The sequence below is a fragment of the Prescottella sp. R16 genome (assembly GCF_030656875.1).
Taxonomy (GTDB): Bacteria; Actinomycetota; Actinomycetes; order Mycobacteriales; family Mycobacteriaceae; genus Prescottella.
Map to the genome: position 1 here is coordinate 3444411 of NZ_CP130943.1, position 57411 is coordinate 3501821.

The following is a 57411-nucleotide window of genomic DNA, read 5'->3' on the forward strand; positions in this document are numbered from 1 at the left end:
CCACGCGCCACATCACGATGGCCGACCTTCCTGCACTCGCCGGCACGAGCCTCGGGTCCTCGCGCCGCGTCCTGATCACACAGGAACAGATCACCCTCTTCGCCGACGCGACCAACGACCATCAGTGGATCCACATCGACGCCGAGCGTGCCGCCACCGGACCCTTCGGCACGACCATCGCGCACGGCTATCTCACCCTGTCGCTCGCCGTGGAACTCCTCTTCGATCTGCTCGACGTCACCGACGCCGCCCAGGTGATCAACTACGGACTCGACAAGGTCCGCTTCCCCGCAGCCGTGCCGGTGGACTCGTCGGTCGGCGCGGTCGCCGAGGTCACGTCCGTCGAACCGTGCGCCGGCGGCTATCAGGTGGCGGTGACCCTCACCTTCGACGCGCTCGGTATCGAACGGCCGGTGTGCGTCGCGCAGATGCTGCTGCGCTACCTCGGTCCCGTGAACACCGTCACGACCGGAGACAACCGTGCTCGATAGGACCCTCCGCTCGCTCTCGTCCCGCATCGACCCGGCCGGCTGGTTCGCGGCGGGTGCCTCCGTCGCCAAGAACGCGGCCCGCAACCCCGTCGGGGTCGCCGCCGCGACCGGAAAACTCGCCGCCTCCCTGGCACAGGTCCCCGCCGACGTCGCCCGCGTCGCGATCGGGGCCGACACCACCGCGCCCGCCCCGGACGACCCGCGGTTCCGTGACCACGCCTGGCAGGACAATCCCGCGTACTTCGCGATCCTGCGCTGGTACCTGTGCACCCGTTCGTACGTCGACAGTCTGGTCGATGCGGGGACCGACGACCCGACCACGGCAGCCAAGGCCCGGCAGTTGACGAACCTGCTGCTCGACATGGCCGCCCCGAGCAACAATCCGTTCACCAACCCGACGGTGGCCACCCGCGCGATCGCCACGGGTGGCAAGAGCCTGGCCCGCGGGGCTGCGTACCTGCTCGAGGACATCGTCGAGCGTGGCGGTCGCCCCAAGCGGATCGACGACACCGCGTTCACGGTCGGCAAGAACATGGCGATCACCCCCGGCGAGGTGGTCTACCGCAACGACCTGATCGAACTGATCCAGTACGCGCCCCAGACCGAGCAGGTCCACGCGGTTCCGCTGCTGGCGTGTCCGCCGTGGATCAACAAGTTCTACATCATGGACATCGGCCCGGGCCGGAGCTTCGTCGAGTGGGCCGTCCGCCAGGGCCGGACCGTCTTCCTCATCTCGTACCGCAACCCGGACGCGTCGATGAGCGGGATCGGGTTCGACAACTATCTCGTCGACGGCGTGTCCGCCGCGATGGACGTCGTCGAGGACATCACCGGTGCGCCGACCGTCGACCTCGTCGGCCTGTGCCTCGGCGGCGCGATGGCGTCGATCGCGGCCGGCTATCTCGCCACGGTCGGCGATTCCCGTATGGGCACGCTGACGCTCGCGAACACGCTCCTCGACTACAGCAATCCCGGCGAGCTCGGCCTGATGACCGACCCCGAGACGCTCGCCAAGGTCGATCTCCTGATGCAGCGAACCGGTTGTCTCGACGGCAAGAACATGAGTCGGACGTTCGATCTGCTGCGTGCCAACGACCTGATCTTCCGCTACTGGGTGAGCCGCTGGATGCTCGGCGAGGAACCGCAGGCGTTCGACCTCCTCGCCTGGAACGAGGACTCGACCCGGATGCCCGCATCGATGCACAGCACGTACCTGCACACCCTCTACGGTGAAAACCAGCTCGTCCAGGGAACTTTCACGATCGCCGGCCAGAGGATCTCTCTGTCGAAGGTCACCGGGGACGTGTACCTCGTGGGCGCGCAGGACGACCACATCGTGCCGTGGACGTCGTCGTTCGCGGGCGCCGCACTGTTCGGCGGCGACGTGCGTTTCGTGCTCTCGAACGGCGGGCACATCGCCGGGATCGTCAACCCGCCCGGCAAGAAGAGTTGGATCGAGGTGTGCGGGGCCCCCGAGAACCACACAGCTCTGACGTCCTCAGCGACACCCGAGGTGTGGCGAGCATCGGCCGAGCGTCGTGCCGTCTCCTGGTGGGAGGACTGGGCGGTGTGGGCGAACAAGCGTGCGGGCGAGCTGCAGGCCCCGCCTCCGATGGGGAGCAAGACGTATCCGACGCTCGGATCTGCTCCCGGCACATACGTTTTCGGCTGACGACGACCGAACGAAACACAGATTAGCAATCAGTATGCTAATTTGCTAACAGCTGTTCCGACACACCCGAGGAGATCTCATGGCCACACAGTCCACCACCGCCAAGAACCCCGTCGCCGGCGCCGTCACGGCAGCCACCGCATCGCTCGACGAAAGCATCGAACGGGCGCAGAACCTGGGTGAGAAGTTCGTCGACACCGCGAAGGTCAGCGGCAACCTCGCCCTCGACGTCTACGAGCAGACCGTGTCCTCGATCGTCGACTTCGACCGGTCGCTCGCCAAGGCCGCCAAGCTCGACTGGGTCACGGCCGTCGTCGACGCCCGCGCCTCGCTCGTGCAGAGCATCAGCTCGGCCGCCACGACGGCCGCACGCACCGCACTCGCGTAGGACACCGACACCTCGAAGGCCCCGGCCGGTTTCCCCGGCCGGGGCCGACGCGTCGGAACCGGGAGACGGAACAGCAGGAGGCCGTGCACATGATCAGCGAAACCCTCACCGCCGCAACACTGTCACCGCTGCGGGCACTCACCGAGTGGGCCGAGTACGTGCGGGTGGCCGCGAGCCGCCGGCCGACGACATTCGCCCATCCCAGCACCGTCGTGCGAACCTGGCCCGCGGCACGGCTGCGCCGGTTCTCCCCGATCACCCCGTCGACCCCCACCCTGGTGCTGCCGCCCCTGTCCGGGCACGCCCCGACCGTGGTGGACCTCTCCCCCGACCTCGGCCTGATCGGCACCACGATCCGGGCCGGCCTCACCGGCATCCACTGCCTCGAATGGACGCCCGAGCACACACCGCACCTGAGCATCGACGACCTCGTGGCCGCCCTCGACGACACAGTCACCGAACTCGGCGGGGCCGTCCACCTGGTCTCCTACTCCCAGAGCGGATGGCTGGCCGCGATCTACACTGCACTGCACCCCGGCCGCGTCGCCAGCCTCACCGCCGCGGCCGCCCCCGTCGACTTCACCGTCGACGCACCACTGACCCGACTCGCCGCACGCTGCCCCGGCCCCCGCTTCCGTCCCACCGCCCTCGCCCACGGCATCGCGCTCCGAGCCGCCGAATGGCCCGAGGAATGCACCCGGCTCGGCGCCCTGTGGACCCACCGCGGCGACCCCGCCCGTGTGGACGCGTACATCGCGGTACAGAGCTGGCTCGACGCCTCCACCGGCGTCCCCGCGGACTTCTACCGGTGGACGATCCGGCACCTGTTCGCCCGCAACGAGCTGGTCCGCGGCGAACTACGCGTCGGCGGCGACGTCGTCGACCTGCGCACCGTCACGTGCCCGCTGTTCCTTCTGGCCGGCACCCGCGACCGCATCGTTCCCGAGCGGCAGGTGTGGGCACTCGCCGAGCACGCGTCGACGCCCCCGGACCGCGTCACGTGCTACCGCGCCGCCACCGGGCACCTCGGGACGATCACCGATCCGGACGTCCTGGACCGGGTCTGGCTTCCGTTGCTGCGCCGCGTCGCCGCTTCGCGATCGTGACCTCGCGGAAGGTCTCGTACATCTCCTCGAGCGTGGCCCGCTGCGCCTTGGTCAGATCCGCATCCCGCCGGATCGCGGCCACCACGTCGGGCACGTCCCCGTCGTCGGGGTGACCGGCCTGCGCCGTGAGCAGGTCCGCCGACGTGTGCAGCTGCTCGGCGATCGCCTCGAGAACCCGTTCGCTCGGCGCCCGCAGACCCCGTTCGATCTGGGACAGATACGGATTCGATATCCCGACCATCTCGGCGAACGTGCGCATCGGAACCGCCGCGAGCTCCCGCTGTTGCCGAATGAGCTCACCGAGAGTCGGTGGCCGAGTACCGTCCGCCATGCGCGTGAGCCTACTGAAGCCGGTTCCGCGGACCGGTCCGCCGAACCCTGGCCACACTTATTACTTAGGAGTAAGTTCCGGGTATGGCCACGTACATCGTCACGGGCGGCACCGGTTTCCTCGGCAGGCACACGATCGAACGACTGCTCGACCGCGACCCGTCCGCACAGGTCCACGTCCTGGTCCGGCCCGGATCCGTACCGACACTCGAACACCTGGCCGCCGGGCTGCCGGGCGGCGACCGCGTACTCGCCCTGATCGGTGATCTCACCGAACCCGGCCTGGGCCTCACCGACGAACCCCCGGCCGCCGACCACGTCCTGCACCTCGGCGCAATCTACGATCTGACGGCCGGCGAGGAGCAGGCGGCGACGAACATCGACGGCACCCGCGCGGTGATCGACCTCGCCGCCCGCGTGGGCGCGACGCTGCACCACGTGTCGTCGATCGCGGTCGCCGGAGACCATCGCGGGCGGTTCACCGAGGACGACTTCGACCTGGGACAGCACTTCCCGACGCCGTACCACCGCACCAAGTTCGAGGCCGAGAAACTGGTACGGGCATCGAGCGGGCCGTGGCGGATCTATCGTCCGGCTGCGGTGGTCGGCAGTTCGGTCACCGGCGAGATGGACAAGATCGACGGCCCCTACTACCTGTTCCCGGCGATCGCAGCGCTCGCCGCACTACCGTCCGTGTTGCCGGTCGCGGTCCCGAAACTCGGCTACACCAATATCGTCCCGGTCGACTTCGTCGCCGCCGCACTCGTCGAACTGCTCCTGCGCGACGGACTCGACGGCCGCACCTTCCACCTCGTCTCCCCCGACGACCAGCCGATCCGGCAGATCTACGCGGCGCTCGCGAAGGCCGCGCACGCCCCCACCCCGGTGGCGGATCTACCGAGGATCGTCGCCCGTCCGCTGCTCGACCCACCGGCTCCGGCGCGACCCCTCCGCGACCTGATGCTGCACCGGCTCGGCATCCCGCCCGTCCTCCTCGAACACCTCACCCTGCCCACCCGGTTCACGACCGAACAGACCCGGGACGCCCTTCGCGACAGCGGAATCGCGGTGCCGGCGTTCGACTCCTACGCCGACGCGCTGTGGTCGTACTGGCGCGCGCACCTCGACCCGGACCGGGCCCGCCGCGACGATCCGGCCGGTCCGCTCGTGCGCCGCACCGTCGTCGTCACCGGGGCCTCGTCCGGGATCGGGCGGGCCGCCGCGATCGCGATCGCCGGCAAGGGCGCGACGGTGCTGTTGCTCGCCCGCCGCGCCGACGAACTCGACGCCGTCGTGTCACAGATCCGCGAGTCCGGCGGTTCGGCGTACGCGTACCCGTGCGACATCACCGACTCCGAGGCCGTCGCCCGCACGATGAAAGCGATCCTGGCCGAACACGACCACGTGGACATGCTCGTCAACAACGCGGGCCGCTCGATCCGGCGCGGCCTGGACCGCTCCACCGACCGGTTGCACGACTTCGAGCGCACGATGGCGGTCAACTACTTCGGGGCGCTACGGGTGACACTCGCCCTCCTACCCCAGATGCGGGCCCGCCGCTTCGGGCACATCGTCGACATCAGCACCGCGGGTGTGCAGGCCCGCACCCCGCGGTTCGCGGCGTACGTTGCGAGCAAATCCGCGCTCGACGGTTTCGCCGACGTGGCCGCCGCCGAAACCCTGTCCGACGGGGTCACCTTCACCACCGTCCACATGCCGCTCGTGCGCACCCCGATGATCGCGCCGTCCGGCAGCTACAACGCCGGCCCCGCCGTCAGCCCCGAGAAGGCCGCGGCGATGGTCGTCCGGGCCCTGGTCGAGAAACCGAAACGCATCGACGTCCCCGTCGGCACGCTCGCCGAATTCGGGGCCATCTTCGCGCCGCGGCTCAAGGATCGGGCACTGTCGCGGATGTACCACGCCTATCCCGACTCGCCGGCCGCCCGCGGCGAGGCCGGCCCGGCGGCGATGCCGCCACCCGAATCTCCGCAAAATCGGACAAAACCGACCGGCACGACGGTGGTGGCAGCCCGGCTCGCCCGCCGGATCGGACGCTTGATCCCGGGCACACACTGGTAACCGGACGACGGACACAAATCCCCTGGTGACACCCGGTATTCGCGCCCGTCGATCGCACAGAATTTCGATTGCCGAAGCCTCGACGAGTTAGCCAAACCCTCTTCAGCTGTGCTATCCAGGATAGAGAGACCAACGAGAATAGGGAGAAAACTTTGACGCCAAGGATCGCGATTCTGGGAGCAGGTCCGAGTGGTCTCGCACAGCTGAGAGCATTCGAGTCGGCACGCAAATCAGGTCTTGGGTCGATGCCCGAAATTGTTTGTTACGAAAAGCAGAGCGATCTGGGCGGCATGTGGAACTACACGTGGCGTACCGGTCTCGATCAACACGGCGAACCCGTACACGGAAGCATGTACCGCTTCCTGTGGTCCAACGGACCCAAGGAGTGCCTGGAGTTCGCCGACTATTCTTTCGAAGAACATTTCGGCCGACCGATTCCGTCGTACCCGCCGCGTGCCGTGGTGCACGACTACATCATGGGGCGGGTCGACCAGAGCGACGTGCGCAAGTACATCCGCTTCGACACCGCCGTCCGCTGGGTGGAGTACATCGAACCGGAGAACGAGGGTGACACCGGAAAGTTCGCGGTGACCGTCGCCGACCACAAGGCCGGCGCACTCGAGACCGAACTGTTCGACTACGTCGTGGTCGGTACCGGGCATTTCTCCACGCCGAACGTTCCGGACTTCGAGGGCCTCCAGGACTTCCCGGGCCGCGTGCTGCACGCTCACGACTTCCGCGACGCCCGAGAGTTCACAGGTAAGCGACTGCTGTTGATCGGCAGCAGCTACTCGGCCGAGGACATCGGGACGCAGTGCTTCAAGTACGGCGCCGCCGAGGTCACCTTCAGCTACCGGTCGCAGCCGATGGGCCACGACTGGCCGGAGGGCTTCTCCGAGGTGCCGATGCTGACCGAGATCGACGGTCACACCGTACGTTTCCAGGACGGCAGCACCCGCGAGGTCGATGCGATCATCCTGTGCACCGGCTACCAGCACCACTTCCCGTTCCTGCCCGACGAGCTCGCGTTGCGCACGAACAACCGCCTGTATCCGACCGGCATGTACAAAGGCGTGGTCTCGCAGGAGAATTCACAGCTGTTCTTCCTCGGCATGCAGGACCAGTACTTCACGTTCAACATGTTCGACGCGCAGGCCTGGTTTGCACGTGACGTCATCCTCGGCCGGATCGAATTGCCTGACAACGAGACTCGGGAACGCGATATCCAGGAATGGCGGGCCCGCGAGGAAAAGCTGTCGAACGCCGTCGAGGAGATCGATTTCCAGGCCGCATACATTCGCGACCTCGTGGATCGTACCGACTATCCGGAATTCCATGTCGAAAAGCAGGGCGAACTCTTCAAGCAGTGGAAGAGGGACAAGAAGGCCGACATCATGGGCTACCGGAATTGTAGCTACGCGTCGACCTTGACCGGCACGCTCGCTCCGCCGCTGCACGACGAGTGGTTGAACATTCTCGACGATTCCGCAGAGTCGTTCCTCAACAACGATTTCGGCACTGGCAATGCACGGAAGAAGGCTCCACTCACACCGCGGAACGTGACGCCGATCGGCCCCCGGATCGTGCGGGCGCACCGGCCTCGAACCACGCGTTCGACCGAAATGTCCAGCTGATCCGACATCGTCAGAAGCTCCCCGCCGGAATTCCGGCGGGGAGCTCGCTCATCTCCACGGCCACGAGCGGACGCACCGGTTTCGCGTCGGCACCGCAACTCGCCGGACGCTCCGACAACACGGTCTGCTCGAGCGTCACCCGCCACCGACGACCGTCCCGGTGCGTGACGACAGGGTCCGGAACGTGCTCGTCTACCGTGAGATCGTTCACATCGGCAACGATCTCCTGACGGACCGCGACCTCCGCGACCTGACCGCGCGGACCCCACCAGCTGCGCCCCCGCAACCCAGGCAGATACACGCCCCCGCCGGCCGCGGCCCGCACCGCGCACACACTCTCCTCCGGGGTCAACCGGCCGTGCGTGACCCCCGTCGGCAGCAGAATCGTCGACGGCGCGAACCGGTGCCCACCGGTATGGGAACACTCCCACACCGCGTCGCCGAACTCCGCGGCGAGCGCCGCCGCCACCGGACGTCCGAGCACTGCGCAGCACTGGTCGCGTTTACCGTGCGCGCACACCAGCACCACCGGACCGTCCACCCGCTCCCCCAACCCCGGCGCCGGCCCCGCGACCCGCATGAAATCGACATCGAGCAGGTCGGAGACATCGCCGATCTCCAACCGCTCGCACCACGAGTGGCCCGGATCCGAGTTCGCGAGCAACACCGTGCGGCGACGCAGACCCCGATCATTGCGCCCCGGCCGCCGGATGAACATGATCCGCACCCCCGCCGCATCCGCCCGATCCGCCAACACCCCCGCCAACTCCGCCCCCAGAGCCGACCCGTCGAGCACATCCCGCCCCCACGCCCCCGGAAACTCGACACACACCCAACCGGTCACATGCGCCGCCGTCCCGGGCAACGGCTCGTCCGCCGACAACACCGAACACGTCCCCGGACCGGCCTGAGGAAACTCACGAGAGAACATAGGGGTCACCGTGCCATTGTGGCCACAACCGTGACCGGAACACAGAATCCGTCACGGCCCGGCCCTTCTCAGCTGAAGGGACCCCTCGTGCGGCTCAGGCGAACGAAGGGTCCCTTCAGCTGCCGGAGCGGGAACGCCACACCCGCGCGAACCCGCGCGTCAGGTAGGCGAGAGTGCCCAGCGCCAGTACCCATTTGGTGGTGCTGATCGTGGTGGTCGTGCGGATCACCGGGTCGGTGATGCGGTCCCGGTGGGCGAGCAGGTACAGGCCTGCCACGTTCTCGAGGTAGTCGCCGGCGGCGGAGACGACCGGCGCGGCGAGCAGGACCCGCCTCGTCACCGGCGGCAGCGGGGCGAGTTCGTCGAGGCGCCGCACCCCGGTCCGCAGCGCCACCGCGTAGATCGCCGGATGCACGAAATCCGGACAGAAGTGGCTCCGGTAGCGGGCGGTGTCCGCGGCATCCAGTCCGTCGAGCACCGTCGTGTAGGTGCGCGCCGACCACGCCGTCTGCGTCCGCGCCACCGCCGGCGCCGCCGGACCGAGCAGTCGCACGATGACGCCCTGCGACATCACGAACGCCGCCGACCAGGCGACGAGCTTCCCGTTCCCTCGAAGAAACCCCATGCCGCGCATACTGCCACGCGGCAGCGGCATCAGGGCGCGGTCAGGAACGGCAGCACCACGGCCTCGAAGTCGCGGAACCGGTCGCGGTGGATGCTGTGCCCGCAGCCGAACGACATCACCTCGCAGTCGCCGATCGCGGCGACCGCAGCGTCGAGCAGCACCGGATCGACCATGCCGGTCGGCCCGCCGCGCAGGATCAGGGTCTTCGCCTCGATGTCCGGCAGGCGCTCCCACCACTGCGGATGCGGCCGATGGAACTGGGCCAGCATCGACGCCGTCATCGACCGGTCGAACGCCCACACGGCACGCGGGCTGCGCACCATGCTGGTGGTGGCGTGCCACATCTCCACCAGGGACGGCATCCCGCCGCCGAACGCCGGGATCGGGTCACCCGGCCGCAACGGCAGCGGCGCCTCCTCGAGCACGAGTCGGCGCACCAGCCCCGGACGCTGCTGCGCGACCAGCGATGCCGCGTGCCCGCCGAGCGAATGACCGACCAGGTCGACGCGATCGAACCCGAGATCCTCACACAGGTCGAGGATGTCGTCACCGAACTCGGCGAACAGGTACGACGCCGCCCGCGCGCTGCGACCGTGACCGCGCAGATCCATCGCCAGTACCCGTCGTCCCCGCGCCCGCACCGACCTCGCGAACCTGTCCCACGTGTGGTTGTCGCCGCCCATCCCGTGCACCAGGATCACCGGAACATCCTGTGCTGCAGCAGTTTCGGAAGGCCCACTATCGCGGTAGTGGATCGTGTGGCCGTTGCGGGTGATCGTGGCCGAAAGAGGCTGCACGGTCACCGAGCGTAGTCGTACGTCCGCTCCGACTCCGCTCCGGTGAGACGCCGGGGCGCCAGATTCAGCCGGCGCAGCAACTGCGCGTTGGCCGCGACCACGACCGTCGACACCGACATCAGGATCGCGCCCACCTCCATCGGCAGCACGAACCCGACGGGAGCCAGCACACCGGCCGCGAGCGGCACCGACACCACGTTGTAGCCCGCCGCCCAGACGAGGTTCTGCACCATCTTCCGGTACGTCGCATGCGACAACTCGATCACCGACACCACGGCGCGCGGGTCGTCGCTCACCAGCACCACCCCTGCCGATGCGATCGCGACGTCCGTGCCCGCACCGATCGCGATACCGACGTCGGCCTGCGCGAGCGCGGGCGCGTCGTTGACGCCGTCGCCGACCATCGCGACCCGGCGCCCGGCGGCCTGCAACTCCTCGACCTTCGCACCCTTGTCCTGCGGCAGCACCCCGGCGATCACGTCGTCGATACCCAGGTCGTCGCCGACCGCGCGGGCGACGGCGTACGCGTCACCGGTGAGCATCACGACCTTCACGCCGCGGGCGTGCAGTGCCTCGATCGCGTCCCGGGATTCCGGGCGGATCTCGTCGGCCAGGGCGAGCGCGCCGATCACCCGGCCGTCGCGCAGCACGTGCAGGACGGTGGACCCGCGTGTCGCCCACTCGTCCGACACCGGCAGCGCGGACGCCCCGTGACTGTCGAGCATGCCGGGGCCGCCGACGCTGATCTCGGCGCCGTCGACGGTGGCGGTCACGCCGACCCCGTTGCGGGCCCGGAACGCAGTGGCAGGCGGGATCCGCAGGCCGCGGTGCTCGGCCGCCGCGACGATCGCCCGCCCCAGTGGATGCTCGCTGTCCCGTTCCGCGGCCGCCGCGAGCGCGATCAGGGCGTCCTCGTCCACACTCGGTACCGCACCGGCCGCCACCAGTGCCGGTTCCCCCTTGGTGAGCGTGCCGGTCTTGTCGAACAGGACGGTGTCGACGGTGCGCATCGCCTCGAGCGCCCGCCGGTCGGTGATCAGCACACCGGCGCGGGCGGCCCGTTCGGTGGCGATCGACACGACGAGCGGGATCGCCAGGCCCAGCGCGTGCGGGCACGCGATGACCAGGACCGTGATGGTCCGGGTGATCGCCTCCTCGGGAGTGCCGAAGATCGACCACACGATCAAGGTGATCACCGCGGCCGCGAGGGCGAACCAGAACAGCAGGGCCGCAGCACGATCGGCCAGCATCTGTGCCCGCGACGACGAATTCTGTGCCTCCGCGACCAGACGTCGGATCCCGGCCAGTGCGGTGTCGTCACCGACCGCGGTGATCTCGACACGCAACGCCGAATCGGTCGACACGGTGCCGGCCACGACCGGATCCCCGAGTTCGCGACGCACGGTGCTCGATTCCCCCGTGATCATCGACTCGTCGAGATCACCGGCGCCCTCGACGATCCGCCCGTCGGCGGGAATGCGCCCGCCCGGACGCACCATGACGATGTTCCCGGGCGCCAGGTCGGACGTCGGGACGGTGGTGACGGAGCCGTCGTCGCCGACCCGTTCGGCCTCGTCGGGCAGCAGCGCGGCGAGCGAGTCCAGCGCGCTCGACGCCTGCCCCAGCGACCGCATCTCGATCCAGTGCCCGAGCAGCATGATCACGACGAGGAGGGCGAGTTCCCACCAGAAGTCGAGGTCGTGGCCGAGCACACCGAGACTCGACCCCCACGACGACACGAATGCGACGGTGATCGCGAGCGCGATGAGCAGCATCATGCCGGGCCGGCGGGACCGGATCTCGCTCACCGCACCGGTGAGGAACGGGCGCCCGCCCCACACGAACACGACCGTGCCAAGCAGTGGCGAAATCCATTCCACCGCAGGATTTTCCGGCAACGTGTAGCCGACCAGGTCGGCGAACATAGTGTTGGCGCCGACGACCGGGATCGACAGGATCGTCATGATCCAGAAGAGACGACGGAACTGGGCGACATGGTCCCCATGACCGGAATGCCCACCGTGACCGGAGTGACCCGAGTGCTCGGAATGGCCGCCGTGACCGGAGTGACCGGAGTGGCCGTCCGGCCGCGGACCCACGTGACCCGGACCGTCGGCCACGTGATGATCGTGTACTGCCTCGCCGTGTGGGTTCATAATGGCAAGGTATACCCCCCTACCGTATCCGGCAAGGGTGTTCACACGTTCCCCCGCACCCCACTGCACGTCGAGACGAACCGTCCCGATCCACTAACCTCGAACACGTGACAGAGCAGGAACGCGACCGCCCCGCCCGGCGGCCCCGGGTGGGCATCGGACCCGACTATCTGATGGCAGGCCGGTACCGGCTGCGTTCCAAGCTCGGCGGTGGCGGCATGGGCGCGGTGTGGCTCGCCCACGACACCCTCCTCGACCGCAAGGTCGCCGTGAAACAGGTGACGTCCACCAGCAGGCTCGACGACGACGCCGCCCGCGAGGTCCGCCGGCAGATCCTGCGCGAGGGCCGCAACGCCGCTCAGCTGTCCCACGAGCACGCGATCGCAATGTACGACGTCGCCGTCGAATCCGGGGAACCGTGGCTGGTGATGGAGTATCTGCCGTCCCGCAGTCTCGCCGAGGCGATGAACTACGTCGACACCCTGCCGCCGCTCGAGGTCGCCCAGATCGGCGCGCAGATCGCGGCCGCACTCACCGAGGCGCACGCGGCCGGCATCCTGCACCGCGACATCAAACCCGGCAACATCCTCGTCGCCGACCGCGGCGCCGCCCTCGGCACCGCCAAGATCAGCGATTTCGGCATCGCCCGCGCGAAGGGCGAGGCTCCCAGCGGCAAAGCCGGTGTCGTCACCGGCACCCCCGCCTACTTCGCACCCGAAGTGGCCCGCGGCGACGACCCCGCCGAGGCCGGTGACGTCTTCTCCCTCGGCTCGACCCTGTACACCGTCGTCGAGGGCCAGCCACCCTTCGGCCTCGACAGCGACCCCATCGCCCTCATGCACCGCGTCGCGGCCGCCGAGATCGACCGGCCCGTCCGCAGCGGCCCCCTCACCGACATCCTGCTGCACATGCTCGAACCCGACCCGGCCCGGCGTCCCACGATGGCGCAGGCCCGTGACGCGCTCGCGGCAGTCGCTCTCGGCTCCGGTGGGGTCCGGGACGTCGCCGACCTGATCGGTGCCCCCGTCAAGACCGACGACGGCACGATCCCGCACTGGGCGTACCGGTCGGCGCCCGCCGCCGTCCCGCGCCGCCGTATCCCGGCCACCACCGACACGGACCTGCCCGCGGTACAGCCGACCACACCGCTGGACTCGGTGGAGCATCCGCGGGAGCTGGACCGGCGCAGCCGGGTGGTGGCAGCCGCACCGATCGCGATGGCCGTCATGGTCGGCGTCATCGTGGTGGCGCTGCTCGTGGCCCTCGTCGTCGCCCTGGTCGCCTGACCCGGGTCAGTCGATGCGCCGCCGGTGCGCCCACCGGGTGAGCGCGTTCCGGTTGGACTGCTGCGTCTTGCGCAGCACGTTCGACGCGTGTGTCTCCACGGTCTTCACCGAGATCACCAGCTCCTCGGCGATCTCCCGGTACGTGTAGCCGCGGGCCAACAGGCGCAGTACCTCGAGTTCCCGCGGCGTCAGCGAATCGAGTTCCGGATCCAGCGGCGGCTCCGGCGCCGACGAACGTCCCGTGAACGAGTCGAGCACGAACCCGGCCAGCCGCGGACCGAACACCGCGTCCCCGCCGGCCACCCGCCGCACCCCGTCCGCCAGCTCGGCACCGGAGATCGTCTTGGTCACGTAACCACGGGCCCCGGCCCGGATGACGGCGATGACGTCCTCGGCGGCGTCGGACACGCTGAGCGCCAGGCACACCGGGCCCGCATCGATCCCGTGCAGCACCGCGACCCCGCCACCGTCGGGCATGTGCACGTCGAGGAGCACCACCTGCGGGCGTACCGCGTTGATCCCGGCGACGGCCTCGGCGACACCCCCGGCCTCCCCCACGACCTCCATGTCGGGTTCCCGCCCCAGCTCGGCGCGCACCCCGGCCCGGAAGACGGCGTGGTCGTCGACGAGGAAGACACGGAACTTGTCGGGAACGGAAGCCGGAATCGTCACGGCCCCACACTAGGACATGCTCTCCGACGCGCCTTCCTTCGTACCGGCCGCATCGTCGGCGCCGACGGGACGCGGCATGTGGATGCGCACCTCGGTGCCCTTGCCCGGCGTCGACCGGATCTCGACCCGGCCGCCGCGCCGCTCGATGCGGGCGCGGATCGACTTCGCGACCCCTTGCCGGTCCTCGGGCACCGCATCCTGGTCGAAACCGACACCGCGGTCGCGCACGAAGATGCTCACCTGGTCCCGTTCGGTCTCCGCGTACAGGTCGATGCTCGACACCTGCGCGTGCTTGGCCGCGTTGACGAGGGATTCGCGGGTGGCGCCGAGCAGTGCGGTGAACCGTTCCCGCGACAACCCGTCGGCGTCCACCGCATCGTCGGCGACGAGCGCGATGTCACCGACCGTGACCGGCCGCACCGACACCCCGTGCTGGTCCTCGACCTCACCGGCGATCGTCTGCAACGCCTCCGACAGGGTCGTGTGGGTGGTCTCCCCACCTCCGAACAGCCACCGCCGCAGCTCGCGTTCCTGACTGCGGGCGAGCCGCGCCACCTCGTGCGGCGAATCCGCCTGCTTCTGGATGAGTGCAAGCGTCTGCAGCACCGAATCGTGCAGGTGCGACGCGATCTCCTCGCGTTCCTCGTTACGGATCCGGGCCGCCCGCTCCGCCCCGAGCGCCCGCCACAGCTTGAGCCACAACGGCACCGTGAGCAGGCCCGCACCGACAAGTGTCACCACCACCGCCAACAGCGACGACCGCAGCGCGTCGAGGTCGACCTGCGCGAGAACCACCACCCCGAGACCGGTGACGATCAACGTGACCCCGCCGAGCACCCGCGCCCATGTCAGCACCGACGGCCGGCGCGGCAACCCCAGCGCCGACCGCGACCCGTCCGTGTCGAACTCGCGCCACACCAGCGCGGCACCCACCGCGACGACGAGGAACGGGGTGATCACCGACGCCGCGGTCCCGTTGACCAGCCAGCTCAGCCCGGCCGCGACCGCGAGCCCCAGTACCGCCAGGCCCAGTGCCCGGCGCCGCTCCGCATCGCTGGGACGTTCGGTGTCGTCCCCCGTCGGGGTGAAGATCCACAGCAGCCCGTACGCGACGATGCCCGCACCGGCCAGCGACGCCAGCAACGCGAACGCCACCCGCACCTTGAACACGTCGACACCCAGATTGTCGGCGACACCGCCGGCCACCCCGCCGACGATGCGGCCCCCCACCCGGCGCCGCAGCGTCGGATACAGGGACTCGTCCCCGGACACTGCCGGCGCGGCGGGTACCGGCAGTATCGGATTCGCCGCCGGATTCGGGTCGACCACAGGTTGCACAGCATCGATCCTGGCACGAACCGCAGGTTCCGACATCAGGGCCCGACCCTGAGATCGGGGACGCCCGGACACCCGTTCAGGGAAAAGATCAGGGTAGTTCCCGATGGTGTCGACACCGGTCCGGACGCCACGATGAATGGCATGAGCACGAGCACTGGAAGCTTCTCCGACCAGCTTCACGACCTGTGGCGGACCCGCCCGCTACGCCTGCCGCAGCAAGGGCACGTCGCGGGTGTCGCAGCCGGTATCGGGCAGCGCTACCGCGTCGATCCCGTTCTCGTGCGGGTCGCGTTCGTGGTGTCGGCGCTCTTCGGCGGCTCCGGCATCATCCTGTACCTCGCGGGCTGGCTGCTGCTGAGCAAGCCGGGCGACCAGGTGTCGCCGGCCGAATCGCTCCTCGGCCGCGGCACGTCGTCGCAGTCGAGCACCAAGACCGTCGTGTTGCTCGTCGCCCTCGCGATCGCGCTGAGCACGATCGGCCCGATCGGATTCGGGATGGGCGGCTCGGTCGTCCTCGGCTTCGCGCTCATGCTCGGCGGCCTGTGGCTGCTGTACCAGCGGCAACCCGTCCCACCCGAGCTGCCGGCGCATCTCGCGCAGCCGGTACCCGGCTCCTGGACCGGCGCCTTCCAGCCGTTCCCGAACTTCCAGACCACCCAGACGTCCCAGACGTCCGGCACCACCGGGCCGCCCGCGTACAGCCCGTACACCCGGCTGCCCGACCACTACGAACCCGACACCGCACCCGACGCCACGACTGCGTCCGGCACCGACCGGACCGATCCGACGCCGCCCGCGTGGGATCCGCTCGGCGTCGCCCCGTTCGCGTGGGACCTGCCCGAACCCGCCCGCACACCCGAGCCACCCGCGGAACTGCCCCGCACACCGCGGACCCGCTTCACGTCCGTCGTCCTCGGCCTCGCCGTCCTGGCCGCGGCCACCGCGACCGGCGTGTGGGCCGCGACCGGCGCCGAATGGCTGACCCCCGCCCGGATCGGTGGTATCGCCCTCGCCGTCATCGGTGCCGGACTGCTCGTCGGCGCATTCCTGCGACGCGGCTACGGACTGCTCGTGGTGGGATTCCCGCTCGCCGGATTCGTGGTCCTCGCCTCGATCGTCGGACCCGTGCACTGGGACTCGACGACAATCGGCGAACACACCTGGACGCCGCGGTCGATGGCCGAACTCGACGCCGCCTACACGGGCACCCTCGGCGACTTCACCCTCGACCTGCGGAACCTCGAGCTCACCGAGAACCGGGACGTGAGCATCGACGGCAAGATCGGCAACTACGCGGTGATCGTGCCGGCGAACATGAACGTCGAGACCGACTGCTCCATCTGGGCAGGGAACATCGACTGCATCGGCGCCGGCGCGGTCGACGGCGGCGCGGACGGCACCGCCGGACCGGTCCTGAACCTGAAGGTCGACAACAAGTTGGGGGAAGTGAGGGTCTACCGTGGCTGAATTCGCCGACAACCCGGACACCACCGGTGACGACACCGACGAGACGTCCGCACCCCGCCGGTCCCGGTGGCCGTCGATCGGACTGCTCGTCGCCGGCCTGGCAGCGCTGCTCGTCAGCGGGTGGGCCCTGATCGGACCGTTCCCCCTCGACCCCCTCGGACACGTCGGGTTCCGGTGGCTGTTCGTCGCCGTCGCCGTCCTGATCGGCGCGAGCCTGGTGTTCTCCCCGGCCCGCCGCAAACGGTGAGCCTCCCGTGAACGACTGTGCCCCCGACCTTTCCGGTCGGGGGCACAGTCGTCGGGTCAGGTGGGAATCACTCCCACTCGATCGTTCCCGGCGGCTTGCTGGTGACGTCGAGCACGACGCGGTTGACGTCGGCGACCTCGTTGGTGATGCGGGTGGAGATGCGCTCGAGCGTCTCGTACGGCAGCCGCGTCCAGTCCGCCGTCATCGCGTCCTCGCTGGAGACGGGGCGCAGCACGATCGGGTGACCGTAGGTGCGGCCGTCGCCCTGGACACCGACGCTGCGGACGTCCGCGAGCAGCACGACGGGGCACTGCCAGATCTGGCCGTCCAGGCCCGCGGCGGTGAGCTCCTCACGGGCGATCGAATCCGCGTGCCGCAGAATCTCGAGACGCTCCTGCGTGACCTCGCCGATGATGCGGATGCCCAGGCCGGGGCCGGGGAACGGCTGGCGTCCGACGATCTCCTCGGGCAGACCCAGTTCGCGGCCGACGGCCCGAACCTCGTCCTTGAACAGCAGGCGCAGCGGCTCGACCAGCTTGAACTGCAGATCCTCGGGCAGGCCGCCCACGTTGTGGTGACTCTTGATGTTGGCGGTGCCGGTGCCGCCGCCGGACTCGACGACGTCCGGGTACAGCGTGCCCTGGACGAGGAAGTCGACGGTCTCGCCGTGCGCGGCGGACTCACCGAGCACCTCGGACACCGCACCCTCGAAGCTGCGGATGAACTCGCGGCCGATGATCTTGCGCTTGGTCTCCGGATCGGAGACGCCGGCCAGCTCACGCAGGAACGTCTCGGACGCGTCGACCGTGATCAGGCGGGCACCGGTCGCGGCGACGAAGTCCTTCTCGACCTGCTGCCGCTCACCGGCACGCATCAGGCCGTGGTCGACGAACACGCACGTGAGGCGGTCGCCGATCGCGCGCTGCACCAGTGCGGCCGCGACCGCGGAGTCGACGCCACCGGACAGGCCGCAGATGGCCTTGCCGTCGCCGACCTGCTCCCGGACCTGCTCGATGAGCGACTCGGCGATGTTCGCGGCCGTCCACGCTCCGGGGATACCCGCGATCTCGTGCAGGAAGCGGCTGAGGACCTGCTGGCCGTGCGGCGAATGCAGCACCTCCGGGTGGTACTGGACACCGGCGAGCTTGCGGGCCCGGTCCTCGAACGCGGCGACCGGCGCACCCGCGCTGGACGCCGTCACCTCGAAGCCCTCCGGCGCGGCGGTGACGCCGTCGCCGTGGCTCATCCACACCGGCTGGGTGGCGGGCAGACCGTCGTGCAGGACACCGCCCGTGACGGTGATCTCGGTGCGGCCGTACTCCCGACCGCCGGTGTGCGCGACGGTACCGCCGAGGGCGTTCGCCATCGCCTGGAAGCCGTAGCAGATACCGAAGACCGGGACGCCCAGGTCGAACAGGGCGGCGTCGAGCTGCGGCGCACCCTCCTCGTACACGCTCGAGGGCCCACCCGACAGGACGACCGCGAGCGGCTTCTTGGCCGCGATCTCCTCGACGGTCGTGGTGTGCGGCACCACTTCCGAATACACCTTCGCCTCACGTACGCGGCGCGCGATCAGCTGCGCGTACTGGGCTCCGAAGTCGACTACGAGAACCGGCCTGTCCTGCTGGGTTTCTGACACCCGGACAGTCTAATATGCACAGCCCCGCCGATCGCCCGCACCTACGCGACGCCGCTGTCGGCTTCGTCACCGGACGCGGCACCGCGGATCTCGACGATCGGCAGCGTCAACGCCGCCGGCGCTCCCGCGGGGACCACCGGATTCTTCGGGGCGACCCGATCGAGCCGCCGATACGGCGCCCCCTGCTCGGGGCGGGTGTCCTCTTCGCCCTTGTTCGGCCACAGCGACGCCGCCCGCTCGGCCTGCGCACTGATCGTCAGCGACGGGTTCACCCCGAGATTCGCCGACACCGCGGCCCCGTCGACGACGCTGAGCGTCGGATACCCGTACACCCGGTGGTAGGGGTCGATGACGCCGTGACCCGCGTCCGAACCGATGACGGCACCACCGAGGAAGTGCGCGGTGAGTGGAATGTTGAACACCTCTCCCCACGTGCCGCCCGCGACCCCGTCGATCTTGTCGGCAATCCGGCGGGTGGCCTCGTTACCGACCGGGATCCACGTCGGGTTCGGCTCCCCGTGGCCCTGCTTGCTGGTGACCTTCCGGCGGCCGAGGACACCGCGCTTGGTGTACGTAGTGATCGAGTTGTCCAGGTTCTGCATGACGAGCGCAATGATCGTGCGTTCGCTCCAGTCCTTCACCGAAAGCATCCGGAGCATCTGCACCGGATTGCGCGCGATCGTGCCGAGCAGCTTCACCCAGCGCGGGGTGGAGCCGCCGCCGTCCGTCATGAGCGTCTGCAACAGGCCCATCGCATTGGAACCCTTGCCGTAGCGGACCGGTTCGATGTGCGTGTCGGACGTCGGGTGGAACGACGACGTGATCGCGACCCCGTGGGTGAGGTCCATCGCCGGATCGACCTTCATCTTCCCGGCGCCCACGATGGACTCGGAGTTGGTGCGGGTGAGTTCGCCCAACCGGTCGGACAGCTTCGGCAGCGCGCCGGTGTCCTTCATCTTGTGCAGCAGGTGCTGGGTGCCCCACGTGCCGGCCGCGACGACGACGTGCTGCGCGGTGTACGTCTTGCGATTCTTGCGAACCTTCGCGCCGGTGCGGTGGGTCTCGACCTCCCACGTCCCGTCCGGAGCCTGCCGCAGCGACTCGACGGTCGTCATCGGCGTGATCGTCGCGCCCGCTTTCTCGGCGAGACCGAGATAGTTCTTGATCAGCGTGTTCTTGGCGCCGTGCCGGCACCCGGTCATGCACTCACCGCACTCGATGCAGCCCGTGCGCGAGGGGCCCGCCCCGCCGAAGTACGGGTCGTCGACGGTCTTGCCGGGCTCACCGAAGAACACCCCGACCGGCGTCTGGATGAACGTGTCCCCCACACCCATGTCCTCGGCAACCGACTTGATCACCTCGTCGGCGGGCGTCATGTGCGGGTTCTGCACCACCCCGAGCATCTTGCGGGCCTGCTCGTAGTGCGGGGTGAGTTCGGCGTCCCAGTCGGTGATGTCCCGCCACTGCGGATCCTGGAAGAACGACGCCGGAGGCTTGTACAGGGTGTTGGCGTAGTTGAGGGAACCACCGCCGACCCCGGCGCCGGCGAGGATCAGGACGTCCCGCAGCAGATGGACCCGCTGGATGCCGTAACACCCTAGCGCCGGCGCCCACAGGAACCGTTTCAGGTCCCACGACGTCTTCGCGAAGTCGGCGTCGGCGTAGCGGCGGCCCGCCTCGAGCACCCCGACCTTGTAGCCCTTCTCGACCAGCCGGAGCGCGGTGACGCTACCACCGAATCCCGAGCCGACGACGAGCACGTCGTAGTCGGTTGCACGCTGCTTGCCCATGTGTGACACCTCCACCGGAGAAACCGGATCTGTTACCCGTCAGTATGCCGCACCCGTGTGACACCGAACACACGGGTGACTATGACCGTAACTCGCAGTCCCACAAAAGTTCACGGTACCCCCAGAAATGCCTGTGGCCGAATGTCACATCGGTTCAGTTCGACTGAACGCGTGTGACATTCGGCCACAGGGAAGGACAGGGATCAACCGCGAACGTTCAGGCCGACCTTCTGGAACTCCTTGAGATCCGAGTAACCCGACTTCGCCATCGAGCGGCGGAGGCCACCGACGACGTTGAGGGAACCGTACGGGTCGTCCGACGGACCGCCGAGGACCTGCGCGAGGCTCGGACGCTCACCGAACGCCACCGGCAGCAGCGTGCCGCGCGGCATCGACGGGTGCGCGGCCGCGGACGGCCAGTACCAGCCGCCGCCGGGCGCCTCCTGCGCGACGGCGAGCGGTGCACCGAGCATCGCCGCGTCGGCACCGCACGCGATGGCCTTCGCGAAGTCGCCCGAGGTGGTGATGTCGCCGTCCGCGATGACGTGCACGTAGCGGCCGCCGGTCTCGTCGAGGTAGTCGCGACGGGCCGCGGCCGCATCGGCGATCGCGGTGGCCATCGGCACCCCGATACCGAGAACCTCACGGGTGGTGGTGGCGCCCTCGGCCGAGCCGTAGCCGACGATCACACCGGCCGCACCGGTCCGCATCAGATGCAGCGCGGTGCGGTGGTCGCTGACGCCGCCGGCGATGACCGGAACGTCGAGCTCGGAGATGAACGTCTTGAGGTTCAGCGGCTCGCTCTCGCCGTGCGCGACGTGCTCGGCGGAAATGATCGTGCCGTGGACGACCAGCAGGTCGATCCCGGCCTTGACCAGTTCCGGGGTGAGCGCGCGAGCATTCTGCGGGCTCACCCGCACGGCCGTCGTGACACCGGCGTCCCGCACCTGCGCGACGGCCGCGGCCAGCAGTTCGGGCTGCAGCGGCGCCGCGTGCAGTTCCTGCAGGCGGGCGACCGCGGCGTCCGGGTCGACCTCCGTCTCCGCCAGCTCCGTCAGCTCGGCGAGCTTGGCCTCGACGTCGGCGTGCCGACCCCACAGGCCCTCACCGTTGATCACACCGAGACCACCGGCCTTGCCCAACTCGATCGCGAACGCCGGGGACACCAGCGCATCGGTCGGGTGGGTGAGGACCGGGATGTCGAAGCGGTACGCATCGATCTGCCAGGCCGTCGACACCTCCTTGGAGGACCGGGTCCGGCGAGAGGGAACGATGTTGATGTCGTCCAACTCGTAGGTGCGTCGGGCAGTTCTGCCCATGCCGATTTCGACGAGGTCGCGCACGCGCGCCCCTTTCTCGATTGTGTTGTGTGCTTAGCGGGCAGCGTAGTTGGGCGCTTCGACCGTCATCGTGATGTCGTGCGGGTGGCTCTCCTTGAGGCCCGCCGCGGTGATCTGCACGAACTGGGCCTGCTGCAGCTGCTCGATCGTGGACGCACCCGTGTAGCCCATTGCCGCGCGGAGGCCGCCGGTGAGCTGGTGGATGACCTGGCCGAGCGGTCCGCGGAACGGCACCCGTCCCTCGATGCCCTCCGGCACGAGCTTGTCCTCGGCGAGGACGTCGTCCTGGAAGTAGCGGTCCTTCGAGTACGACTTGCCCTGGCCGCGGCCCTGCATCGCACCGAGCGACCCCATGCCGCGGTAGCTCTTGAACTGCTTGCCGCCCACGAGGATCAGTTCGCCCGGCGACTCGGCGGTGCCGGCGAGCAGCGATCCGAGCATCGCGGTGGACGCGCCGGCCGCGAGAGCCTTGGCGACGTCACCGGAGAACTGCAGGCCGCCGTCGGCGATGACCGGGACACCGTGCGCGGAGGCGGCCGCAGTTGCTTCCAGGATCGCGGTGATCTGCGGGGCGCCGACACCGGCGATGACGCGGGTGGTGCAGATCGAGCCGGGGCCGACACCGACCTTGACGGCGTCCGCACCGGCCTCGACGAGCGCGAGCGCACCGGACCGGGTGGCGACGTTGCCGCCGATCAGCTGCACCCGGTCACCGATCTCGGCCTTGAGCTTGGTGATCATCTCGAGCACACCGCGGGAGTGTCCGTGCGCGCTGTCCACGACGAGGGCGTCGACGCCGGCGTCGGCCAACGCCATCGCGCGGGTCCATGCCTCGTCGCCGGCACCGACCGCGGCACCGACCAGCAGGCGGCCGTCGCGGTCCTTCGTGGCGTTGGGGTACTGCTCCGTCTTGACGAAGTCCTTGACGGTGATCAGGCCGGTGAGCTTGCCCTGGCCGTCGACGATCGGCAGCTTCTCGATCTTGTGGCGGCGCAGCAGCCCGAGCGCGACCTCGGCGGTGACGCCCTCACGTGCGGTGATCAGCGGCGCCTTGGTCATCACTTCGCCGACCTTGCGGTTCTGGTCGACCTCGAAACGCATGTCGCGGTTGGTGATGATGCCGACGAGCTGTCCGTCCTCGTCGGTGACGGGCAGACCGGAGATCCGGAACCGGGCACACATCGCGTCGACCTCACCGAGCGTGTCGGTGGGCTTGCACGTGACGGGGTCGGTCACCATGCCCGCCTCGGACCGCTTGACGGTCTCGACCCAGCCGGCCTGCGTCTCGATGGCCGAGTTGCGGTGCAGCACACCCATGCCGCCGGCGCGTGCCATCGCGATGGCCATGCGGGCCTCGGTGACCGTGTCCATCGCCGAGCTGACGAGCGGCACGTTGAGACGGATGTCGCGGGTGAGCTGAGTCGAGGTGTCGACCTGGTTGGGAACGACGTCGGAGGCCGCCGGCAGCAGCAACACGTCGTCGAAGGTCAGACCCAGCATCGCAACCTTGTTCGGGTCGTCTCCCCCGGTGTGCACGTGCCCTGCGGAACTACTCATGCGGCTCGGGCCCTCCATGAAGCGTCGTATTCGAGTGGTGAAAGGAGGAAGGCGACGGGCGGCCGGAAAATTCCCGGGAGGGTGCCCGCGCGCAGACCTACCGTGACCATGGTATCGGCTCACCCGAACACGCACGCGAGCGCTCCCGGGCGCCCGGGCGACCCTGCCGGATGCTATCGGCTAGCGCGGACCGGGCCGACCTGCGTACCGTGGTGTCGTGCGCGATCAACTGCCTCCCGGCCTTCCGCCGGATCCTTTCGCCGGCGACCCCGCCGACCCGTCCGCTGCACTCGACGCGATCGAACCGGGCCAGCCGCTCGATCCTCACGAGCGCCTGGCTGTCGAAGAGGACCTCGCGGACCTCGCCGTGTACGAGGCCCTGTTGGGCCACCGCGGGATCCGCGGCCTGGTGGTGTGCTGCGAGGACTGCAACCAGGATCACTACCACGACTGGGACATGCTGCGCGCGAACCTGCTCCAACTGCTGGTCGACGGCACCGTCCGCCCGCACGAGCCGGCCTACGATCCGTGTCCCGACGCCTACGTCACATGGGACTACTGCCGCGGCTACGCGGACGCGTCGATGAACGACGCACTGCACCGCGACGGATTCGACCTCTGACGTTTCCCGGGTAGCCCCCGCACGACGAATCGGGCCCGGCAGGATCTCCTGCCGGGCCCGATTCGTGTCGAGGTCACCCGGATCGGGGCGTACCGGGGTGTCAGCGCGTCGAGGGATCCAGCGACCCCGAGCCGCCCCCGGTGGGACCACCGCTGGTGAGTTCCCCACCGGTGGCCTTGGTCGTCGACGTGGGCGACGGAGTGGAGGTCGCCGACGGGGTGGAGGTCGCCGGCACGGACGAACCGGACGTCGGAGTCGGGGTCGGTGTCGGGGTGCTCGGCTGCGGCGTCGAGGACTCCGCCGGTGACGTCGAGGGCGTTGTCGACGGCAGCTCCGAGTTCCCGGTGCTCGACAGGATGCTCGCCGACGGCGTCGACGACTCCGGTGCCGGGGTTCCGGACGGCTGATCCACCGTGGACGGTGTCGTCGCGGAAGGCGGGGTCGCCGGCGGGGTGGTCTGCAACTGCGTGAGGAGCCGCTGCCGCCAGCCGTTGAGTTCGTTCCGGGTACCGGCGTCGTTGACGGCACTGGCCCGGGCTGCAGCGGAGTCGAGCCGGGCGCGGGCGGCGGTGGTGTCCCCCGTCGCGATGAGGCGTTCGGCCTCCTGCAGGTTGGAGGTGGTGTCGATCTTCGCGACGGTCGACGCGGCCTGCTGCGTGAACACGACCTGTTTGACGCTCCAGAGCGGGTCACCGGGTTCGGCGTTGTACGAGAAGACGGTCATGCCGCCCATCGCGATCGCGACGACCGCAGCGGCCGCGGCGATCGGCCGGAGCAGTCGGAGCCCGGCGCGACCCGATCGGAATCCGGTCACGAGGGACCGACGCCCCTCCGATGGCCGCCCGTCGAGTTCGCGGGCCTCGAGTTCCCGGTTCACCCGGGCCACGATGTCGTCGAGGTCGGGTTCGGCCGGCATCGGCTGCGCCACGATCTCGGCGCGCCAGTTCGCGAGCAGCGCCGCCACCTGGTACTCGTCGGGGTGTTCGGTCGTGACGGGATCACCGCTGACGATCGCGTCGATCAGTGCGTCGTCACGGCGGACCGCGGACACGTCGACCGGATCGTGGTTCGCGGCGAGATCGGCGTGGGGATCGCCCGGCTCTCCGTCGTGCCCCTCAGGCCCCCTGACCATGTCTCTCACCTGCTCTCGTCACTTCCTTCTTCAACTTGGCGATGGCCCGGTGCTGGGCCACCCGCACCGCGCCCGCGGTGCTTCCCACTGCTGCCGCCGTCTCCTCCGCGGACAGTCCGACGACGAGTCGGAGGACGAGGATCTCGCGGTGCTTTTCCGAAAGCGTCTCCAGCAGCGCGTTCACCTGTCGGCTCGTCTCCGAGTTGAGTGCCCGGTCCTCGGGCCCGTCCTCGGCGGATACGACATCAGGTACTTCAGCTACTGGATCGGATTTGTTACGCGCTGCGTTTCGGTGGGCGTCGGCGACCTTGTGTGCGGCGATCCCGTACACGAAGGCCATGAACGGGCGGCCTTGGTCCTGGTAGCGCGGCAACGCTGTCATCACGGCCAGGCACACCTCCTGTGCCACATCGTCCGCGGACAGATTTCCGCGTTCCGCGGCACCCACTCTTGCTCGGCAGTAGCGCACGACCAAGGGACGAATACTCTGCAGGACGTGGGCCAAGGCGTTCCTGTCGCCCTGCGCTGCGGCAGCGACGACGGAGTTCAACTCCTCACCCGTGTTAGACATCGTCAGAGCGATTCCTGGCGTTACAGTGGCACGTCCCCCCAGCCGGGTGTGCTTCCGCTTCACAGCGGAACGTCTGTAAGAGTAACGACCGTCCCCGACGCGACCACGCGCCGCGCGAATATCCGCTGGTCACGCAGCGAACGCCCCGCCTCGGCGCGCGATCTCGGCGACGCACTCGTCCCGGGCTGCGCGGATCGCCGGATCCGGTCGCACCCCGTCGAGGAGCATCGCCGCCGCCCACCGCAGCGGGAGCAGTCCGCACTCACCGCAGTCGTCGAAGACCTGCCGCGCCGTCGCGAGCGCAACTTCGGGATCGGCCTGCCCGGTCGCCGCCGCGGCGGACAGCAGTGCCGATTTGATGCGGTGCCGGACGGACGGAGCGTCGGCCGAGCGTGCCACTGCTTCCCGCGTATGCGTCGTCGCGGCCGCGAAGTCGCCGCCCGCGAGCGCGATCTCGGCGCTCACCCAGTGCAGGCGGATGTTCTGACGCCACAGCGCGCCGGCACCCCCGGCAGCAGAGCCGGCGGCGAGTTCGTCCCGCACTCGCTGCAGCAGTCGATGTCCGAGCGCGAGGCGTCCACAGCCGAGGGCGTCGGCCGCCAGCCCGGTGAGCGCGTCGCAGCGGGCTTCGTCGAGGAGGGGGTCGCCGGTACGGCCGTGGGACGTGCCGACGAGGGCGAGCGCCGCGCCGTCGTGCCCGGCCGCGGCCGCGTGGAAGCCCAGTTGCCGCAGCAGGGACGCTCTCGTGCTCGCGGCGAGTGCGGCCACCGCGGGACGACTGCCCGGGCGCTGCAGCACGTCGAGTTCTGCCCGTGCCCGGGCGTAGTGTCCCTGCCCGCCCAGTGCGACGGCCCGATGCCATCGCTGCACACAATTCTCGCCGGTGGGCAGCGGATACCGTCCGGGGTCCGGGCCGAACGCAACGTCGCGAAGCATCCGGCGATCATCGCACCACCACTCGGAACCGATCCGCCCGCGTCCGTTCCGTCCCGGAATCGTCGGTCCGGAATGTTTTCCGAACCCCAACTGGACGACCGTCAAATTTGCCGCATACCGCACTTATCCGGACGTTCGACGCCCTTTGCTTCAAAATTGAATAATTTATGCGGCGCACAGCGCCGAACACACGAAACAATACCCTCGGGTAACCACAGCCGGACTCCATCCCGGACGACCGTCCAGGTCGTGCGCGGGGACACCCACAGGAACTCGGCTCCGCCGGTAAACATACCGGGCGCCCGATGTAAATGACCAGCACGTTAATTCTCGGGTTCGAAGATATGTAAATCGACACGGAGCGAAAGTGTTGACGAGAATTCGTGTCCCCCTTTACGGTGGCCTGTGCGTGACCATTTCATTGGATCCGTCATCCACGGGGGGTGGCGGGCCGCTCGCAGCACCATCGCGAGCCTGCTGACAGAGGAGTCCTTTGATGCCTGTACCGAATCATCTTCCCGGCCCCAACGCCGATATCTGGGACTGGCAGATGCGAGGACTGTGTCGCGGTATGGATTCCGCCGTGTTCTTCCATCCGGACGGCGAACGGGGTCGGGCCCGCGCTGCGCGGGAGAACCGTGCCAAGGAAACCTGCCGCCAGTGCCCGGTCCTGGCCCAGTGCCGCAGCCACGCGCTGACGGTGTCCGAGCCGTACGGGATCTGGGGAGGGATGTCGGAGTCCGAGCGGGAGACGCTCACCCGCCAGTCCCGCCGCAGGGTCGCCTGATCCGGCACCCATACGAAAACGAGAGGACCCCCGGACTGTTCGTCCGGGGGTCCTCTCGTATGCGGTTGCTACCGGAAACGTCAGTGGGCGTGCCCGTGACCGTGTCCGGCGTCGTCGTCCTCGGCGGGCTTCTCGACGACGGCGCTCTCCGTGGTGAGCACCATGCGCGCGACGGATGCCGCGTTGACGACCGCGGAGCGGGTCACCTTGACCGGGTCGACGACACCGTCGGCGAGCAGGTCGCCGTAGGTGAGCGTCGCAGCGTTGAAGCCGTGACCCTTGGGCGCCTCGGCGACCTTGCTGACCACGACGGCACCGTCGAGGCCGGCGTTGGACGCGATCCAGAACAGCGGAGCCTCGAGCGCGGTACGCACGACCTCGACACCGGTGGCCTCGTCACCCGACAGCGACGCGGCCAGGTCGGTGAGGGCCTGCCCGGCCTGCACGATCGCGGAACCGCCACCCGGGACGATGCCCTCTTCGACGGCGGCCTTCGCTGCGTTGACGGCGTCCTCGACCCGGAACTTACGTTCCTTGAGGTCGGTCTCGGTGGCCGCGCCGACCTTGATGACGGCGACGCCGCCGGCCAGCTTCGCGAGGCGCTCCTCGAGCTTCTCCCGATCCCAGTCGGAGTCGGTGCGCTCGATCTCGCTCTTGAGCTGCGCGACGCGGGTCTCGATGTCGGCCTCGGTGCCGGCGCCGTCGACGATCGTCGTCTCGTCCTTGGTGACGACGACGCGGCGGGCGGTGCCGAGCAGATCCAGACCGGCCTCCTTGAGCGTGATGCCCATGTCGGCGGTGATGACGGTGCCCGCGGTGACGACGGCGAGGTCCTCGAGGAACGCCTTGCGGCGGTCACCGAAGAACGGCGCCTTGACGGCAACGGCCTTGATGGTCTTGCGGATCGAGTTCACCACGAGGGTCGAGAGCGATTCGCCCTCGATGTCCTCGGCGATGATCAGGACCGGCTTGCCCGACTCTGCGATCTTCTCGAGCAGCGGCAGGAAGTCGGGCAGCGAGCTGATCTTCTCGCGGTAGAGAAGAACGAGCGCATCTTCGAGGACGGCCTGCTGCGCGTCGATGTCGGTGATGAAGTAGGGCGACAGGAAGCCCTTGTCGAACTGCACGCCCTCGGTGACGACGAGTTCGGTGTGCAGCGTCGAGGACTCCTCGACCGTGACGACACCGTCGACGCCGACCCGGGTCATGGCCTCGCCGACCATCTCACCGATCTCCTCGTCGCGCGAGGAGACGGTCGCGACCTGCGCGATGGCGTTCTTGCCCTCGACCGGGGTGGCGGCGGCGAGCAGGGCCTCCGAGACGGCGTCGGCGGCCTTCGAGATGCCGGCGCCGAGCGCGATCGGGTTCGCGCCCGCGGCCACGTTCTTCAGGCCGGCCTTGACGAGGGCCTGCGCGAGCACGGTGGCGGTGGTGGTGCCGTCGCCCGCGACGTCGTTGGTCTTGGTGGCGACACTCTTGACGAGCTGCGCGCCGAGGTTCTCGAACGGATCCTCGAGCTCGATCTCGCGGGCGATGCTGACGCCGTCGTTGGTGACGGTGGGGCCACCGAACGCCTTGGCGAGCACGACGTGCCGGCCGCGCGGGCCGATGGTGACCTTGACCGCGTCGGCGAGCTGGTCGACGCCGCGCTCGAGCGCGCGCCGGGCCTTCTCGTTGAATTCGATCTGCTTGGACATATGTGCTGTTACTCCTGGAAGAGTCCGTGAACGCACGCCGCCCCGGGTCCGATGCGGAACTCCGGGGCGGGCGCGTAAGGCTTACTTGGCGACGACGGCCAGCACGTCGCGAGCCGACAGGATCAGGTACTCCTGGCCGGCGTACTTGATCTCGGTTCCGCCGTACTTGCTGTAGATGACGGTGTCGCCTTCCTGGACGTCCAGCGGAATGCGCTTCTCGCCGTCCTCGTCCCAGCGACCCGGTCCAACTGCGACGACGGTGCCCTCCTGGGGCTTCTCCTTCGCCGTGTCGGGAATGACCAGGCCGGAGGCAGTCGTCGTCTCGGCCTCGTTGGCCTGGACGAGGATCTTGTCCTCGAGCGGCTTGATGTTCACGCTCGCCACGATGAGCCCTCCACTTTCAGGGGTTTCGTTGGGCCCGAGGCTGTTCCCCGGACCACGATCAGTTAGTCACCACGGTGACTCCTCACGAGCCCCGTCGTCGCGGGTGCCGGGACTCGCTCAGCGTCGACTAGCACTCTATACATGCGAGTGCCAGCACTCAAGGGCAGAGCCCCGTGTCGCGCGGGCCGGATACGCTGCGTCGACTCGTCCGGTGGCAGAGGGGGTTCGATGAGGGGTGCGGTCACGTTCCGATGGCTCGCGACGGCGGTCGGGGCGGCCGGTCTCGTGTCCGGGGTCGTCGCGCTCGTCGCGTTTCGGTCCGGGGCCGCGACGAACGCGGTGATCGTGACGGCGTCGTTCGCACCGGCCCTGCTGGCGGTGACGGTGCTCGGTTTTCTCGTCACCGCGGCGGCCCGCCGCCGGCTGCTCGCCGGGGCGTCGGCGCTGGTGCTCGTGCTGGGCGGGTGGGCGTTGGGCCCGTTGTGGATCGGGGGTGCGACCGGCGTCGACGCCCCCGTGGACGGCCCGACGGTACGGGTGATGCAGTCCAATCTCATGGTGGGGTCGGCGGATCCGGACGCATTCGTGCGGACGGTGCGCGACCGGGACGTGGACGTGGTGACCGTCCAGGAGCTGACGGAGCCTGCGGTGGACGCACTGCGGGACGCCGGGCTCGAGGACGTGCTGCCGTACACGGTGCTCGAGCCACGGTCCGGCGGCAACGGCGGCGGCATCTACAGCCGGCTGCCGCTGTCGAACGGGCGACTCGTGGAGACGATGGCCCTGACGAACCTGGTGGTGGACGTCGACGCGGGCCTGCCCGAACCGGTGGTGCTCTACGACGTGCACCCGGTCCCCGCCTACGCGGCCCCGGCCGAGCACTGGACCGCGGACTTCGACGCGCTGCGCGCCGAACTCGACGCGGCGGCCGTCCGCGACAACGTGATCGTCAGCGGCGACTTCAACGCCACCTACACGCACCGCAAGTTCCGGGATCTGCGCAGCGGCGGCTACGTCGACGCCGCGGACCTCCTCGGGGCCGGAATCCTGCCGACGTATCCGACAGACAAGCGGTACCCGGCCGTCGTCGGCATCGACCACGTCCTCACCAAGGGTGCCCAGGCGACGTCGCTCGAACGAATCGACGTGGTGGGCTCCGATCACCACGGGCTGATCGCCGACGTGCAGTTGCAGGCATCCCGTCCGGATACGGAGTGACGCAACGATGTTCGACGCGATGTTCCCAGACCGGCTGACCTGGCAGTACATGCTGTCGGACAACGGCTTCGAGGTTCTCGACGACCCTGGATTCGACGCCCCACCGGCATGGGTGGATGCCGTCGCGTCGGTGGCTCGAGATCTGCGGTGCCTGCGTCACGGACGTGACGTCCGCGTCGACCGTCTGGTGTGGGAGTTCTCGATCACCACGGACTACGCGGTCCTCGTCGGATGGCAGAAAGGTGGTGGTCTCGGCGGATTCGGTATCGGCGAAAACATGCCGATGGACGCTGCATTTCCCGAGGCCGCCGCCTGGACGGCGGACATCGTGCAGACGGAGCTGGCCGGGTACGAGTTCGTGCAGTGGCCGTCACGTGGCCGACACCTGTTGATTCCGAAGGTCCTCGACGGTGTGCCCTCGTGGGCCGATCCGCACACCGGCACTGCCGTGGCCACAATCGGAGCACTCTGTTCCGGACGCCCCTCGAACTTGCCGTGAACGTGACACTTACACCTCATCTGTCACATACAGTGTGCGCGTGGGTGAACAGCAGACGAACGGAATGAATCGGCGCACCTTCTTCGGCGCGGCGGGGGTCGGGGCGCTGGGAATCGCGGGTCTCCCGCTCGTCGGGGGCCGGTCCTGGAGTCCGCTCGTGGGGCGGGCGCAGGCGGCGCCGCTGCCGGCGTCGATCGCGGGCACCACCCTCGAATCCGTCGCGGTCCCGCTCGGGTCGAGCGGCTACCGTCGACTCACCGCGGGCCCGGGGTGGCCGCTCGTCGTGCGGAACGATCTGGCGGAGGCCCGCTCCGGTCGCGAGGACCGGCGTACCGCGCTGGCCTCGGTGGTCCAGCTCACCGACGTCCACATGCTCGACGCCCAGTCACCGGTGCGCTTCGAGTACGTCCATCCTTTCCAGGGCGCCGCGCACCGGCCGCAGGAAACCATGACCGCGCAGGGCCTGATCTCCCTGATCCAGCGGGTGAACTCGCTCCGCAAGGGGCCGCACACCCAGCGCGACTTCGATGCGGTGATCACGACCGGCGACAACACCGACAACAAGGAGTTCGCCGAGCTCGGCTGGTTCCTCACCGCCTTCAACGGCGGCACCCTCACCCCGAACACCGGTGATCCCACCCGGTACGAGGGGGTGCAGAACTCCGGTGCCGGGCTGTACTGGAACCCGGAGTCCTCGATCCGGGACATCTACAAGCAGGCCGGATTCCCGGAGATCCCCGGCCTGCTCGAGGCGGCGCTCCGGCCCGTCACGAGCCCGGGCCTGAACACCAAGTGGTACTGCGTCTTCGGCAACCACGACGATTCCGTCGAGGGCACGCTCCCGAGCGGGATCCCGTTCCTCGAGCAGATGTACACGGGCGACAAGAAGTTCGAGGTGCCGGACTCGTCCGATCAGGCGGCACGCATCTCGAGCGCGCTCAGTTCCGATCCGACGGCGGTGCTCAATCTGCTGTCGGCGATCACCACCCCGCCGCGCACCGTCACCGCCGACGCGAGCCGGAAGCCGTTCACGCCGCGCGAGTTCATCGCCGCCCACCTCGATCCCGCCAACACCGGTCCCGGCCCGGTCGGACACGGGTTCGCCCCCGACGCCGACGAGAGCGGAATCGGTTACTACACCTTCGAGATCGCACCCGGCGTGATCGGGATCAGCATGGATTCGACCAACCGCGCCGGCCTCGTCGACGGCTCGCTCGGCGAGGAACAGTTCCGGTGGATCGAGCAGACGCTGCTGGCCGGCAGCAGCACGTACTACGACACGAACGGTGCCCGGATCGACCAGTCCCGCACCGACACCTACTTCGTGCTGTTCAGCCACCACACCAGCACGACGATGGCGAACGTTCTCCCCGACCCCGAGCGCCCGCTCGAGCCGCGGATCAAGGGCGCCCAGCTCGTCGACCTGCTGCACCGCTTCCCGAATGTCCTCGCCTGGATCAACGGCCACACCCACGAGAACCGGATCACGCCGCAGGTCGGGAAGACCCCCGAGCAAAGCTTCTGGGAGATCAACACCGCCTCGCACATCGACTTTCCGCAGCAGGGCCGGATCATCGAGGTCGTCGACAACAAGGACGGGACGGTGTCGCTGCTGACGACGCTCATCGAAGCCGACAGCCCGCACCAGGTCGGCTACGACGACTTCTCCCCCGCGGGTCTGGCCTCGATGTACCGGGAGTTCTCGTTCAACGACATCCACGCCGACCCCAAGCTGCTCGGTGAATCCGTCGACCACAACGTGGAGCTGGTGCTGGCGACGCTGCGCTGACCCCGTCAGTCGGGGGCGTCCCTGTGCCGGCGTGCCCGGCCCCATTTTCCTGCGGCGACGAGCAACCGGACACCGACCGCGAGCATCACGAGGTTGCCCACCATCATCGCGGTCGTGAGCAGCCGGGCCGCCTGGTCGGCTGCGGTGATGTCGCCGAAGCCGACGGTGGCGAACACCGTGACGGTGAAGTACAGCGCGTCGATACGGGTCAGCGATTGTGTGAACGCCGCCGGATCCGCCTGCCCGAGCACGAACACCGCGGTCGCCGAGCCCAGCAGGTAGGCCGGGACCGTCACCGCGAGCGCTTCGGCAGCACGCAGTCCCGGGACCGGTGACCGGAGGATGCGCCACACCTGCCACCCGCACAGCGCGACGACGAAGATCGCCCCGCCGACGAGGAACGCGACCGCACCCGCGTCGGCCAGTTCGCCCATCGGCAGCACGAAGTAGGCGAGCAACAGCAGGGAGACGGTCAGGAGCGGGCGCAGCAGTGCGCGGAGGAGCATGTGCCGGGACGCCCGGGGCCGCTCCGGGTCGTCGTGATCCGCCATCGCTGCCGCCTCCGTCCTCGCTCCCCGACCGCCGCACGTCTCGTCACCTGGGGCGACGACTCCCGACCGCGCGTCCGCCGACGATGTTCGGTAACGTTCGCATAACGACGCGGCCGGCGGGCGTGAATCCATCCAGTTTCCCACGCCGTCCGACGCCGGACCGGGAACGACCCGGCCGCCAGAAGGGGGTGAACCATGCGCAGCTCACTCGGAATCTCCACGGGAGCGTCCGGGGTGTGCGCAGCGCTCGTCACCACCGACGAGACGGGCACACAGTCGGTCGAGTACCGCACCATGTCCGCCGACCTGGGCACCCATTCGGACATCGGCGGTCTCGCCCTGTCTGCGATCGGCCTGATGACGACACAGGTCCCCGATTCCCGGGTCGAGCCCGAGTCGATCGCCGTCGCGTACCGCACCGACACCGAGGCCGCCGCGGTCCGTGCCGCCGCGAAGAACCAGCGGCGCGTCATCCGCCTCGTACCCGAGATCGACGCGACACTCGAATACCTGCGCGACACCGGTCTCGTGGACCGCTACGGGCACATCGCCCTCGCCGATCTCGGCGCATCCGGCCTGACCGTCACCGTCGTCGACCCGGCCGACGGAACGGTCTCGGTGCGCGAGCGCACCACCGGCATCGGCGGCGACACCGCGTCCGAGCACACCGTGAGCCGAATCGCTTCCCGTGCAGCAGCATTCGTTCGGTCGACCACCGAACGCAGCCTCCGTGCTCCCGAAGCCCTGGTGCTCGTCGGCGGCGGCGCGAACACCCCCGGTCTGGCTGCGGCCCTCGACGCGGCCGTCGGCACCGTGCCGGTCGTCACCGTCGACGAACCGGAGGCCGCGACCGCCAAGGGCGCCGCCCTGCTCGCAGGATCCACGGAACACCAGCACTTCCCGGCCGTCACCGGGAGCAGGTCCCGCATGTCCGCCGCCGTCATCGGCAGCCTGGCGATCGGCGCGCTGCTACTCGGGTACGGGGTCAAGGAGATGATCCCGAGCGTTCCCGAAAACTTTTCCCCTACCGGCAGTCTCGTCGACACCCCGGAGGTCGTGACCGAACTGCCGCCGCCCCCGCAGTCGCCGGGCCCGGAACCCGAACGAACGTACATTCCCACCGGGGACCCGTCGCCGACCTCGTCGTGGCAGCCACCGAACGGGCAATGGCCACCCACGACGTACCACTACCCGACCACGACGTACAGCTACCCGACCACGACCGAGCCGACCACCACCACACCGTCGACGGAACCGTCGACCACCACCACACCGTCCCCGACGGGGTCCACCGAGTCGCCGGCACCCTCGAGCACCACGAAGAATCCACTGCCCTGGATCCCCCCGAAGTGGCCCGAACTGCCCACGTGGCTCCCGGAAATGCCGCCGCACAACGGTTTCGCGACCCCGGATGCGCCGACACCCGAACCGGCGCCGCCGTCCGCGCCGACCGACACGACGCCGGGGGCAGAACCCGCCCCGGCGGACACCGGCTCCGCGGAGGTCAGGAAGAAACCTGACTCACCGACACCGGCAGTCCCGGATTCGTCGCCGCGGTGAGCTGCGACGGCTGAGCACCGCCCGCGATGAGGTGGGCACCGAGCGCCGCGATCATCACACCGTTGTCGGTGCACAGCCTCGGCCGCGGCACGCGGAGCGTAATTCCTGCTGCGGCGCACCGCTCTTCGGCGAGCGATCGGATCCGCGAGTTCGCGGTGGCACCGCCACCGAGGACGAGGGTGTCGACGCCCACGTCGCGGGCGGCGCGCACGGCCTTCATGGTGAGCACGTCCGCGACGGACTCCTGGAATCCGGCCGCGACATCCGCAACGGGAACCTCTTCCCCGGCACGCTGTTTCGCCTCGACGTACCGTGCGACCGCGGTCTTGAGGCCCGAGAACGAGAAATCGTGCCGGGCGTCGCGCGGCCCGGTCATGCCGCGCGGGAACACGATCGCGTCGCAGTCCCCCCGCTGCGCGAGCTTGTCCAGTGCGGGCCCGCCGGGGAATCCGAGACCCAGCAGGCGGGCGACCTTGTCGAACGCTTCACCGGCGGCGTCGTCGACCGTCGTGCCGAGTTCCACGATCGGCTTGCGTCCCAGTTCCTCGACGTGCAGCAGGTGCGTGTGCCCGCCCGAAACCAGCAGCGCGACGCACGGCGGCATCGGGCCGTGCTCGATGGTGTCGACCGCAACGTGTCCGCCGAGATGGTTGATCGCGTAGAACGGCACACCCCACGCTGCGGCGTACGCCTTGGCAGCGGCCACACCGACGAGCAGCGCGCCCGCGAGACCCGGTCCGATCGTGACGCAGACGGCGTCCGGGCGGTCGATACCGGCGGTGGCCAGGGCCCGTCGCATCGTCGGCACGATCGCCTCGAGATGTGCCCGCGACGCCACCTCGGGGACGACGCCGCCGTAGCGGGCGTGCTGGTCGACACTCGACGCCACCTCGTCGGCGAGCAGTTCGCAGCTGCCGTCGTCGAGCCGCCGGACGATACCGACACCGGTCTCGTCGCACGAACTCTCGATGCCCATCACGATCATGGCCGTCACTCCTTGCCTGGCGCCGGGCGACGCATCGTGAACGCGTCCGCGCCGCTCGGCTGGTAGTACCGCTTGCGGGTACCGACGATCTCGAATCCCTCACGCTCGTACAGGGCGATCGCAGGGGTGTTGTCGGTACGAACCTCGAGGAACACCGGTCCGCCCCAGCCGTCCGCGACCCGCAGCAGTTCGTCGAGCAGCGCCCCACCGATACCGCCGCGCTGCGCTGCCGGGTCGACGCCGATGGTGTGGACCTCGGACTCGGGCGTGATGCTCGTGCCGAGCAGGGCGACGCCCGCGTACCCGATCAGGGTGTCGGCGTCGTCGCGCGCAGTGAAGTAGCGGTTGTGGCCGCCGGCCAGTTCGGACCGGAACGCGTGCGCGCTCCACGGGTCGTCGCCGGGGAAGAGGACCTGCTCGAGGTCGGCGCAGCGGTCGGCGTCGGCGTCGGTCATCGCGACGATACGCACACTCATTTGCGGCGGTCCGCCAGTTCCACCGCGTCGGGGCGACGCAGGTACAGCGGCACCAGCGGCTCGGGTGCCGTCCCGGCCCGCAGCGCGGCCGCGGCCATCGTCACCAGCCCGGCCGGGGACGGCGTCTCCACCGGGCGTACCGGCAGGTCGAACATGTCCACGTGCGACGCCGATCCCGCGATCACCTCGGACGGTTCCGCGTCGAGGTCGGACGGCGCGATCACGCCCGGCCCCTCGACCCGTTCGGTGCCCGCATACCGCGCCCAGTACACCTCGCGGCGTCGGGCATCGGTGACCACCAGCAGGTTTCGTTCCCCGGCGACCGCGGTGACATCGGCGGCGATGGCGTCGAGACTGCACACCCCGTGCACGGGGACACCGAGGGCGTCACCGAACGCGGCCCCGGTCGCCATGCCCACCCGCAGGCCCGTGAACGGTCCCGGACCGACCCCGACGACGACCGCGTCGAGATCCGCCGGGGTGTACCCGGCCTCGGTGAGGCATTCGAGGATCTGTGGGGTGAGGACCTCCGCGTGCGCGCGGGCGTCGACCGTGATCCGGGTCGCGAGCGCGCGTGGGGCACCGGCTTCCGGGTCGAGATGCACGACACCCGCGGTGACCGCGGGCGTGGAGGTGTCGAGGGCAAGCACAAGCACGATGTACCAGGCTACTCGCCCGGACGTTACGGCGTGGACACCCACTCCCACGTCGCGGTGCGCACATCGGATTCGGGTTCGCGCCGCAGCCGCACCCGCAGGTGCCGGTCCGCCAGATGCTCGACGACACCCTCACCCCACTCGACGACGACCACCGCGCCCTCGAGGTCGGTGTCCAGGTCGAGGGCGTCGAGCTGATCGTGCAGGTCCACCGCACCGCCGCCCCCGGCCTCCCCGAGCCGGTACGCGTCGACGTGGACGAGCGAGACGGGGTCGCCGCCGTCCGGTCGGATACCGGGCCGGTGTTCGCGGGCGATGATGAACGTCGGCGACGTCACCCGCCCCTCCACACCGAGACCGGCCGCGATCCCGCGGGTCAGGGCCGTTTTGCCCGCGCCGAGCGGGCCGTCGAGCACGACGAGGTCCCCGGCGTCCAGGTGCTGTGCCAGCGTCCGGCCGAGGGCCTCGGTGTCCTCGGTGGTGGGCAGCGTCGCACTGCCGGATCCGGTACGTGTGTCAGCCGGCATCGGTCCGCTCCCGTTCGTCCACCGGCGCTGCACCTCCACGACTCGACACGGCGCGCCGGACCAGCCGGTCGATCGCATCGGAGGTTACCTGCGGGAACTCGAGCTCCACGAGATGGCCCGCATCGCGCACCCGGACCAGTTCGGAACGGTGCAGCGCCGTCGCGAGCGCCTTCGAACTCGGGAACGGGATGATCATGTCGGCGTCGCCGCACAGCACCAGCGCGGGCGTGTCCGCGAGGACCGACAGCGACTCGGACTCGTCGTGCAGTTCGAGGGTCTCGAGGAAGTTGACGATCGTGATCACCGAGACGTTGTTCAGCATGCCGTCGGAGAACTCGACGAGCCGCGGGCTCACCTCGGTGCCGTACGACGCGGCCCGCAGGATCGGCGAGATGATCGCCCGGGCGGCGCCGCGGGCCTGCTGCACGACGCCGGGCGCGGTGCGCACCGCGAGCCGGAACGCGTCGATCACCGGGTTGTTCAGGTTGCGGCCGAGACCCGACTTGTTCAGGCCGGCCGCGGTCGTCGACAGCAGTCCGACGCCGATCACCCGGTCCTCGAACAGCTCCGGGAACTGGCGGGCGGCCGCGAGGATCGTCATGCCGCCCATCGAATGCCCGACGAGCACCACCGGACCGGACGGGGCGACCGCGTCGACCACGGCCGCGAGATCGCGTCCCAGCTGGGCGATCGTGCTGCCCGACGGCGTCGACGCACCGGACCCGCCGTGGCCGCGCTGGTCGTAGAACACCAGCCGCGCCGTCTCGCCCCACCGCTGCGCGAGCTGCGTGCGCTGAAAGTGCCACGACTCCATCCGCAGGCAGTAGCCGTGCACGAAGATCACCGTCAGCGGGGCGTCGTCGTCCCCCACCTCCCGCACCAGCAGCGGCACCCCGTCCTCGGTGTCCACGATGCGGCTGCGGTCGCGGCTCATGAGTGTGAAGTCCTCGTCGCCGTAGATCTCCGGGCCGCGCCGCGTCGTCGCCGTCTTGACGGCGTTCAGCCCGGCGAGCGCCCCGATCGCCGCGACACCCGCCACTCCACCGAACAGGCCCAGCCTGTTCAGCAGGTTCACGAAGAGCCGCCCGGGCCTCCGACATACGTCCGGACCGTGCGGCCCCGCACCGACGTCACCACCTCGTAGTGAATGGTGCCGAGCGCGTCCGCCCACTCCTGCGCGTGCGGTACCCCCCGGCCCGGCTGCCCGTCACCGAAGAACACCGCGACGTCACCCTCGCGGACCCCGGCGCCGTCCGGGCCGAGATCGACGACGACCTGATCCATGCACACCCGGCCGATACCCGGACGACGGTCGTCACCGAGCCACACGTCGAAGCGGCCGCTCAGGGCCCGCGGCAGCCCGTCCGCGTAGCCGACCGGCAGCAACGCGACGACAGTGTCGCGGGGTGCCACCCAGGTGTGCCCGTACGAGACGCCCTCACCGGCGGCGACCTTCTTCACCAGCGCCACCCGCGACCGGAACGTCATCACCGGACGCAGTCCGAACGTGCCGGCCTCGGGCACCGGCGACAGCCCGTACAGCGCGATACCGGGGCGGACCATGTCGAACCGCAGGTCCGGACGGGTCAGGGTGGCCGCCGAGTTCGACAGGTGCACGGCGTCCGGGACCAGCCCGAGATGCTCGGCGTCGGCGACGGCCTCCACCAGCCGGTCCCGCTGTCGGTCGATCACCGGATGGTGTGGTTCGTCGGCGTGCGCGAGGTGCGAGAACACCCCTTTGAACCGGATCGCGCCCTCCGCCTCCGCGCGGGCCAGTTCCTTCAGGAAGTCCGGCCATTCCTCACGGGAGACACCGTTGCGGTTCAGGCCCGTGTCCACCTTGATCGTGACGGTCGCCGTCGTACCGGCCTGCCGGGCGGCGTCGACGACGGCCTGCAGGTGCCGCGGCGACGACAACCCCAGTTCGACACCCGCCGCGATCGCCGGCACATAGTCGGAGTCGGCGGTGTGCAACCACGACAGCACCGGCGCGGTGATGCCCGCGTTCTTCAGTTCCAGGCCCTCACCGAGGGTCGTGACCCCGAGTTCCCGCGCGCCCGCCGCCAGGACCGCACGTCCCACCGGGACCGCACCGTGGTTGTACGCGTCCGCCTTGACGACGGCCATGACCGCGGCGTCACCGGCATGCTCGCGGAGCACCCCGACGTTGTGCGCGACGGCATCGAGATCGATGACGGCCTCGGCCTGTGGATCCGTCTGCAGATCGGTGCGCGGTTCGGTATCGGACTCCTGTGCGGTGCTGCTCATGACCTTCGATCCTGCCACTCATCGCGACGAAACGGTCCCCGCGGGTGCGACGGGACCCGCTCACGATTCGGGCACGGGCGTCCGGAGTACCCGGATCGCCGCCCGCAGGTGTATCAGCAGCGTCGACGCCGAGATCGGGGCGAGACCGGCCGCGCCGACCTCGCCGGAACCCTCCCGGGCGCCCAGATTCGCGGCCAGCGCGTGCGCCCGCGTCCCCACCGCCGCCGCGACCGCGGGTTCGAGCCCGGTCGCCAGGAGCGCCCCGACGATCCCGGACAACACGTCCCCCGACCCGGCAGTGGCCGCCCACGAACTGCCCGCGTCGTTGACGAACACCCGCCCCGACGGGTCGGCGATCACCGTGGCCCGCCCCTTGAGCAGCACCGTGACTCCCCAGTCCGCGGCCAGCGCCCGCGTCGCCGCGACCCGGTCCGGGACCGGCGGGCCACCCGCGAGCCGCTCGAACTCCCCCGCGTGCGGGGTGAGCAGTGTGGGCGCCGTCCGCCCGCACACCAACCCCGGATCCCGGGCGAGCAGCGTCAACCCGTCCGCGTCGACGAGCACCGGCAGATCCGACGCCAGCACCGTGCGCAGTTCGTCGAGCGCCGCGTCGTCGGTGCCGATCCCGGGTCCGACGACCCACGCCTGCACCCGTCCCGCATCACCGGGCGACGAGGACGCCACCACCTCCGGCCAGTGCGCCAGCACCTCCGCCGCGCCGCGGCCCGCGTACCGGACCATGCCCGCCGTCGCGGTGACCGCCGCCCCGGCCGCGAGCACCGCGGCCCCCGGATAGCGGCGGCTGCCGGCGACGACACCCACGACACCCTGCGAGTACTTGTCGTCGGCGGCCGACGGCACCGGCCACGCTCGGCCCACGTCCGCCGGCTCCCACGCCGTCAGATCGGGGGCCGGGAGATCCAGCCCGATCGGAACGAGTTCGATGCGGCCGCACCGGTCCGCGGCCAGCACGTGCACCGGTTTGAGGGCGCCGAACGCGACCGTCACCGCCGCCGACACCGCGGGTCCGTCGACCGCCCCGGTGTCCGGGTCGACACCTGACGGCAGATCCACCGCGACGATCGGGGCGTCGATCCGGGCGACGAGCGCGGCCGCCGCGGGCCGCAGCGGACCGGTCCCGGAGATGCCGACGATGCCGTCGAGCACCAGGTCCGGGGCACCGAGATCCGCGGTCGGGTCGGTGCGGACGCGTCCACCCGCCCGCCGCAGCGCCGCCAGACCGGCCGCGTGCGCCCGCTCCGGATTCAACAGCACCGCGGTGACCGCAACACCACGGGACCGCAGCAGCGCCCCGGCCCACAGCGCGTCACCACCGTTGTCGCCCGACCCCACCAGCAGGCTCACCCGGCGCCCGGCCACACCACCGGTACGTGACCGCAGCTCGTCGGCCGTGACCCGGGCCAGCCCGTACGCGGCGCGGCGCATCAGCGTGCCGTCGGGCAGGGCCGCGAGCAGCGGCGCCTCGGCCGCCCGAACCTGTGCGGTCGAGTAGTAGTTCCGCATCGCTACCCGGTCGCCACCGGTCCGGAGATCATGAAGCGGGCGCCGAGCGGATCGGCGATCTGCGCCATCCGTCCGTACTCGGTGTCCCACGGCTCCGTCGGCACCTCGCCCCCGAGCTCCCGGACCCGCGCGACCGCCGCATCGGTGTCCTCGACCTGGACGAACATCTGCCAGTGCGACGGCACCTCCGCCGGCAACGTCCGGCTCGCGTCGTAGATGCCCGCGAGATCGTCACCGTCGAAACGTCCTGTCGAGTAACGGAATTCGTCGGTGTCACTCAGGGGAACGAGCGTCCAGCCGAACGCGTCCCGGTAGAACGGCAGGGCCGCGTCGTAGTCCTTGGTGACCAGTTCGAACCATGCCGGCGCCCCGGCCTCACCGACCGTCACGAATCCGGGATGCTCCCCCGGCTGCCACGCGCCGATCACACCGCCGGAGGCGTCGAGGAACATCGCCATCCGTCCGGCGTCCGGCACGGTCATCGGTTCCATCAGCACGTTGCCGCCCGCGGCCGCGACCGACCGGGCGGTCGCGTCGACGTCGGGAGTGGCCAGGTAGGTGGTCCACACGTTCACGTACGGGTTCCCCGGCTGCGCCGGCATCATGCCCGCGACCGGCGCACCGGAGGTGGAGAACATCACGTAGCCGCCGTACTCCGGGCCGCTCGTCTCGTGCGTCCAGCCGAACAGGGCATCGTAGAAGGTGGCGGCCCGATCGACGTCGGACGTCTGCAGATCGATCCAACAGGGGGCGCCGGCGGGCGCGGTTCCACGGGTGGGCATGACAACTCCTCGCTCGGTTTCACGGCTCGGTCTCACGCTGCGACGGTGCCGAAGGGCACCCGTGCTCAGACTACGCTGAAACCCATGAAGACGAAGGTGTGCGCATTGATCGCCGGAATCGCTTTGGCCACAACCCTTTCCGGATGCAGCTCCGACACGGGCAACGATGCCCCGGCCGATGCGGGTGACGGCCTCACCGTGACCGTGAAGAACATGACGTACTCGCCGTCCTCGATCACCGTCTCCGTCGGCGACACCGTGACCTGGGTGTTCGACGACCGCGGCACCCCGCACGACGTCGTCGGACTCGGCGACGCGAAGTCGGTGCTGCGCAGCCCACTGCTGCAGACCGGCACCTGGACGTTCACGTTCACGCAGCCGGGCACCTACAACTACACGTGCTCGCTGCACCCGGACATGCTCGGAGCGGTCGTGGTGGTGTGACCCCCACGACCGCTCCGGGTCGTCGACCTATTCGACGGTGACGGACTTCGCCAGGTTCCGCGGCTTGTCGACATCGAGGCCGCGGGCCTGCGCGACCTCGGCCGCGAACACCTGCAGCGGCACCGTCGACAGCAGCGGCTGCAGCAGCGTCGGCGCCGCCGGGATCTCGATGAGATGGTCGGCGTGCGCCCGCACCGCCTCGTCACCCTCCTCGGCGATCACGATCGTCGTCGCACCACGCGCCTTGATCTCCTGAATGTTCGAGACCAGCTTCGAGTGCAGCACCGCCCGCCCCTTCGGCGACGGCATCACCACGATGACCGGCAGACCTTCCTGGATCAGCGCGATCGGACCGTGCTTGAGCTCGCCGGCCGCGAACCCCTCGGCGTGCATGTACGCGAGCTCCTTGAGCTTGAGCGCACCCTCGAGCGCCACCGGGTAACCGACGTGGCGTCCCAGGAACAGCACCGCCGGGGCCTGCGCGAACGTCCGCGCCAGCTCCCGCACCGACTCCACCTTCTCGAGCACCCGCGACACCAGATCCGGCATCGCGGCCAGGTCGGCGTACTCGCGCGCGACCTCGTCGGGGTACTTGGTACCCCGCGCCTGCGCCAACGCCAGTCCCACCAGGTAGTTCGCGGTCACCTGGGCGAGGAAGGCCTTGGTCGAGGCGACGGCGATCTCCGGACCGGCCCGCGTGTACAGGACGGCGTCGGCCTCCCGCGGGATCTGCGCACCGTTGGTGTTGCAGATCGCGAGGACCCGCGCCTTCTGATCCTTGGCGTGTTTGACGGCCTCGAGCGTGTCCGCGGTCTCCCCGGACTGCGAGATCGCGACGACGAGCGTCGACCGGTCCAGCACCGGGTCCCGGTACCGGAACTCGCTGGCCAGCTCCACCTCGACGGGCAGCCGCGTCCAGTGCTCGATCGCGTACTTGGCGAGCAGACCCGAATGGTAGGCGCTGCCGCACGCGACGACGAACACCTTGTCGACGTCGCGCAGCTCCTGCTCGGACAGCCGCTGCTCGTCGAGGACGATGCGCTGGTCGACGAAGTGACCGCGCAGGGTGTCCGAGACTGCGCTGGGCTGTTCCTGGATCTCCTTGAGCATGAAGTAGTCGTGACCGCCCTTCTCGGCGGCCTGCAGATCCCAGTCGATCGTGAAGGGCCGGGTCTCGACGTCCGTGTTCCCGAAGAAGTCGGACACCGTGTAGCCGTCCGCGGTGAGAACCACGACCTGGTCCTGACCCAGTTCGACCGCGTCCCGGGTGTGCTCGATGAACGCCGCCACATCCGAGCCGACGAACATCTCGCCGTCACCGACACCGACGACGAGCGGCGTCGACCGGCGCGCCGCGACGATCGTGTCCGGGTCACCGGCGTGCGTGAACACCAGCGTGAACGCGCCCTCGAGCCGGCGCAGCACCGCCAGCACGCTCTCCACGAAGTCGCCCTTCGTGGCGCCCTCCCGGTATGCGCGGGCCACCAGATGTACCGCGACCTCGGAGTCCGTGTCGCTGGCCAGTTCCACATCGGCGGCCTCGAGCTCGGCGCGCAGCGGCGCGAAGTTCTCGATGATGCCGTTGTGCACGACCGCGAACTCACCGCTCGCGTCCCGGTGCGGGTGCGCGTTGCGGTCCGTCGGCTTGCCGTGCGTCGCCCACCGCGTGTGCCCCATGCCGGTGGTGCCGGCGAACGTGTCGCGGCCGACCTCGTCGAGCCGGGCCTGCAGGTTCGACAGGCGACCGGCCTTCTTCTCGGTTTCGAGATTGCCCGCACCGTCCACGATGGCGATTCCTGCGGAGTCGTAGCCGCGGTATTCCATCCGCTGCAACGCCTCGACCACGACCCCGAGGGCCTGGCGGTGGCCCACGTAACCAACGATTCCGCACATGGTTCACCAGCGTACTTGGACGACCGGGCGGAGCGAACTCGGTCACCCATCGGATAACGTCACCGACGTGGCGCAGACACCGAAGTCCCTGGTTTCCAAGCTGTCCAAGCGTGGCCCGCACCGCGTGCTGCGTGGAGACCTCGCGCTCGCCGGGCAGCCCGGCGTCGTCTACACCCCGGCCGAAGGCTTCAACCTGCCGGCGGTCGCGTTCGCGCACGACTGGACGGCCGGCGCCGGCAACTATGCGGGCACCCTGGAACACCTCGCGTCGTGGGGCATCGTCGCAGCGGCTCCCGGCACCGAACGCGGGCCCGTCCCCTCGCACCTCGGCCTGGCCGCGGACCTCGACACCACCCTCGACATCTGCACCGGCGTGCGCCTCGGCACCGGCCGGATCAGCGTCCACCCCGAGCGGCTCGCGGTCGCCGGACACGGTATGGGCGGTGGGGTCGCCGTCCTCGCCGCCGCACAGCAGCAGCGGGTGCGGGCCGTCGCCGCGCTGTTCCCGGCACCGACCGCGCCGTCCGCCGTCGACGCCGCCGCCCGCGTGAACGTTCCCGGGCTGATCGTCGCGGGCGCCCGTGACGTCGACTCCCTCGGCAGCGACGCCGTCGCACTCGACGAGGCGTGGCGGGCCGAGCACGTGCTGCGGGTCGTGGACAAGGCGTCCCGGGCCGGACTCGTCGAGGGTCGCCGGGTCCTCGCGTTCCTCGGTGCGGGCGGGCCCGAGCGACGCACCCAGCACGTCACCCGCGCCCTGCTCACCGGTTTCCTGCTGCACCACCTCACGGGCGACAAGACCTACGCCGCGTTCGCCGACGCCGACACCCGGTTCCCCGGCACCGTCGTCCGTGCGGCGGACGACACCGACGAGTCCGGCACTCCCGACGCCGCCGAGCACGCCGGTCTGATGGCCGGCCGGCTGCTGAGCCGCTGACGGCCGGCGAACCGCCGCTGCGGGCTGTTGCTGCGTTCCGCTCTCGGGCGATGCCGCAGTAACCGCCCGCTACCGGCGGTGCCGGACCGTCACAGCGGCCCCGCCTCCGGCAACACCACCGACTCCCCCGACGGCTGCGCACCACTCTCGGCCAGCACCGGCCCTGCCCCCGCCCTGTCGTCCCGACGCTCCGCCCGGCCCGACGCCGGAGCGAACGCCGACGGCGCCGCCGGAGCCGGTACACCCGTCTCGGGCTCGGGCTCGGCTACCGGCTGGGGTTCGGGTTCCGGTTCGGGCTCGGGCACGAACTCGGGTTCCGGTTCCGGTTCCGGTTCCGGTTCGGGCACTGGTTCGGGCTCGGGTTCGGGCTCCGGGTTGTTCGGCACCGCGGGTTCGGGTTCCGACGGTTCCGGCGTCACCGCTGCGGACGGGCCGCAGGCGCAGCACGATTCGGTACAGCACGCGTCGAGGTCGAGGCTGCTGCCGGCGTCCTCGATCACGTTCTCGATCACATCGCCGACCGTCCGAGCCAGGCTCGACACGACCTGCGACACGACCGCCCCCGCGATGCCGGCCGCGACCGCACCGGCCTGCGCGGTCGCGGCCCCGGTCGGCGTCGGCGTCACGGACGGCACCGGGTTCGACGCCTGGACCGCCGCCGGTGGGGTCTCGATCAGTGGGGTCGGCAGACCGTGCAGGCTCGTCGCCCGGTCCGGGCACGACGACGGCGCCGGAGCCGGCACCGGGTTCGCGGCCGGTCCGCACACGACGGCGATACGAGCCGGGGCCGGGGACGGGAAGGCGCTGTCGCCGATGCGGGCGAGGACACAGTCGAGGGCCCGGTAGGCGTCGTCGACGGTGGTCGCGGTCGCCTCGCACAGCGTGCCGAACTCTGCGACGGTGTCGCGCACGTGCGGCAGGAACTGTCCGGTCAGGCGCTCGTCACAGCCGAGGCTTCCACCGGCACCCCCGGCGAGGGACCGATCGATGTCGTCCGCGGTGAGGCCGCCGACGGTGGCGGCGTCGAGCGCGCCCACCCAGTCCGTTTTCCGGGTGGTCGCGTCGCGCACCGCCCGCGACGTCTCGGTCAGGGCCCGGTGCGCGTCGTGCACGTTGCGGCGGACGGTGTCCGCCCGGTCGAGGTGTGCGGCCAGGTGTTCGCCGGCCCGGTCCGCGGCAGCACCGGTCCACGCGTCCGCGAGGTGTCCGGCAGCCCGCGCTTCGTCGTCGTACCGGCGATCGAGGTCGAGTGCGATGCGGGCGAAGGTGTCGATGTCGGTGTCGAGGACGGCCAGGTCGATACCGCACTGTTCGACGTACCGCGCTTCGACATCGGCACACGTGGGGAACCGGTCGCCGGTGCCGAACCGGGCGGCGACGGCCGTCGCACGGGGCAGGAACGTCTCGAACCAGCGCAGGTCGGCGGGGTCGGGGGACGCCACCGCTAGCGTCCGCCCAGTGCCGCGACGGTCCCGGCGGTGCCGGTGTCCTGGCGGAGGTAGGCGTCGGCGGTGTCGGTCAGGGTCCGGCCGGTGAGGGACGATGCCGCCGACCAGGCCCCGATCGCGTGCGCCAATCTCAGGTAGCCGTCGCGGATCGCGCGTTCGCGGGCCGGATCGACCGCCCCGGACGGGGTTGCCGCGAATCCGCCGGATGCCACCGCGCGGGCGGCCGTGTCGAGCACCCCGGAGCCCTCCCGGAACGTGTGCCCCACCGCCCGCACCCGCGGGATGTCGATCGTGACCTCGTCCGCCATCGCTGCCCTCTGTCGTCGAATCGGCTCCTACGTCCTGTTCGACGCAGCGGGCACCGTCACGGTTCCGTCAGGCCGACGCGACGTGCTCGGCGAGGGTTTCGGCGATGCGCTGCGCGGTCTGCGCGTCGGCGGCCTCGACCATCACCCGCACCAGCTGCTCGGTGCCGGACGCCCGCAGCAGCACACGCCCGGTGTCGCCGAGTTCTGCCTCCGCGTCGGCGATCGCGGCGACCACCTGCGGGGCGGTCGGGACGGCCGTCTTGTCGACGACCTTCACGTTGATCAGGACCTGCGGCAGCGTCGTCATCACGCCCGCCAGGTCGACGAGGGACTTCCCCGTCGACGCCATGCGGCCCATCAGGCACAGCCCGGTGAGGACGCCGTCGCCGGTGGTGCCGTGTGCGGGCAGGACGACGTGCCCGGACTGTTCGCCGCCGAGGCTGTAGCCGCCGGCCCGCAGTTCCTCGAGCACGTAGCGGTCACCGACGGCGGTGGTGCGCACCGTGATTCCGGCGTCCCGCATCGCGAGGTGCAGGCCGAGGTTGCTCATGACGGTCGCGACGAGGGTGTCGTCGGCGAGCAGGCCGGCATCGCGCATCCCGATCGCGAGGACGGCCATGATGGCGTCTCCGTCGACGACGGCACCGGTCGCATCGACAGCGAGGCAGCGGTCCGCGTCACCGTCGTGTCCGAGACCGAGGTCGGCGCCGTGTTCGATCACCGCGCGCTGCAGTTCCTCGAGGTGTGTCGAACCGCAGCCGTCGTTGATGTTGTAGCCGTCTGGGTCGGCGTTGATCGCGATCACGGTCGCACCGGCCGCCCGGTACGCGGCGGGGCCGACGGTGGACGCGGCACCGTGTGCGCAGTCGACGACGACGGTGAGCCCGTCGAGCCGGGTGCCTTGCGCTCCTGCGAGGTGCTCGAGGTAACGGCCGGTCGCATCCAGTGCGACGTCGACGCGGCCGATACCGGCGCCGATCGGCCGACGTGCCGGGCCCGCCGCGATTGCGGCCTCGATGCGGTTCTCGACGTCGTCGTCGAGTTTGTGCCCGCCCGCCGCGAAAATCTTGATGCCGTTGTCCGGCATGGGGTTGTGCGACGCGGAGATCATCACACCGAGTGCGGCACCGTAGGCGCCGGTCAGGTACGCGACGGCGGGTGTCGGCAGGATTCCGACGAGGATCACGTCGACACCGGCGGCGGTCAGGCCCGCCGTGACGGCGGCCTCGAGCATTTCACCGCTCGCGCGCGGGTCCCGGCCGACGACCGCGGCGGGCCGCGCAGACGACCCGGCGGCGGGCCGCGCAGACGACCCAGCGGCGGGCCGCTGTCCCGTCCCGGCGTCGGGGGCGAGGACCTCGGCGGCGGCTGCGGCCACTTTCAGTGCCAGTTCCGCGGTCAGTTCGGTGTTCGCCAAACCTCGCACGCCGTCCGTGCCGAACATACGACCCATGTGAATCCGATCCCTCGCAATCCCGGTAGGCGGTCGGGGGCAGGCCCCGGTAATGCACGAGAGCAGGCGTCCGGTAGCGAAGAACTCTACGAACGCCTGCTCTCGTGGACGAACAGGTGCCGGGGCCGGTGCATGCACCGGCCCCGGCGACACATCAGCGCTTGGAGTACTGAGATGCCTTGCGGGCCTTCTTCAGGCCGTACTTCTTGCGCTCGACGGCGCGGGCGTCACGCGTGAGGAAGCCGGCACGCTTGAGCGCGGGGCGATCCTCGGGGGTGACCTCGGTCAGCGCGCGGGCGATGGCGAGACGCAGAGCGCCGGCCTGGCCCGACGGGCCGCCACCGGTGAGGAGGGCGGTGATGTCGAACGACTCGGTGCGCTCGACCGTGACCAGGGGAGCCTTGATCAGCTGCTGGTGCACCTTGTTCGGGAAGTAGTTCTCGAGGGTGCGGCCGTTGAGCGTGAACTCGCCGGTGCCGGGGGTCAGGCGGACGCGGACGACCGCTTCCTTGCGACGGCCGACGGTCTGGACCGGGCGATCGATGACGATCGGAGCCTGCGGGGCAGCCTCTTCGTACGTCTCGACGGCGTCGGACTCGCTGGTGTACTCGGTCAGCTCGTCCGCTGCGACCTCGACGGCCTCGTTGAAGTCTTCGTTGCTCACTGGGCGACCTGCTTGATCTCGAACGGAACCGGCTGCTGCGCGGCGTGGGGGTGGGTCGGGCCTGCGTAGACCTTCAGCTTGCCCGCGATGGCGCGGCCCAGCTTGTTCTTGGGGAGCATGCCGGTGACGGCCTTCTCCACGAGACGGTCCGGGTTCTTCTCGAGAACCTCGCCGACCGAGCGGGACTTCAGGCCACCCGGGTGTCCGGAGTGGTGGTGCAGGAACTTGTCCGTGAGCTTGTTGCCGCTGATGGCAACCTTCTCGGCGTTGATGATGACGACGAAGTCGCCGCCGTCAACGTGGGGGGCAAAGGTGGGCTTGTGCTTGCCGCGGAGCAGGTTGGCTGCCTGCACGGCAAGGCGACCGAGCACCACGTCAGTGGCGTCGATGACGTGCCAGGTACGGGTCACGTCTCCGGCCTTCGGGGAATACGTAGGCACAGAACTTCCTCGTCTGTTCGTTTCTGCTGCTGGCCGAGCATGCCGTTCGAATGGTCCTCGGCGGCCAGTTGAGACCCGAGAACCACCATCCGTTGCACCACTGCTGCACCGCTGCAGCGAACCGCAGGACACCACGAAAGACGACACGCCGACGTAGAACGATACCGGCTGACCGGGAGCAGGGTCAAAACATCGGGTCATCCGCCGAGCGCGTCCGCGAACCGTTCCACCGCCCACGTCAGATCGTCTCGGTCGATCACGAGCGGCGGCGCGATCCGGATCGTGCCCTCGTGCGCGTCCTTCGCGAGGACCCGGCGGGCCAGCAGTCGTTCGCAGACCGTCCGCGCCGACGGCTGCCCGGGCGCCAGATCGATGCCGGCCCACAGTCCCCGGCCGCGTGTCCGCCCGACCCGGTCGGCGGGCAACTGGGCCAGCAGTTCGTGCAGGTACCGACCGAGGTCGCGGCTGCGCTGCTGGTACACGCCGGTCTCGAGGAGCTTCACCACGGCGCTGCCGACCGCGCACGCGAGTGGGTTGCCGCCGAACGTGCTGCCGTGCTGACCGGGATGCAGGACGTCCATCACATCCCGGTTCGCGGCCACCGCCGACACCGGCAGGATGCCGCCGCCGAGCGCCTTGCCGAGGATGTAGACGTCGGGCACGACGTTCTCGTGGTCGCACGCGAACGTGTCCCCCGTGCGGCCGAGTCCGCTCTGGATCTCGTCGGCGAGCATGAGGAGGCCGTGCTCGTCACACAGTCGGCGCACTCCGGCGAGGTAGCCGTCCGGTGGCACCCGCACCCCGGCCTCCCCCTGGATCGGTTCGACGAGGACCGCGACGGTGTGCTCGGTGATCGCGTCCGCCAGGGCGTCGAGACGGCCGTAGTCGACGGTGCGGAAGCCGGGCGGGAACGGTCCGAAGCCGCCGCGGGCGTCCGGGTCGGTGGAGAAACCGACGACGGCGATCGTGCGGCCGTGGAAATTACCGGCGCACGTGACGATCTCGGCGCGGCCGTCGGGCACGCCCTTGACGTCGTACCCCCATTTACGGGCGAGTTTGAGGGCGGTCTCGACGGCCTCGGCGCCGGTGTTCATCGGCAGCACCGCGTCCTTGCCGCACAACCGGGCGACGTCGGCGCAGAAGTCGGAGAACCGGTCGTGTTGGAAGGCGCGGCTGGTGAGCGTGAGGGTGCCGATCTGGTCGCGGGCCACCGCCACCAGGTCCGGATGCGCGTGCCCGAAGTTCAGGGCCGAATAGCCGGCGAGGACGTCGAGATAGTCGACGCCGTCGATGCCGCGCACCCACGCCCCGGATCCGGACGCGATCACCACCGGCAGCGGACTGTAGTTGTGGGCGCTGCAGCGGTCGGCGCGCTCGATCTCGGCCGCCGTCGCGGCGGTCACCGGCACGAGCCGATCGGAGTGCCCGGACTGCTCGGATTGCCACCGCACCGCCATGATCCGCCTCCCCGCCTCGAGGACACCGCATTCGGTCCCGCCAGTATCCGCCCGCACCGACCGGTCGGCAATCGGTGTCGGACACGCGTGTGCCCCGACGGCTCTCCTCCGTCGGGGCACACGGTCTCGACCCGGGGCGGCTACGCCCAGCTGTTGGCGGCCGCGGTGTTCACCTGCTGCATGTCGGCGTTGCCCTGGCCGACGACGCGGCCGACCGCGTCGAGGATCTGGTTGAGTTCGAGGGCGGCGGAGTCCCACTTGGCCTGCTGCGCCTGGTACGCCTCGGACGCCGAGCCCTCCCACTCCGAGACCATGGGGGCGATGTGGGCCTTGAGGTCGTCGAGCTTTCCGTTCATCTGGGCCTGGATGGAATCGATGCGAAGCTTGAGTGCCTCGATCTGCCCGAACGAGTAACGCATGGTCATGACTGCTCCTGGGTGTGCGGTGGTGTGGTTCGGGTGGCTCAGATGTTGAGGCTGCTCGCCACGTTGTTCAGCGAGCTGGTGTGGTCCTGCTGTGCGCCGTCGTACGAGACGCTGTTCGACTTGATGTTCTCGCCGATCGCGTCGAGAGCCTGGTTCAACTTGGTGGCACTCGCGTCCCACCGCTCCATGAGGCTCTGGAACGCGAGGGCGGCGGAGCCCTCCCAGCCGCCACGGATCCCGTCCACCTCACCCTTGAGGGTGCTCAGCAGGCCCTGGATCTCGGTCCGGACGTCACCGACGCGACGCGCGGTGGCGTCCATCGTTTCGACGGTGGTCCTCATCTGATCGCTCATATCGACTCCTTCGGCTGCGCGCCGGCGCCCCGGCACCGGTGTCCTTTCGCGTCCCTCCCCACCGATCCCCCCAAGGAGTCGTCTCGGTCGGTTCGCGCCTACATGTGGTTGGACGCGGCTACCGGTCGGTTCGGTTCCGTCCGATCCGAAATTTCTTTCCCGCGGGTCATTTCGGGCCGACGGTGACGCTGCGGACGGCGTGGGTGCAGTCGTCCGCGAGCAGGTCCCATCCGCCTTCCGTGTACTGACAGCCGACGCTGATCTGCACCCCGTCGTCGACGAGTACGTGCCATCGCACCGTCGAATCGTCCTGCGGCGACTCGAGGTACGTGACCGCGGGCCGGCCGTCGAGGTCCGCGGACGGATCGAACGCGGTGAACGGCCCGTCCGGGCCACGGTCGACGATCTCGCGTTCGAGTGCCCGCGCCACCGCGTCCCGGTCGGTGTCGTCTCCGACGTCGACGGCGACCACGATGATCCGTCGACGCGGCTGTCCGTCCGTCTGCTCCCCCGGAACCAGATCGAGCCGGTTCCCGGTGGCCTTCCCGATCTCCCACGGCGACGCCAGCGTCACGGTCGCGCCACCGATCTCGAAGTGTCGCAGGGGTTCGGGGCCGCCCGTCCGGCTCCCCGGCAGTACCGCGGCGGCCACCCCCACGGCGGCGGCCAGCACGACAGCGGCCACGGCTCCGGCGATCGGTGCCCGGCGCTTCGGGCGCGGTTCCGGGGCCGGATCCGTCCACGTGGCCGCGCCGCCCGTCGCCGGAGATCGCAGCTGTGGCTGTGGTGGTTGCGGAGGTGACGGCGCCAGGAGGGCCGGCGGGGGCGCCGCGGTGATCGGTGCGGCGAGAGTGCCGGCGAGCAGTCCGATCACGGCGTCGTCGGACTCCCCGGCGACCACGACGGCGTCCGGCCGCCGGTCCCCGGCCACGGCCCGGACCAGGTCCGCGATCGTGGAGATCCCGGCCGGGTCGTCGCGCAGGTCGAGAGTGCCGGTGTCCGAGGCGAGTTCGCATGCGAGGACGCGCGGACCGTGCTCGCTGCCCTCGACGAGGGTCGCGGTGGACGACAGTTCCCCGCATTCGAGGACGACGTGGCGGGAACCCGGGGCCGGGCTCGGTACCGCGAGCGCGACCGGCACCGATGTCACCTGCTGCGCACAACGCCGGGCTGCGGTCTCGAGGACGCCGCAGCGGGGTGCACCCCAGTGCGACGGGTGCAGCACGGTGAGGTCGGGGACGAATCCGGTACCGCCGAACGCCTGCCCGAGCCCGCGGTGCAGGGCGGCGGCCAGCAGGTCGACGGCGGACGCGTCGTCGATGCCGTCGACACCGTCCCGCACGGCCGGATCCGGGATGCGCACGACCCCGGCCGGCCCGGTCACCCAAACCGTTCCGGCACCGAGGTACACGCGGGTCACAGCGGCGGCAGCCAGGCCGTCTGCACGAGCGACGTCCCACTTCGTGTCACGAATGTTCCACGACCCACGGGCATTTCGGATGGCCGGACGGCGCCGACGAGGTTTCCTTCGTCGCGGCTACCGCTCATGACGAGCCCTGCCGGGACCAGGTCCCGCAGCCGGGCGATCACCGGTTCGTACAGTGCACGGGACGCGCCACCGGAGCGGCGCGCGATGATCAGGTGCAGGCCGACGTCCTTGGCGTGGGCCAGGTAGTCGAGCAGTGGGGTGAGCGGGTTGCCGTTCGACGTCGCGACCAGGTCGTAGTCGTCGACGACGACGTAGATCTCCGGCCCCGACCACCACGACCGTTCCCGCAACTGCTGCTGGGTGGTGTCGGGCCCGGGCAGGCGGCTCGCGAGGATCGCGGCGAGATCGGTCATCATCGTCGTCAGGGTCGTCGCCGACGCCGCGTAGCCGGCGAGGTGATCGCCCTCGACGACACCGAGCATGGTGCGCCGGTAGTCGCCGACGATGAGTTTGGCCTGCTTCGGGGTGTTCGCCTCCATGATCCCGAGGCAGATGCCGCGCAGCAGCGTGGTCTTGCCGCATGCGCTGTCGCCGAACACCAGGAAGTGCGGCTGGTCCCCGAAGTCCAGGTGGACGGGGGCGAGTTCCGCCTCGTCGAGCCCGATCGGGACTGTCAGGCACGGCCCGTCCGCCGGGTCGGGCCGGGGTGCGGCGGCGAGCAGGTCCGGGCGGGGCACCAGGTCGGGCAGCATCCGCACCCGCGGCGCCGACGGGCCGGTGGAGCGTCCGCCGATGCGGGTGACCGCGTCCACGACCCCGACACCGAGGTCGGTGGTGCGGGCGTGCCCGTCGAGCCGGGGCAGTGCGATCTGCAGGTGCAGGCCGTCGCGGGTGATGCCGCGACCCGGCTGCCCGACCGGCACCAGCATCGCCTTCGCACGTCCCACGTCCGAGTCCGTCGGATCTCCCAGGCGCAGTTCGATTCTGGTGCCGAGCTGATCCTTGAGCGCGGGACGGATGTCGGCCCAGCGCGGGGCCGTGACGACGACGTGCACGCCGAACGACAGGCCCTGTCCGGCGAGGGCGCCGATCTGCGCTTCGAGGGCCTCGAAGTCCTGCCGGATGCTCGGCCAGCCGTCGACGACGAGGAACACGTCACCGAACGGATCGTCCGCGACGTCCCCGGCGCCGTCCTCCCCCGCGGCACTGCTCGCCCGCAGGCTGCGGAACTGTGCCATCGATTCGATGCCGAGTTCCCGAAAACGGCGTTCGCGGCGGCGGACGAGGGCGGCCGTCTCGGCGACGGTGCGCCGCACCAGGTCGACGTCGAGTCGGTTGGCGACGGATCCCACGTGTGGCAGGCCGGCGAGTCCGGCGAGGGTGCCGCCGCCGAAGTCGAGGCAGTAGAACTGTGCCTGCTGCGGGGTGTGGGTGGCGGCGGTCGCCAGGATCAGGGTGCGCAGCAGTGTCGACTTGCCGGACTGCGGCCCGCCGACGATCGCGACGTTGCCGGTGGCCCCGGCCAGGTCGACGACGAGCAGGTCCCGCCGCTGGTCGTAGGGCCGGTCGATGATGCCGATCGGCGCCTGCAGGCCGGCGTGCGCCGCCGGTTCCGGTGCCGGGGGCAGGATCTCGCCGAGGGTCGGCGGGACGTCGAGCGGCGGCAGCCACACCTCGTGGGCGGCCGGGCCACGGCCCCGGATCCGGTCGACGAGCACCTCGAGCAGGGATCGCGGATCGGTGTCGGTCTCGGGTTCCGGGACCGGCTGCGGCACTGCAGGTTCGGCGAGGCGTACCGGCTCCGGCACCGCCACCGGCGACGCCGTGAACTCGTGGATCCGCACGTCGTCGGCGACGACGGTCTCGGTGACGGACCGCCGGACGCGTTCGCGCTCGTAGGGACCCGACACGTACGAGGCCTGGAACCGCACGATCTCCGCGGAGTCGCACTTGAGATAACCGGCGCCCGGTGACGCGGGCAGATGGTAGGCGTCGGGCACACCGAGGACGGTGCGGGACTCGTTGGCCGAGAACGTCTTCAACCCGATCCGGTACGACAGGTGACTGTCCAGGCCACGGAGCTTGCCCTCTTCGAGACGCTGGCTGGCGAGCAGCAGGTGCATGTGCAGCGACCGGCCGAGGCGGCCGATCGCGACGAACAGTTCCGCGAACTCGGGTTGCTGGCTGAGCAGTTCGGAGAATTCGTCGACGACGACGAACAGGGCAGGCAGCGGCGCGAGGTCGGCGCCCGCGGCACGGGCCTTCTCGTAGTCGGTGACGTTCGCGAAGTTGCCGGCGGCCCGCAGGAGTTCCTGCCGACGGTTCATCTCTCCGGCGAGGGCGTCCTTCATCCGGTCCACCATCGCCAGTTCCTCGGCCAGGTTGGTGATGACGGCCGCGACGTGCGGCGCCGATTCGAGGCCGAGGAACGTCGCGCCACCCTTGAAGTCGACGAGCACGAGGTTGAGGGCGTCCGGGGAGTGCGTCGCGACCAGCCCGAGGACGAGGGTGCGCAGGAACTCGGACTTGCCGGATCCGGTGGCGCCGATGCACAACCCGTGCGGGCCCATGCCGTTCTGTGCGGCTTCCTTCAGATCCAGTTCGACGGGACTACCGTCGACACCGACCCCGATCGGCACCCGCAACCGGTCCCGGCCGGACCGTGGCGCCCACGCGACATCCGGGTCGAATCGGTCGACGTCGCCGACACCGAGCAGCCGGGTCCAGCCCGCCGCGACCGGGGCGCCGTCGTCGGCGGCTGGGTCGAGGTCGGGCCCGGACGAGATCCGGTACGGGGCGAGCCGCCGGGCCGCGGACCGCGCCTGCGCGGCCGTGAGCGCGTCTGCGGTGGCGAACGTCTCCACCCCGACGCCACTGCGGGCGCCGAGCGATCCGTCCTCGGTCACCAACTGCAGTCCGCGGGTGGCAGCGAGCCGCGGACAGTATCCACTCAGGTCGAGGACGGTCACCGAATCCAGTCCGCCGTCGGTGACGACACCGCTGTCCCCGCCGAGGATGCCGCCGTCGACGACGACGACGATCTGCGGCACCCCGGCCGTGGCCGGCGCGCTGCGGGAGAACCGTCCACGCATCGAGAAATGCTGCCCCAGCGCAGTTTCCAGCTCGATGATCGACCCGTACACCATGCGCGCGGCGCCCACACCGTCGACGGCGTCCGGGTGCTGCGTGTGCGGCAGCCATTTCACCCAGTCCCACTCGGCCGCGGTGTCGGGGCCGCACACGACCGCGACCTGGACCTGGTCGGGGCCGTGGAACGTGCACAGCTGGATCAGTACCGAGCGGAGCAGCGCACGGGCCGCGTCGCGGTCGCCGTCGACGGAGATCGCCGCGAATCCCCGCAACGAGACCGCCGTCGGCAGGTCCGGGACCACCGAGTGGGCCCGGACGAACCTGCGCAGCGACACCGCGGAGACGGGTTCGAGGTCCTCGACCGGCCCGGTCTCGGGTGGCACCAGCCGGGTTGCGAGCCGCTGACTGCCCAGGCCCACCCGCACGTGGCAGTGGTCCGGGTCGGTGCCGCGCCGCTCCCACATACGGACGGTGCCGGCGAGCGTCCACACGGTGTCCGGGTCGGGATGGCTCCATTCGAGCGCACGGCGCTGCTGCCGGCCGGTGTCGATCGCGTCGCGC

53 protein-coding genes (2 of these 53 running past the window's edge) are annotated in these 57411 nt (G+C 70.0%); 17 read left to right on the top strand and 36 right to left on the bottom strand.

Annotated elements, in window-relative coordinates; genetic code table 11:
- The 4 genes from Q5696_RS16160 to Q5696_RS16175 all read left to right on the top strand — a co-directional run.
- Nucleotides 1-491: the 3' portion of a MaoC family dehydratase gene (locus Q5696_RS16160; RefSeq protein WP_305095336.1), read on the top strand. 28 nt of this gene lie to the left of the window's left edge; the window shows 491 of its 519 coding nt (coding positions 29-519); its start codon lies off the left edge, out of view; it ends in the stop codon at nt 489-491.
- Nucleotides 481-2163 (top strand): PHA/PHB synthase family protein, encoded by a 1683-nt coding sequence (locus Q5696_RS16165; protein WP_305092294.1) that lies wholly within the window; start codon nt 481-483, stop codon nt 2161-2163. The genes Q5696_RS16160 and Q5696_RS16165 overlap by 11 nt, the downstream gene beginning before the upstream one ends.
- 79 nt (nt 2164-2242) lie before the next feature.
- Nucleotides 2243-2551 (top strand): hypothetical protein, encoded by a 309-nt coding sequence (locus Q5696_RS16170; RefSeq protein WP_305092295.1) that lies wholly within the window; start codon nt 2243-2245, stop codon nt 2549-2551.
- A gap of 89 nt (nt 2552-2640) precedes the next feature.
- Nucleotides 2641-3657: a polyhydroxyalkanoate synthase family protein gene (locus Q5696_RS16175; protein WP_305092296.1), complete on the top strand. Its 1017-nt coding sequence runs from the start codon at nt 2641-2643 to the stop codon at nt 3655-3657.
- On the opposite strand, the gene Q5696_RS16180 is transcribed toward Q5696_RS16175, so the two are convergent.
- Nucleotides 3587-3988, bottom strand: coding sequence for a helix-turn-helix domain-containing protein (locus Q5696_RS16180; RefSeq protein WP_305092297.1), 402 nt, complete (start codon nt 3986-3988; stop codon nt 3587-3589). The genes Q5696_RS16175 and Q5696_RS16180 overlap by 71 nt on opposite strands.
- Before the next feature lie 83 nt (nt 3989-4071).
- Here Q5696_RS16180 and Q5696_RS16185 point away from each other — a divergent pair, with 83 nt between their 5' ends.
- Nucleotides 4072-6066: an SDR family oxidoreductase gene (locus Q5696_RS16185; protein WP_305092298.1), complete on the top strand. Its 1995-nt coding sequence runs from the start codon at nt 4072-4074 to the stop codon at nt 6064-6066.
- Between the two features lie 152 nt (nt 6067-6218).
- On the top strand, nt 6219-7700 hold the full coding sequence (locus Q5696_RS16190; RefSeq protein WP_305092299.1) for a trimethylamine monooxygenase: 1482 nt from the start codon (nt 6219-6221) through the stop codon (nt 7698-7700).
- A gap of 10 nt (nt 7701-7710) precedes the next feature.
- On the opposite strand, the gene Q5696_RS16195 is transcribed toward Q5696_RS16190, so the two are convergent.
- The 4 genes from Q5696_RS16195 to Q5696_RS16210 all read right to left on the bottom strand — a co-directional run bounded on the left by Q5696_RS16195 (nt 7711) and on the right by Q5696_RS16210 (nt 12209).
- Nucleotides 7711-8631 (bottom strand): ferredoxin family protein, encoded by a 921-nt coding sequence (locus Q5696_RS16195; RefSeq protein ID WP_305092300.1) that lies wholly within the window; start codon nt 8629-8631, stop codon nt 7711-7713.
- 115 nt (nt 8632-8746) lie between these two features.
- Nucleotides 8747-9265 carry a hypothetical protein gene (locus tag Q5696_RS16200; protein WP_305095337.1) on the bottom strand — a complete coding sequence of 173 codons (519 nt, stop codon included), beginning with the start codon at nt 9263-9265 and terminating at the stop codon, nt 8747-8749.
- A 20-nt stretch (nt 9266-9285) separates the two neighbouring features.
- Nucleotides 9286-10059, bottom strand: coding sequence for an alpha/beta fold hydrolase (locus Q5696_RS16205; protein WP_305092301.1), 774 nt, complete (start codon nt 10057-10059; stop codon nt 9286-9288).
- Nucleotides 10056-12209 (bottom strand): heavy metal translocating P-type ATPase, encoded by a 2154-nt coding sequence (locus Q5696_RS16210; RefSeq protein WP_370654808.1) that lies wholly within the window; start codon nt 12207-12209, stop codon nt 10056-10058. The genes Q5696_RS16205 and Q5696_RS16210 overlap by 4 nt, the downstream gene beginning before the upstream one ends.
- A gap of 173 nt (nt 12210-12382) precedes the next feature.
- Between Q5696_RS16210 and Q5696_RS16215 the strand changes: the two genes are divergently transcribed.
- The gene (locus tag Q5696_RS16215; protein ID WP_305095338.1) at nt 12383-13495 is read left to right on the top strand and encodes a serine/threonine-protein kinase; all 1113 of its coding nucleotides are present in this window, start codon (nt 12383-12385) and stop codon (nt 13493-13495) included.
- A 6-nt stretch (nt 13496-13501) separates the two neighbouring features.
- Here Q5696_RS16215 and Q5696_RS16220 read toward each other — a convergent pair whose 3' ends face one another.
- Both Q5696_RS16220 and Q5696_RS16225 read right to left on the bottom strand, forming a co-directional pair.
- Complete coding sequence (locus Q5696_RS16220) at nt 13502-14161, bottom strand: LuxR C-terminal-related transcriptional regulator (protein ID WP_370654945.1); 660 nt, start codon at nt 14159-14161, stop codon at nt 13502-13504.
- Nucleotides 14162-14176: 15 nt separating this feature from the next.
- On the bottom strand, nt 14177-15466 hold the full coding sequence (locus tag Q5696_RS16225) for an ATP-binding protein (protein ID WP_370654946.1): 1290 nt from the start codon (nt 15464-15466) through the stop codon (nt 14177-14179).
- Between the two features lie 180 nt (nt 15467-15646).
- On the opposite strand from Q5696_RS16225, the gene Q5696_RS16230 reads away from it, so the two are divergent.
- Nucleotides 15647-16972: a PspC domain-containing protein gene (locus Q5696_RS16230; protein ID WP_370654809.1), complete on the top strand. Its 1326-nt coding sequence runs from the start codon at nt 15647-15649 to the stop codon at nt 16970-16972.
- Entirely contained in the window at nt 16965-17219 is a 255-nt protein-coding gene (locus Q5696_RS16235) for a hypothetical protein (protein ID WP_305092306.1), read from the top strand. The genes Q5696_RS16230 and Q5696_RS16235 overlap by 8 nt, the downstream gene beginning before the upstream one ends.
- Nucleotides 17220-17286: 67 nt before the next feature.
- On the opposite strand, the gene guaA is transcribed toward Q5696_RS16235, so the two are convergent.
- The 4 genes from guaA to guaB all read right to left on the bottom strand — a co-directional run bounded on the left by guaA (nt 17287) and on the right by guaB (nt 23545).
- Nucleotides 17287-18858, bottom strand: coding sequence for a glutamine-hydrolyzing GMP synthase (gene guaA, locus Q5696_RS16240; RefSeq protein WP_305092307.1), 1572 nt, complete (start codon nt 18856-18858; stop codon nt 17287-17289).
- Nucleotides 18859-18899: 41 nt separating this feature from the next.
- Nucleotides 18900-20648 carry a GMC family oxidoreductase N-terminal domain-containing protein gene (locus Q5696_RS16245; RefSeq protein WP_305092308.1) on the bottom strand — a complete coding sequence of 583 codons (1749 nt, stop codon included), beginning with the start codon at nt 20646-20648 and terminating at the stop codon, nt 18900-18902.
- Between the two features lie 203 nt (nt 20649-20851).
- Nucleotides 20852-21991, bottom strand: a complete 1140-nt coding sequence (locus Q5696_RS16250) for a GuaB3 family IMP dehydrogenase-related protein (protein ID WP_305092309.1) — start codon at nt 21989-21991, stop codon at nt 20852-20854.
- A 30-nt stretch (nt 21992-22021) separates the two neighbouring features.
- Nucleotides 22022-23545, bottom strand: coding sequence for an IMP dehydrogenase (gene guaB, locus Q5696_RS16255; RefSeq protein WP_305092310.1), 1524 nt, complete (start codon nt 23543-23545; stop codon nt 22022-22024).
- A 217-nt stretch (nt 23546-23762) separates the two neighbouring features.
- On the opposite strand from guaB, the gene Q5696_RS16260 reads away from it, so the two are divergent.
- A complete protein-coding gene (locus Q5696_RS16260; protein WP_305092311.1) occupies nt 23763-24167 on the top strand; it encodes a DUF5319 domain-containing protein in 405 nt (134 codons plus the stop codon).
- Nucleotides 24168-24267: 100 nt separating this feature from the next.
- Here Q5696_RS16260 and Q5696_RS16265 read toward each other — a convergent pair whose 3' ends face one another.
- The 3 genes from Q5696_RS16265 to Q5696_RS16275 all read right to left on the bottom strand — a co-directional run bounded on the left by Q5696_RS16265 (nt 24268) and on the right by Q5696_RS16275 (nt 26806).
- The gene (locus tag Q5696_RS16265) at nt 24268-25299 is read right to left on the bottom strand and encodes an anti-sigma-D factor RsdA (RefSeq protein ID WP_305092312.1); all 1032 of its coding nucleotides are present in this window, start codon (nt 25297-25299) and stop codon (nt 24268-24270) included.
- Nucleotides 25283-25870, bottom strand: coding sequence for a sigma-70 family RNA polymerase sigma factor (locus tag Q5696_RS16270; protein ID WP_305092313.1), 588 nt, complete (start codon nt 25868-25870; stop codon nt 25283-25285). The genes Q5696_RS16265 and Q5696_RS16270 overlap by 17 nt, the downstream gene beginning before the upstream one ends.
- Nucleotides 25871-25999: 129 nt before the next feature.
- Nucleotides 26000-26806 carry a hypothetical protein gene (locus tag Q5696_RS16275; RefSeq protein ID WP_305092314.1) on the bottom strand — a complete coding sequence of 269 codons (807 nt, stop codon included), beginning with the start codon at nt 26804-26806 and terminating at the stop codon, nt 26000-26002.
- Nucleotides 26807-27302: 496 nt separating this feature from the next.
- Here Q5696_RS16275 and Q5696_RS16280 point away from each other — a divergent pair, with 496 nt between their 5' ends.
- Nucleotides 27303-27593 (top strand): WhiB family transcriptional regulator, encoded by a 291-nt coding sequence (locus tag Q5696_RS16280; RefSeq protein ID WP_305092315.1) that lies wholly within the window; start codon nt 27303-27305, stop codon nt 27591-27593.
- Nucleotides 27594-27673: 80 nt separating this feature from the next.
- Here the strand turns inward: Q5696_RS16280 and groL are convergent, their stop codons facing one another.
- Together groL and groES are read right to left on the bottom strand one after the other, a co-directional pair.
- Nucleotides 27674-29290 (bottom strand): chaperonin GroEL, encoded by a 1617-nt coding sequence (gene groL / locus Q5696_RS16285; protein ID WP_305092316.1) that lies wholly within the window; start codon nt 29288-29290, stop codon nt 27674-27676.
- An 81-nt stretch (nt 29291-29371) separates the two neighbouring features.
- On the bottom strand, nt 29372-29674 hold the full coding sequence (gene groES, locus Q5696_RS16290; RefSeq protein WP_005518479.1) for a co-chaperone GroES: 303 nt from the start codon (nt 29672-29674) through the stop codon (nt 29372-29374).
- A 228-nt stretch (nt 29675-29902) separates the two neighbouring features.
- Between groES and Q5696_RS16295 the strand changes: the two genes are divergently transcribed.
- The 3 genes from Q5696_RS16295 (at nt 29903) to Q5696_RS16305 (ending at nt 33180) form a co-directional block, all read left to right on the top strand.
- Nucleotides 29903-30892 carry an endonuclease/exonuclease/phosphatase family protein gene (locus tag Q5696_RS16295; RefSeq protein ID WP_305092317.1) on the top strand — a complete coding sequence of 330 codons (990 nt, stop codon included), beginning with the start codon at nt 29903-29905 and terminating at the stop codon, nt 30890-30892.
- 7 nt (nt 30893-30899) lie between these two features.
- Nucleotides 30900-31391: a hypothetical protein gene (locus Q5696_RS16300; protein ID WP_305092318.1), complete on the top strand. Its 492-nt coding sequence runs from the start codon at nt 30900-30902 to the stop codon at nt 31389-31391.
- Between the two features lie 64 nt (nt 31392-31455).
- Entirely contained in the window at nt 31456-33180 is a 1725-nt protein-coding gene (locus tag Q5696_RS16305; RefSeq protein WP_305095339.1) for a TIGR03767 family metallophosphoesterase, read from the top strand.
- Between the two features lie 5 nt (nt 33181-33185).
- Here the strand turns inward: Q5696_RS16305 and Q5696_RS16310 are convergent, their stop codons facing one another.
- Entirely contained in the window at nt 33186-33731 is a 546-nt protein-coding gene (locus Q5696_RS16310; protein WP_305092319.1) for a potassium channel family protein, read from the bottom strand.
- Between the two features lie 195 nt (nt 33732-33926).
- On the opposite strand from Q5696_RS16310, the gene Q5696_RS16315 reads away from it, so the two are divergent.
- On the top strand, nt 33927-35291 hold the full coding sequence (locus Q5696_RS16315) for a DUF7159 family protein (RefSeq protein WP_305092320.1): 1365 nt from the start codon (nt 33927-33929) through the stop codon (nt 35289-35291).
- Here the strand turns inward: Q5696_RS16315 and tsaD are convergent.
- Genes tsaD through Q5696_RS16355 form a run of 8 tightly spaced genes read right to left on the bottom strand, consistent with a single transcriptional unit; the run spans nt 35236 to nt 42509 of the window.
- A complete protein-coding gene (gene tsaD, locus Q5696_RS16320) occupies nt 35236-36276 on the bottom strand; it encodes a tRNA (adenosine(37)-N6)-threonylcarbamoyltransferase complex transferase subunit TsaD (protein WP_305092321.1) in 1041 nt (346 codons plus the stop codon). The genes Q5696_RS16315 and tsaD overlap by 56 nt on opposite strands.
- Before the next feature lie 5 nt (nt 36277-36281).
- Nucleotides 36282-36752: a ribosomal protein S18-alanine N-acetyltransferase gene (gene rimI, locus Q5696_RS16325; RefSeq protein ID WP_305092322.1), complete on the bottom strand. Its 471-nt coding sequence runs from the start codon at nt 36750-36752 to the stop codon at nt 36282-36284.
- Nucleotides 36749-37408: a tRNA (adenosine(37)-N6)-threonylcarbamoyltransferase complex dimerization subunit type 1 TsaB gene (tsaB, locus tag Q5696_RS16330; RefSeq protein WP_305092323.1), complete on the bottom strand. Its 660-nt coding sequence runs from the start codon at nt 37406-37408 to the stop codon at nt 36749-36751. Before tsaB ends, rimI begins: the two co-directional genes overlap by 4 nt.
- Nucleotides 37409-37434: 26 nt before the next feature.
- Nucleotides 37435-37935, bottom strand: coding sequence for a tRNA (adenosine(37)-N6)-threonylcarbamoyltransferase complex ATPase subunit type 1 TsaE (gene tsaE, locus Q5696_RS16335; protein ID WP_305092324.1), 501 nt, complete (start codon nt 37933-37935; stop codon nt 37435-37437).
- Entirely contained in the window at nt 37925-39010 is a 1086-nt protein-coding gene (locus Q5696_RS16340; protein WP_305092325.1) for an alpha/beta fold hydrolase, read from the bottom strand. The genes tsaE and Q5696_RS16340 overlap by 11 nt, the downstream gene beginning before the upstream one ends.
- Nucleotides 39007-40203 (bottom strand): alanine racemase, encoded by a 1197-nt coding sequence (alr, locus tag Q5696_RS16345; RefSeq protein ID WP_305092326.1) that lies wholly within the window; start codon nt 40201-40203, stop codon nt 39007-39009. Before alr ends, Q5696_RS16340 begins: the two co-directional genes overlap by 4 nt.
- A 60-nt stretch (nt 40204-40263) precedes the next feature.
- Complete coding sequence (locus tag Q5696_RS16350) at nt 40264-41727, bottom strand: NAD(P)H-hydrate dehydratase (RefSeq protein ID WP_305092327.1); 1464 nt, start codon at nt 41725-41727, stop codon at nt 40264-40266.
- A 2-nt stretch (nt 41728-41729) separates the two neighbouring features.
- Nucleotides 41730-42509 (bottom strand): VOC family protein, encoded by a 780-nt coding sequence (locus Q5696_RS16355; protein WP_305092328.1) that lies wholly within the window; start codon nt 42507-42509, stop codon nt 41730-41732.
- An 84-nt stretch (nt 42510-42593) separates the two neighbouring features.
- On the opposite strand from Q5696_RS16355, the gene Q5696_RS16360 reads away from it, so the two are divergent.
- Nucleotides 42594-42953, top strand: coding sequence for a cupredoxin domain-containing protein (locus tag Q5696_RS16360; protein WP_305092329.1), 360 nt, complete (start codon nt 42594-42596; stop codon nt 42951-42953).
- 27 nt (nt 42954-42980) lie between these two features.
- Here the strand turns inward: Q5696_RS16360 and glmS are convergent, their stop codons facing one another.
- Nucleotides 42981-44846 carry a glutamine--fructose-6-phosphate transaminase (isomerizing) gene (gene glmS / locus Q5696_RS16365; RefSeq protein WP_305092330.1) on the bottom strand — a complete coding sequence of 622 codons (1866 nt, stop codon included), beginning with the start codon at nt 44844-44846 and terminating at the stop codon, nt 42981-42983.
- Nucleotides 44847-44913: 67 nt separating this feature from the next.
- Between glmS and Q5696_RS16370 the strand changes: the two genes are divergently transcribed.
- Nucleotides 44914-45783: a dienelactone hydrolase family protein gene (locus Q5696_RS16370; protein ID WP_305092331.1), complete on the top strand. Its 870-nt coding sequence runs from the start codon at nt 44914-44916 to the stop codon at nt 45781-45783.
- An 89-nt stretch (nt 45784-45872) separates the two neighbouring features.
- Here the strand turns inward: Q5696_RS16370 and Q5696_RS16375 are convergent, their stop codons facing one another.
- From Q5696_RS16375 to eccCa, 10 genes are all read right to left on the bottom strand, one after another.
- Nucleotides 45873-47225, bottom strand: coding sequence for a WXG100 family type VII secretion target (locus Q5696_RS16375; RefSeq protein ID WP_305092332.1), 1353 nt, complete (start codon nt 47223-47225; stop codon nt 45873-45875).
- A 2-nt stretch (nt 47226-47227) separates the two neighbouring features.
- Complete coding sequence (locus Q5696_RS16380; protein WP_305092333.1) at nt 47228-47539, bottom strand: N-acyl-D-amino-acid deacylase; 312 nt, start codon at nt 47537-47539, stop codon at nt 47228-47230.
- A gap of 67 nt (nt 47540-47606) precedes the next feature.
- Entirely contained in the window at nt 47607-48992 is a 1386-nt protein-coding gene (glmM, locus tag Q5696_RS16385) for a phosphoglucosamine mutase (RefSeq protein WP_305092334.1), read from the bottom strand.
- A gap of 154 nt (nt 48993-49146) precedes the next feature.
- A complete protein-coding gene (gene rpsI, locus Q5696_RS16390; protein ID WP_305092335.1) occupies nt 49147-49656 on the bottom strand; it encodes a 30S ribosomal protein S9 in 510 nt (169 codons plus the stop codon).
- On the bottom strand, nt 49653-50096 hold the full coding sequence (rplM, locus tag Q5696_RS16395) for a 50S ribosomal protein L13 (protein ID WP_305092336.1): 444 nt from the start codon (nt 50094-50096) through the stop codon (nt 49653-49655). Before rplM ends, rpsI begins: the two co-directional genes overlap by 4 nt.
- 197 nt (nt 50097-50293) lie before the next feature.
- Complete coding sequence (gene rocD / locus Q5696_RS16400; protein WP_305092337.1) at nt 50294-51553, bottom strand: ornithine--oxo-acid transaminase; 1260 nt, start codon at nt 51551-51553, stop codon at nt 50294-50296.
- Between the two features lie 140 nt (nt 51554-51693).
- On the bottom strand, nt 51694-51978 hold the full coding sequence (locus tag Q5696_RS16405; RefSeq protein WP_370654810.1) for a WXG100 family type VII secretion target: 285 nt from the start codon (nt 51976-51978) through the stop codon (nt 51694-51696).
- A 38-nt stretch (nt 51979-52016) separates the two neighbouring features.
- Nucleotides 52017-52331 carry a WXG100 family type VII secretion target gene (locus Q5696_RS16410; RefSeq protein ID WP_305092338.1) on the bottom strand — a complete coding sequence of 105 codons (315 nt, stop codon included), beginning with the start codon at nt 52329-52331 and terminating at the stop codon, nt 52017-52019.
- Nucleotides 52332-52497: 166 nt separating this feature from the next.
- A complete protein-coding gene (locus Q5696_RS16415) occupies nt 52498-53715 on the bottom strand; it encodes a type VII secretion-associated protein (RefSeq protein ID WP_305092339.1) in 1218 nt (405 codons plus the stop codon).
- A gap of 32 nt (nt 53716-53747) precedes the next feature.
- Nucleotides 53748-57411: the 3' portion of a type VII secretion protein EccCa gene (eccCa, locus tag Q5696_RS16420; protein WP_305092340.1), read on the bottom strand. 338 nt of this gene lie beyond the right edge of the window; 3664 of the gene's 4002 nt are visible here — the last part of the coding sequence; the start codon falls outside the window, past its right edge — the gene reads right to left on this strand; the stop codon is at nt 53748-53750.

What these genes read in the sequence shown, in the direction of transcription:
- Q5696_RS16265 (WP_305092312.1), bottom strand. Translation starts at nt 25,299, where the DNA reads ATGGTCAGGGGGCCTGAGGGGCACGACGGAGAGCCGGGCGATCCCCAC.
- Q5696_RS16305 (WP_305095339.1), top strand. Translation starts at nt 31,456, where the DNA reads ATGAATCGGCGCACCTTCTTCGGCGCGGCGGGGGTCGGGGCGCTGGGA.
- Q5696_RS16310 (WP_305092319.1), bottom strand. Translation starts at nt 33,731, where the DNA reads ATGGCGGATCACGACGACCCGGAGCGGCCCCGGGCGTCCCGGCACATG.
- Q5696_RS16175 (WP_305092296.1), top strand. Translation starts at nt 2,641, where the DNA reads ATGATCAGCGAAACCCTCACCGCCGCAACACTGTCACCGCTGCGGGCA.
- Q5696_RS16280 (WP_305092315.1), top strand. Translation starts at nt 27,303, where the DNA reads ATGCCTGTACCGAATCATCTTCCCGGCCCCAACGCCGATATCTGGGAC.
- alr (WP_305092326.1), bottom strand. Translation starts at nt 40,203, where the DNA reads ATGAGCAGCACCGCACAGGAGTCCGATACCGAACCGCGCACCGATCTG.
- Q5696_RS16195 (WP_305092300.1), bottom strand. Translation starts at nt 8,631, where the DNA reads ATGTTCTCTCGTGAGTTTCCTCAGGCCGGTCCGGGGACGTGTTCGGTG.
- tsaE (WP_305092324.1), bottom strand. Translation starts at nt 37,935, where the DNA reads ATGCCGGCTGACACACGTACCGGATCCGGCAGTGCGACGCTGCCCACC.
- rimI (WP_305092322.1), bottom strand. Translation starts at nt 36,752, where the DNA reads ATGAGTGTGCGTATCGTCGCGATGACCGACGCCGACGCCGACCGCTGC.
- Q5696_RS16300 (WP_305092318.1), top strand. Translation starts at nt 30,900, where the DNA reads ATGTTCGACGCGATGTTCCCAGACCGGCTGACCTGGCAGTACATGCTG.
- Q5696_RS16170 (WP_305092295.1), top strand. Translation starts at nt 2,243, where the DNA reads ATGGCCACACAGTCCACCACCGCCAAGAACCCCGTCGCCGGCGCCGTC.
- Q5696_RS16230 (WP_370654809.1), top strand. Translation starts at nt 15,647, where the DNA reads ATGAGCACGAGCACTGGAAGCTTCTCCGACCAGCTTCACGACCTGTGG.
- Q5696_RS16295 (WP_305092317.1), top strand. Translation starts at nt 29,903, where the DNA reads ATGAGGGGTGCGGTCACGTTCCGATGGCTCGCGACGGCGGTCGGGGCG.
- guaB (WP_305092310.1), bottom strand. Translation starts at nt 23,545, where the DNA reads ATGAGTAGTTCCGCAGGGCACGTGCACACCGGGGGAGACGACCCGAAC.
- Q5696_RS16360 (WP_305092329.1), top strand. Translation starts at nt 42,594, where the DNA reads ATGAAGACGAAGGTGTGCGCATTGATCGCCGGAATCGCTTTGGCCACA.
- Q5696_RS16210 (WP_370654808.1), bottom strand. Translation starts at nt 12,209, where the DNA reads ATGAACCCACACGGCGAGGCAGTACACGATCATCACGTGGCCGACGGT.
- Q5696_RS16245 (WP_305092308.1), bottom strand. Translation starts at nt 20,648, where the DNA reads ATGGGCAAGCAGCGTGCAACCGACTACGACGTGCTCGTCGTCGGCTCG.
- tsaD (WP_305092321.1), bottom strand. Translation starts at nt 36,276, where the DNA reads ATGATCGTGATGGGCATCGAGAGTTCGTGCGACGAGACCGGTGTCGGT.
- Q5696_RS16275 (WP_305092314.1), bottom strand. Translation starts at nt 26,806, where the DNA reads ATGCTTCGCGACGTTGCGTTCGGCCCGGACCCCGGACGGTATCCGCTG.
- Q5696_RS16405 (WP_370654810.1), bottom strand. Translation starts at nt 51,978, where the DNA reads ATGACCATGCGTTACTCGTTCGGGCAGATCGAGGCACTCAAGCTTCGC.
- Q5696_RS16180 (WP_305092297.1), bottom strand. Translation starts at nt 3,988, where the DNA reads ATGGCGGACGGTACTCGGCCACCGACTCTCGGTGAGCTCATTCGGCAA.
- Q5696_RS16215 (WP_305095338.1), top strand. Translation starts at nt 12,383, where the DNA reads ATGGCAGGCCGGTACCGGCTGCGTTCCAAGCTCGGCGGTGGCGGCATG.
- Q5696_RS16200 (WP_305095337.1), bottom strand. Translation starts at nt 9,265, where the DNA reads ATGCGCGGCATGGGGTTTCTTCGAGGGAACGGGAAGCTCGTCGCCTGG.
- rocD (WP_305092337.1), bottom strand. Translation starts at nt 51,553, where the DNA reads ATGGCGGTGCGGTGGCAATCCGAGCAGTCCGGGCACTCCGATCGGCTC.
- Q5696_RS16350 (WP_305092327.1), bottom strand. Translation starts at nt 41,727, where the DNA reads ATGCGGAACTACTACTCGACCGCACAGGTTCGGGCGGCCGAGGCGCCG.
- Q5696_RS16315 (WP_305092320.1), top strand. Translation starts at nt 33,927, where the DNA reads ATGCGCAGCTCACTCGGAATCTCCACGGGAGCGTCCGGGGTGTGCGCA.
- Q5696_RS16185 (WP_305092298.1), top strand. Translation starts at nt 4,072, where the DNA reads ATGGCCACGTACATCGTCACGGGCGGCACCGGTTTCCTCGGCAGGCAC.
- groL (WP_305092316.1), bottom strand. Translation starts at nt 29,290, where the DNA reads ATGTCCAAGCAGATCGAATTCAACGAGAAGGCCCGGCGCGCGCTCGAG.
- glmS (WP_305092330.1), bottom strand. Translation starts at nt 44,846, where the DNA reads ATGTGCGGAATCGTTGGTTACGTGGGCCACCGCCAGGCCCTCGGGGTC.
- glmM (WP_305092334.1), bottom strand. Translation starts at nt 48,992, where the DNA reads ATGGGTCGTATGTTCGGCACGGACGGCGTGCGAGGTTTGGCGAACACC.
- Q5696_RS16270 (WP_305092313.1), bottom strand. Translation starts at nt 25,870, where the DNA reads ATGTCTAACACGGGTGAGGAGTTGAACTCCGTCGTCGCTGCCGCAGCG.
- Q5696_RS16380 (WP_305092333.1), bottom strand. Translation starts at nt 47,539, where the DNA reads ATGGCGGACGAGGTCACGATCGACATCCCGCGGGTGCGGGCGGTGGGG.
- Q5696_RS16410 (WP_305092338.1), bottom strand. Translation starts at nt 52,331, where the DNA reads ATGAGCGATCAGATGAGGACCACCGTCGAAACGATGGACGCCACCGCG.
- Q5696_RS16355 (WP_305092328.1), bottom strand. Translation starts at nt 42,509, where the DNA reads ATGCCCACCCGTGGAACCGCGCCCGCCGGCGCCCCCTGTTGGATCGAT.